The 57,671-nt window shown below is 55.8% G+C and carries 52 protein-coding genes (2 of these 52 only partly in view); 19 read left to right on the top strand and 33 right to left on the bottom strand.

The window, feature by feature from the left end; translation table 11 throughout:
- Together rapA and cysZ are read right to left on the bottom strand one after the other, a co-directional pair.
- Window positions 1-1,551, bottom strand: the 5' portion of a protein-coding gene (gene rapA, locus VOI14_RS03325; protein ID WP_323750609.1) for an RNA polymerase-associated protein RapA. 1,314 nt of this gene lie to the left of the window's left edge; 1,551 of the gene's 2,865 nt are visible here — the first part of the coding sequence; its start codon is at window positions 1,549-1,551; the stop codon falls past the left edge of the window.
- Window positions 1,552-1,568: 17 nt separating this feature from the next.
- Window positions 1,569-2,318: a sulfate transporter CysZ gene (gene cysZ / locus VOI14_RS03320; RefSeq protein WP_323750608.1), complete on the bottom strand. Its 750-nt coding sequence runs from the start codon at window positions 2,316-2,318 to the stop codon at window positions 1,569-1,571.
- Window positions 2,319-2,413: 95 nt separating this feature from the next.
- Here cysZ and VOI14_RS03315 point away from each other — a divergent pair, with 95 nt between their 5' ends.
- Window positions 2,414-2,794 carry a VanZ family protein gene (locus VOI14_RS03315; RefSeq protein WP_323750607.1) on the top strand — a complete coding sequence of 127 codons (381 nt, stop codon included), beginning with the start codon at window positions 2,414-2,416 and terminating at the stop codon, window positions 2,792-2,794.
- Between the two features lie 489 nt (window positions 2,795-3,283).
- Here VOI14_RS03315 and VOI14_RS03310 read toward each other — a convergent pair whose 3' ends face one another.
- Window positions 3,284-3,943: a 50S ribosomal protein L11 methyltransferase gene (locus VOI14_RS03310; protein WP_323750606.1), complete on the bottom strand. Its 660-nt coding sequence runs from the start codon at window positions 3,941-3,943 to the stop codon at window positions 3,284-3,286.
- A gap of 113 nt (window positions 3,944-4,056) precedes the next feature.
- Between VOI14_RS03310 and mnmH the strand changes: the two genes are divergently transcribed.
- The 5 genes from mnmH (at window position 4,057) to VOI14_RS03285 (ending at window position 8,639) form a co-directional block, all read left to right on the top strand.
- Window positions 4,057-5,166 carry a tRNA 2-selenouridine(34) synthase MnmH gene (gene mnmH / locus VOI14_RS03305; RefSeq protein WP_323750605.1) on the top strand — a complete coding sequence of 370 codons (1,110 nt, stop codon included), beginning with the start codon at window positions 4,057-4,059 and terminating at the stop codon, window positions 5,164-5,166.
- Window positions 5,167-5,289: 123 nt separating this feature from the next.
- The gene (locus VOI14_RS03300) at window positions 5,290-6,123 is read left to right on the top strand and encodes a mechanosensitive ion channel family protein (protein WP_323750604.1); all 834 of its coding nucleotides are present in this window, start codon (window positions 5,290-5,292) and stop codon (window positions 6,121-6,123) included.
- A 166-nt stretch (window positions 6,124-6,289) separates the two neighbouring features.
- Window positions 6,290-6,844: a YbaK/EbsC family protein gene (locus VOI14_RS03295; RefSeq protein WP_323750603.1), complete on the top strand. Its 555-nt coding sequence runs from the start codon at window positions 6,290-6,292 to the stop codon at window positions 6,842-6,844.
- 92 nt (window positions 6,845-6,936) lie between these two features.
- Window positions 6,937-8,232 carry an FAD-dependent monooxygenase gene (locus tag VOI14_RS03290; protein ID WP_323750602.1) on the top strand — a complete coding sequence of 432 codons (1,296 nt, stop codon included), beginning with the start codon at window positions 6,937-6,939 and terminating at the stop codon, window positions 8,230-8,232.
- A 41-nt stretch (window positions 8,233-8,273) separates the two neighbouring features.
- A complete protein-coding gene (locus VOI14_RS03285) occupies window positions 8,274-8,639 on the top strand; it encodes a histidine triad nucleotide-binding protein (RefSeq protein ID WP_323750601.1) in 366 nt (121 codons plus the stop codon).
- A gap of 164 nt (window positions 8,640-8,803) precedes the next feature.
- Here VOI14_RS03285 and phoU read toward each other — a convergent pair whose 3' ends face one another.
- The 5 genes from phoU to VOI14_RS03260 form a co-directional block, all read right to left on the bottom strand.
- On the bottom strand, window positions 8,804-9,526 hold the full coding sequence (gene phoU, locus VOI14_RS03280) for a phosphate signaling complex protein PhoU (RefSeq protein ID WP_323750600.1): 723 nt from the start codon (window positions 9,524-9,526) through the stop codon (window positions 8,804-8,806).
- Window positions 9,527-9,556: 30 nt separating this feature from the next.
- A complete protein-coding gene (pstB, locus tag VOI14_RS03275; protein ID WP_323750599.1) occupies window positions 9,557-10,444 on the bottom strand; it encodes a phosphate ABC transporter ATP-binding protein PstB in 888 nt (295 codons plus the stop codon).
- Between the two features lie 11 nt (window positions 10,445-10,455).
- A complete protein-coding gene (gene pstA / locus VOI14_RS03270) occupies window positions 10,456-11,733 on the bottom strand; it encodes a phosphate ABC transporter permease PstA (protein ID WP_323750598.1) in 1,278 nt (425 codons plus the stop codon).
- Complete coding sequence (gene pstC / locus VOI14_RS03265) at window positions 11,726-13,114, bottom strand: phosphate ABC transporter permease subunit PstC (RefSeq protein WP_323750597.1); 1,389 nt, start codon at window positions 13,112-13,114, stop codon at window positions 11,726-11,728. The genes pstA and pstC overlap by 8 nt, the downstream gene beginning before the upstream one ends.
- 108 nt (window positions 13,115-13,222) lie before the next feature.
- Window positions 13,223-14,269, bottom strand: a complete 1,047-nt coding sequence (locus VOI14_RS03260) for a substrate-binding domain-containing protein (protein WP_323750596.1) — start codon at window positions 14,267-14,269, stop codon at window positions 13,223-13,225.
- A gap of 210 nt (window positions 14,270-14,479) precedes the next feature.
- Between VOI14_RS03260 and VOI14_RS03255 the strand changes: the two genes are divergently transcribed.
- Window positions 14,480-14,884 carry an acyl-CoA thioesterase gene (locus VOI14_RS03255; RefSeq protein WP_323750595.1) on the top strand — a complete coding sequence of 135 codons (405 nt, stop codon included), beginning with the start codon at window positions 14,480-14,482 and terminating at the stop codon, window positions 14,882-14,884.
- A 10-nt stretch (window positions 14,885-14,894) separates the two neighbouring features.
- Here VOI14_RS03255 and VOI14_RS03250 read toward each other — a convergent pair whose 3' ends face one another.
- Genes VOI14_RS03250 through VOI14_RS03230 form a run of 5 tightly spaced genes read right to left on the bottom strand, consistent with a single transcriptional unit; the run spans window position 14,895 to window position 19,313 of the window.
- Window positions 14,895-16,001, bottom strand: a complete 1,107-nt coding sequence (locus tag VOI14_RS03250) for a tRNA-queuosine alpha-mannosyltransferase domain-containing protein (protein WP_323750594.1) — start codon at window positions 15,999-16,001, stop codon at window positions 14,895-14,897.
- Between the two features lie 19 nt (window positions 16,002-16,020).
- On the bottom strand, window positions 16,021-16,692 hold the full coding sequence (locus VOI14_RS03245) for an SDR family oxidoreductase (protein WP_323750593.1): 672 nt from the start codon (window positions 16,690-16,692) through the stop codon (window positions 16,021-16,023).
- Window positions 16,685-17,896: an organoarsenical effux MFS transporter ArsJ gene (gene arsJ / locus VOI14_RS03240; RefSeq protein WP_323750592.1), complete on the bottom strand. Its 1,212-nt coding sequence runs from the start codon at window positions 17,894-17,896 to the stop codon at window positions 16,685-16,687. Before arsJ ends, VOI14_RS03245 begins: the two co-directional genes overlap by 8 nt.
- Window position 17,897: 1 nt before the next feature.
- Complete coding sequence (locus VOI14_RS03235; protein WP_323750591.1) at window positions 17,898-18,902, bottom strand: ArsJ-associated glyceraldehyde-3-phosphate dehydrogenase; 1,005 nt, start codon at window positions 18,900-18,902, stop codon at window positions 17,898-17,900.
- A gap of 36 nt (window positions 18,903-18,938) precedes the next feature.
- Window positions 18,939-19,313 (bottom strand): metalloregulator ArsR/SmtB family transcription factor, encoded by a 375-nt coding sequence (locus VOI14_RS03230; RefSeq protein ID WP_323750590.1) that lies wholly within the window; start codon window positions 19,311-19,313, stop codon window positions 18,939-18,941.
- Window positions 19,314-19,467: 154 nt separating this feature from the next.
- Here VOI14_RS03230 and arsH point away from each other — a divergent pair, with 154 nt between their 5' ends.
- Complete coding sequence (arsH, locus tag VOI14_RS03225) at window positions 19,468-20,184, top strand: arsenical resistance protein ArsH (RefSeq protein WP_323750589.1); 717 nt, start codon at window positions 19,468-19,470, stop codon at window positions 20,182-20,184.
- Between the two features lie 9 nt (window positions 20,185-20,193).
- A complete protein-coding gene (gene arsB, locus VOI14_RS03220) occupies window positions 20,194-21,264 on the top strand; it encodes an ACR3 family arsenite efflux transporter (protein WP_323750588.1) in 1,071 nt (356 codons plus the stop codon).
- A 109-nt stretch (window positions 21,265-21,373) separates the two neighbouring features.
- Here arsB and VOI14_RS03215 read toward each other — a convergent pair whose 3' ends face one another.
- Entirely contained in the window at window positions 21,374-22,636 is a 1,263-nt protein-coding gene (locus VOI14_RS03215; protein WP_323750587.1) for an amidohydrolase/deacetylase family metallohydrolase, read from the bottom strand.
- A gap of 225 nt (window positions 22,637-22,861) precedes the next feature.
- On the opposite strand from VOI14_RS03215, the gene VOI14_RS03210 reads away from it, so the two are divergent.
- The 4 genes from VOI14_RS03210 to VOI14_RS03195 all read left to right on the top strand — a co-directional run bounded on the left by VOI14_RS03210 (window position 22,862) and on the right by VOI14_RS03195 (window position 27,795).
- Window positions 22,862-25,246: a xanthine dehydrogenase family protein molybdopterin-binding subunit gene (locus tag VOI14_RS03210; protein ID WP_323750586.1), complete on the top strand. Its 2,385-nt coding sequence runs from the start codon at window positions 22,862-22,864 to the stop codon at window positions 25,244-25,246.
- Window positions 25,246-26,055 (top strand): FAD binding domain-containing protein, encoded by an 810-nt coding sequence (locus VOI14_RS03205; protein ID WP_323750585.1) that lies wholly within the window; start codon window positions 25,246-25,248, stop codon window positions 26,053-26,055. The genes VOI14_RS03210 and VOI14_RS03205 overlap by 1 nt, the downstream gene beginning before the upstream one ends.
- Window positions 26,052-27,194 carry a 2Fe-2S iron-sulfur cluster-binding protein gene (locus VOI14_RS03200; RefSeq protein WP_323750584.1) on the top strand — a complete coding sequence of 381 codons (1,143 nt, stop codon included), beginning with the start codon at window positions 26,052-26,054 and terminating at the stop codon, window positions 27,192-27,194. Before VOI14_RS03205 ends, VOI14_RS03200 begins: the two co-directional genes overlap by 4 nt.
- A 94-nt stretch (window positions 27,195-27,288) precedes the next feature.
- Window positions 27,289-27,795, top strand: a complete 507-nt coding sequence (locus tag VOI14_RS03195; protein WP_323750583.1) for a MarR family transcriptional regulator — start codon at window positions 27,289-27,291, stop codon at window positions 27,793-27,795.
- On the opposite strand, the gene VOI14_RS03190 is transcribed toward VOI14_RS03195, so the two are convergent.
- The 10 genes from VOI14_RS03190 to VOI14_RS03145 all read right to left on the bottom strand — a co-directional run bounded on the left by VOI14_RS03190 (window position 27,792) and on the right by VOI14_RS03145 (window position 37,186).
- Window positions 27,792-28,511: an ABC transporter ATP-binding protein gene (locus VOI14_RS03190; protein WP_323750582.1), complete on the bottom strand. Its 720-nt coding sequence runs from the start codon at window positions 28,509-28,511 to the stop codon at window positions 27,792-27,794. The two genes, VOI14_RS03195 and VOI14_RS03190, sit on opposite strands and share 4 nt — an antisense overlap.
- Window positions 28,504-29,307 carry an ABC transporter ATP-binding protein gene (locus VOI14_RS03185; protein WP_323750581.1) on the bottom strand — a complete coding sequence of 268 codons (804 nt, stop codon included), beginning with the start codon at window positions 29,305-29,307 and terminating at the stop codon, window positions 28,504-28,506. Before VOI14_RS03185 ends, VOI14_RS03190 begins: the two co-directional genes overlap by 8 nt.
- Window positions 29,304-30,350, bottom strand: a complete 1,047-nt coding sequence (locus VOI14_RS03180) for a branched-chain amino acid ABC transporter permease (RefSeq protein WP_323750580.1) — start codon at window positions 30,348-30,350, stop codon at window positions 29,304-29,306. The genes VOI14_RS03185 and VOI14_RS03180 overlap by 4 nt, the downstream gene beginning before the upstream one ends.
- 1 nt (window position 30,351) lies before the next feature.
- A complete protein-coding gene (locus tag VOI14_RS03175) occupies window positions 30,352-31,224 on the bottom strand; it encodes a branched-chain amino acid ABC transporter permease (protein ID WP_323750579.1) in 873 nt (290 codons plus the stop codon).
- Window positions 31,225-31,293: 69 nt separating this feature from the next.
- Window positions 31,294-32,445 carry an ABC transporter substrate-binding protein gene (locus tag VOI14_RS03170; protein WP_323750578.1) on the bottom strand — a complete coding sequence of 384 codons (1,152 nt, stop codon included), beginning with the start codon at window positions 32,443-32,445 and terminating at the stop codon, window positions 31,294-31,296.
- Window positions 32,446-32,490: 45 nt separating this feature from the next.
- Entirely contained in the window at window positions 32,491-32,634 is a 144-nt protein-coding gene (locus VOI14_RS03165; RefSeq protein WP_323750577.1) for a hypothetical protein, read from the bottom strand.
- Window positions 32,631-33,752 carry a DUF1116 domain-containing protein gene (locus VOI14_RS03160; RefSeq protein WP_323750576.1) on the bottom strand — a complete coding sequence of 374 codons (1,122 nt, stop codon included), beginning with the start codon at window positions 33,750-33,752 and terminating at the stop codon, window positions 32,631-32,633. Before VOI14_RS03160 ends, VOI14_RS03165 begins: the two co-directional genes overlap by 4 nt.
- A 331-nt stretch (window positions 33,753-34,083) precedes the next feature.
- Window positions 34,084-34,878, bottom strand: a complete 795-nt coding sequence (locus VOI14_RS03155) for a sulfite exporter TauE/SafE family protein (RefSeq protein ID WP_323750575.1) — start codon at window positions 34,876-34,878, stop codon at window positions 34,084-34,086.
- A complete protein-coding gene (locus tag VOI14_RS03150; protein WP_323750574.1) occupies window positions 34,875-36,485 on the bottom strand; it encodes a gamma-glutamyltransferase family protein in 1,611 nt (536 codons plus the stop codon). Before VOI14_RS03150 ends, VOI14_RS03155 begins: the two co-directional genes overlap by 4 nt.
- A gap of 2 nt (window positions 36,486-36,487) precedes the next feature.
- Window positions 36,488-37,186, bottom strand: a complete 699-nt coding sequence (locus tag VOI14_RS03145; protein WP_323750573.1) for a GntR family transcriptional regulator — start codon at window positions 37,184-37,186, stop codon at window positions 36,488-36,490.
- A gap of 362 nt (window positions 37,187-37,548) precedes the next feature.
- Between VOI14_RS03145 and VOI14_RS03140 the strand changes: the two genes are divergently transcribed.
- A complete protein-coding gene (locus tag VOI14_RS03140; protein ID WP_323750572.1) occupies window positions 37,549-38,346 on the top strand; it encodes an undecaprenyl-diphosphate phosphatase in 798 nt (265 codons plus the stop codon).
- A 30-nt stretch (window positions 38,347-38,376) separates the two neighbouring features.
- On the opposite strand, the gene VOI14_RS03135 is transcribed toward VOI14_RS03140, so the two are convergent.
- From VOI14_RS03135 to VOI14_RS03120, 4 genes are all read right to left on the bottom strand, one after another.
- On the bottom strand, window positions 38,377-38,799 hold the full coding sequence (locus VOI14_RS03135; RefSeq protein WP_323750571.1) for a metalloregulator ArsR/SmtB family transcription factor: 423 nt from the start codon (window positions 38,797-38,799) through the stop codon (window positions 38,377-38,379).
- Between the two features lie 162 nt (window positions 38,800-38,961).
- Window positions 38,962-40,038, bottom strand: a complete 1,077-nt coding sequence (locus VOI14_RS03130; protein WP_323750570.1) for a permease — start codon at window positions 40,036-40,038, stop codon at window positions 38,962-38,964.
- A gap of 116 nt (window positions 40,039-40,154) precedes the next feature.
- Window positions 40,155-42,320: a DNA helicase II gene (gene uvrD / locus VOI14_RS03125; protein WP_323750569.1), complete on the bottom strand. Its 2,166-nt coding sequence runs from the start codon at window positions 42,318-42,320 to the stop codon at window positions 40,155-40,157.
- A 241-nt stretch (window positions 42,321-42,561) separates the two neighbouring features.
- Complete coding sequence (locus VOI14_RS03120) at window positions 42,562-44,010, bottom strand: NAD-dependent succinate-semialdehyde dehydrogenase (RefSeq protein WP_323750568.1); 1,449 nt, start codon at window positions 44,008-44,010, stop codon at window positions 42,562-42,564.
- A gap of 167 nt (window positions 44,011-44,177) precedes the next feature.
- On the opposite strand from VOI14_RS03120, the gene VOI14_RS03115 reads away from it, so the two are divergent.
- The gene (locus VOI14_RS03115; protein ID WP_133007160.1) at window positions 44,178-45,191 is read left to right on the top strand and encodes a histone deacetylase family protein; all 1,014 of its coding nucleotides are present in this window, start codon (window positions 44,178-44,180) and stop codon (window positions 45,189-45,191) included.
- On the opposite strand, the gene thiI is transcribed toward VOI14_RS03115, so the two are convergent.
- Entirely contained in the window at window positions 45,188-46,642 is a 1,455-nt protein-coding gene (gene thiI / locus VOI14_RS03110; RefSeq protein WP_323750567.1) for a tRNA uracil 4-sulfurtransferase ThiI, read from the bottom strand. The genes VOI14_RS03115 and thiI overlap by 4 nt on opposite strands.
- Window positions 46,643-46,782: 140 nt before the next feature.
- On the opposite strand from thiI, the gene ppnN reads away from it, so the two are divergent.
- A complete protein-coding gene (gene ppnN / locus VOI14_RS03105; protein WP_323750566.1) occupies window positions 46,783-48,165 on the top strand; it encodes a nucleotide 5'-monophosphate nucleosidase PpnN in 1,383 nt (460 codons plus the stop codon).
- Window positions 48,166-48,203: 38 nt separating this feature from the next.
- Here the strand turns inward: ppnN and VOI14_RS03100 are convergent, their stop codons facing one another.
- Window positions 48,204-48,539: a c-type cytochrome gene (locus VOI14_RS03100; protein WP_323750565.1), complete on the bottom strand. Its 336-nt coding sequence runs from the start codon at window positions 48,537-48,539 to the stop codon at window positions 48,204-48,206.
- A 223-nt stretch (window positions 48,540-48,762) separates the two neighbouring features.
- On the opposite strand from VOI14_RS03100, the gene VOI14_RS03095 reads away from it, so the two are divergent.
- On the top strand, window positions 48,763-49,866 hold the full coding sequence (locus VOI14_RS03095) for an enoyl-CoA hydratase/isomerase family protein (RefSeq protein WP_323750564.1): 1,104 nt from the start codon (window positions 48,763-48,765) through the stop codon (window positions 49,864-49,866).
- A 15-nt stretch (window positions 49,867-49,881) separates the two neighbouring features.
- On the opposite strand, the gene VOI14_RS03090 is transcribed toward VOI14_RS03095, so the two are convergent.
- The gene (locus VOI14_RS03090) at window positions 49,882-50,463 is read right to left on the bottom strand and encodes an ankyrin repeat domain-containing protein (protein ID WP_323750563.1); all 582 of its coding nucleotides are present in this window, start codon (window positions 50,461-50,463) and stop codon (window positions 49,882-49,884) included.
- A 67-nt stretch (window positions 50,464-50,530) separates the two neighbouring features.
- A complete protein-coding gene (locus VOI14_RS03085; protein ID WP_323750562.1) occupies window positions 50,531-52,663 on the bottom strand; it encodes a tRNA(Met) cytidine acetyltransferase TmcA in 2,133 nt (710 codons plus the stop codon).
- 233 nt (window positions 52,664-52,896) lie between these two features.
- On the opposite strand from VOI14_RS03085, the gene VOI14_RS03080 reads away from it, so the two are divergent.
- Both VOI14_RS03080 and VOI14_RS03075 read left to right on the top strand, forming a co-directional pair.
- The gene (locus VOI14_RS03080; RefSeq protein ID WP_323750561.1) at window positions 52,897-55,173 is read left to right on the top strand and encodes an ATP-dependent helicase; all 2,277 of its coding nucleotides are present in this window, start codon (window positions 52,897-52,899) and stop codon (window positions 55,171-55,173) included.
- Between the two features lie 158 nt (window positions 55,174-55,331).
- Window positions 55,332-56,519 (top strand): OmpA family protein, encoded by a 1,188-nt coding sequence (locus tag VOI14_RS03075; RefSeq protein ID WP_323750560.1) that lies wholly within the window; start codon window positions 55,332-55,334, stop codon window positions 56,517-56,519.
- A 56-nt stretch (window positions 56,520-56,575) separates the two neighbouring features.
- Here VOI14_RS03075 and VOI14_RS03070 read toward each other — a convergent pair whose 3' ends face one another.
- Window positions 56,576-57,671, bottom strand: partial view of a methyltransferase gene (locus VOI14_RS03070; protein ID WP_323750559.1) — the 3' portion only. Its footprint extends 200 nt past the window's final position; 1,096 of the gene's 1,296 nt are visible here — the last part of the coding sequence; its start codon lies off the right edge, out of view; its stop codon occupies window positions 56,576-56,578.

Below are 57,671 nucleotides of genomic sequence, written 5' to 3'. Positions count from 1 at the left end.
TGCCCGCAACTGCAAATAGCTTTCCAGCGCCATGGCGGTATCCGCACGGGCGCAGATCACCACGACTTTTGCCGGACGCAGGCTGGCCAGCTTTCTCTCCAGCCAAGCCACTCGCGGGTCTTCCACCAGCCACTGTTCTTCCGCGGCGGTTTGTTCCGGCGCCAGGCCAGTGTCACCGAAGCGGGCCTCTTCATAGAGTGCGGGACACGGCAATGGTTCCGGCGACGGTTGGCGCTCGGGAAACCCTTTGATAGCCGCGCGGGTATTTCGGAACAGAACTCGCCCCGTTCCGTGGCGATCCAACAGCGCATCGATGACGGCCTGGTGCGCATCATCCTGTTCCAGCAGCTCAGCAAGCTCGTCGCCCAACCAGTTCTGAAGCGCCGCTTTATCCTCTTCAGCGATGCGATCCGGTGCTGCCTGCAACCTGCGCACCACAGAATTGATGGCCTCGTACTGTTGTTCTTCCTCGCGGAACGTTTCCAGATCGTGAAAACGGGCGGGATCCAGCAAGCGCAGCCGGGCAAAGTGACTGGCGATTCCCACCTGTTCCGGGGTTGCGGTCAGTAGCAACAGCCCTTTACTGACGGCAGACAGCTCTTCCACCACCTCGTATTCCGGGCTTGCTTGCTCAGGCGCCCACGCCAAGTGGTGGGCCTCATCAACGACCATCAGGTCCCAACCCGCTGCCAGGGCGTGCTCACGGGCCTTTTTGCTGCTCACCAGAAAATCCAGACTGCACAACACTAACTGGTCAGCTTCGAACGGATTGACGCCATCATCGTCATCACCAAAGATGTGGTTTACCAACGCATCCACATCGTCTTCCTGAGCTTTGATGTCGTCGTAACGACCCTGATCGACAATCGAAAATCTCAGATTGAACCGGCGCAGCATTTCCACCAGCCACTGATGCATTAATGAATCCGGCACCACAATCAACGCCCGGCGGGCACGGCCGGTATGCAGCTGGTAGTGCAGAATCAAGCCTGCCTCAATGGTTTTACCCAACCCAACTTCATCCGCCAGTAACACCCGCGGGGCGTGGCGGCGAGCTACTTCATGAGCAATGTACAACTGATGCGGCAAATGCTGGGTGCGGGCACCGATCAACCCCTGTGCGGAAGAAGCACGGAGCCGGTCCTGATGCTCAAGCGTGGACACACGCAAGCGGAAGGCGCCGTTGCGATCGAACTGACCCGCAAACAAACGTTGGTGGGGCGCCGAGAAATTCACCGAGCCCGCAAGTTTGACTTCCGATACCTGAACGATCTCTTCGCCGTCATCGGCGTGATACATCAGAATGCCGCCCACTTCTTCTACGGCACGCACGGTATATTTGTTGCCATCAAAGGTCTCTATGCCCTCGCCCAGCTGAAACACAATTCTCGACAGGGGTGCGTTATCAATGGCGTAAGTGCGTTCCTCATCGGCCGCAGGAAACCCCAGTGTGATTCGGCGACCGGAGATGTCGGTAACAATGCCCAACCCCAAAGCCGTATCACTGTGGCTAACCCAACGCTGACCGATGGCAAATTCCGATGTTTCCAAGAAACCTCCGCTACAAATTACTGATGTTTAGAATCGTTTTCGCGAACCCAGTAGGCCGTTGCGCCGCATACAGCTGCCGGCACAACGATCAGGTTCAGAATGGGCACCATGGCCGCCAAAGCGACCGGCAAACCAAAACCCAGAGCCGACAAGCGGCTGGCCGCAAGTTCTCTGCGCAGCTTGGGAAAACTGACACGGTGATTGTCGGCGGGAAAATCCACGTACTGCAGGGCCATCATCCAGCTGTTGAACAGGAACCAGAGCACCGCCGCCGCCAAATTGACCACCGGGATGAGGCCAATGATGAACAACCCCAGAGCCCTGGGCAGGTAATAGGCGATTTTCTGAACTTCCCTCCAGAGTGCTCGGGGAATGTCTTTTACAATCGCTGCCCAGCTACCCTCGGTGCTGACCTCCTGGCCGGTAAGATGTTTTTCCGTTAGCTCGGAGAGATAGCCATAGAAGGGCGAGCCAATCAGATTGGCAATGATGACAAAGCCGTAAGCCAGCATCAGCAAAATCACCACGCCATACAGCAGCCAGAACAGCCAGTCCAAGGCTTGTAGCCAAGCCCAATCAGGCAGCCACGCCATCGCGCTGGCAATCATCAAAGCGAACAATTCAGCCAGGAAATAAATTAGCAGTCCGAACAACAGAACGTTGATCACAAGTGGGATGATCACGAACAGCCGCAGGCCGGGTTGGCGTATTAGCCTGAACCCCTCTCCCAGGTAGCCCAGTCCTCGAAAAAAGTTTCCCTTGAGCATTGCTGGTGGTCCTCCGCTGCCATGACAATAACGGGGCGCAAAGCATATCATGTCAGGCACAATCCCACAGCCTGCAACTACACCCGGATTTCTCTATGCGTCGTTTTCGGCAAACCTTTTTCTCGCTCTTGCACATGACTCGGCTCTGGCAAGCGGTGCTGTTCCTGTCCCTCGCCGCTATTTTTTATTTGGCGACCACCAGCCAAAGCTACCCCATCCCGTCTTCTGCCAACGACAAGATCAATCACCTGATCGCCTTTGCAGAACTGACCATCGTGACTCGGTTGGCCTGGCCACGCCTCGGTTTTCACTGGTATGTACCCGCATTATTGGGCTTTGGCTTCGCCCTTGAAGCTGTCCAGGCAACTCTGCCCTATCGGGATTTCTCTCTGGCCGATGTGTTGGCCGACGCTCTGGGCATTACCATCGGCATGCTGCCTTGGCCGGGCATCCAACGCACCAGGGCAACCAAGTAAGATAAGGCCCCGACCTGCCGTGAGATATATCGCACAAAGCCGTAGGAACTACTGGATTCATGGCGTGCGCAGCCCATCACCAAAACCCCATAAAACCTCGTAAGACATTAAATTTTAATAACTTATAGATAACCCTCCCCAAAATAGATCCGGCTGTACCCGCCCAGATCACAGGTTTGCAACAGAAGCCTTGGTATAGTGTTTCTCGTCAGGGATGACAGGGAAATGGACGACGCATTGGACGCACCCCCACACGGACTGAGGGGAGAGGCAAGGACACAGGGAAGCCTCGCTTAAGGGATATCGATTTGGATTGCCGGCTCGGACGCCAGCACCAGGGAAAGGCAAAGGATCCAGCAACACGGCTGTTGCTCACCGCGCAAGGACGCGCTAACTGTTCCGACTGTGAACTGCTCAGGATGGCGGTTCAGTACCTGTAAAGGGCGACTCTCGAGTCGCCCTTTGTTTTTTTCCAGCCACACGTTTTCCTTAACCCTGCCCGCCGGCCAGATAGATCCGAACTTGATTAAACTCCTCGAACTCATTCAGATCCGGCCAGGTTCGCGCCTCAACCATACCTTGTTGTACATAAGCCGCGTTCCCCAAATTCTTAACGCGTGAGTCCGCCAATAGAACCTGCTCCGCCGCCTTTTGAAAAGAAGCTAGCAACGGCCGGTTTTCCGGGTCGTAAAGCACATCGGCGGCTGTGACCAGGTTAAGATCCTTCGGCCGGCGCGCCCAATCGTCACACAACTCCACTTCCACGCCGTTAAGCCGGGCATTCGCCGCAGCGGCATCCAAGGCGGCAGGGTCAATATCACATGCAACTGCCCGGGCTGCCCCCGCCCGGGCAGCAGCAACCGCCACCACACCCGAGCCCGAACCGAAATCCAACACTGTTTTACCGCGGACCAATTCAGGGTGGTCCAGAATCCACTGGGCAAGTACCTGGCCACTGGCCCAACAAAACGACCAATAGGCGGGCTCGGCGACAACGGCCTGCGCTTCATCATGGCTAAGTGGCCCTTCCAGAACAGAAGGGTCGAACAAATAAAGCGGCATGCTCGGGCAACCCGCCGGCGCCGATTCGGCAACGCGGCCACGGCTTAAGGTCTTACGAAGGTGCTGATTGAGATGTTCTGGCGTCATCATAAATCCTGTCAGGTACATAACCAGGCGACATTGTACCCTTAGCCATGATGCCGGGATATTGGCAGTCCGGTATACTGCCCACTCACTCAAAACCACAGTGACCTGAGGACATGGCCCGTAGACCCGATACCGATGATTATCTGAACCTGTTCCTGAACGACGTGCCGTTAATGGACGTACGGGCACCGATTGAATACGACAAAGGCAGTTTTCCCGGTGCCGTCAACGCCCCGTTGATGAACGATGAAGAGCGTCACCGCATCGGCATCTGCTACAAAGAGAAGGGACAGGATAAGGCCATCGAACTCGGTCACCAATTGGTCTCCGGCGACATCAAAGCACAGCGGATCGAGGCCTGGAAGCGTTTTACCACTCAACACCCGGACGGCTATCTGTTTTGCTTCCGAGGCGGCCTGCGCTCCCGATTGACCCAGCAGTGGATCAAGGATTCTGGCATTGACTACCCGCTGATCAAAGGCGGCTACAAAGCGCTGCGCCGATTCCTGATCGACAGCCTCGATGCCCTCATCGAACAGCAGGAGTTCCAGGTCCTCAGTGGCCGCACCGGCACCGGAAAAACCCGGGTCCTGCTCGACTTGCCCAACCCGGTCGACCTCGAAGGTTTGGCCAATCACCGAGGCTCCAGCTTTGGCCGGCAAGTCAGCCCGCAACCTTCCCAGATTGACTTCGAGAACCGTCTGGCGGTGGCCATGTTGAAAGCCCACCATCAGGTAGGCGGCCCCGTTTACCTGGAAGACGAAAGCCGGCTAATCGGCCGCTGCGCGATGCCCGAGCGCCAGCGGGCCCGGATGAGTGAGTCCGGATTGCTGATACTGGAACAACCGATGGAAGAGCGCATCGCCATCATCCGTACCGATTACGTTGAAAACATGTTGGCCGATTACATTGCGCGCGACGGCGAAGAAGCTGGCTGGCTCAATTTCCGAGAGTACCTGCTCAGCGCCCTGGATCGCATTCGAAAACGCTTGGGCGGTGAGCGTCACCAACAGTTACGCACACTGATGGAACAAGCGCTGGAACAACAGGCACAAGGATCCTTAGATGCACACAACCGCTGGATCGAAAGCCTGCTCAACGACTACTACGACCCTATGTACGACTACCAGCTCAGCAAAAAACAAGGAAAGATACTGGTACGCGGCGGCCCAGAGGTAATTGTCGAGTACGCCCGCGCGCACCAGAACCTCCGGGCACAGTAAGCTAATTTGCATCATCAGGTTCGCTGACTCTAGGATACCCGCCTATAATGGAGCAAGTTAAGCCTGCTAAGACAGCAAGTTACTCTGATTACACGATCACTTTAACGACCAAGGAGCGTTATTATGGAAGAGCTTTTCGGCGACAGCGGCAAAGCCTCCGAATTACTGGATCAGGGCATAGCGATGGTTATGACCTATGCCCCCAAAGTAGTGTTGGCCATTGTCACTCTGATGATCGGCCTATGGTTGATCAATCGTTTTGTGTCTGTACTGGACAACAAACTGGGTAAAAAAGACCCAACCCTGAATAAATTCCTGTGCGGTCTGGTTGGCGCAGTCCTCAAGATTCTACTGTTGATCTCTGTTGCCTCCATGATTGGCATTGCCACAACCTCCTTCGTCGCCATCATCGGTGCTGCCGGCTTGGCCGTTGGCTTTGCGCTGCAGGGAAGCCTGGCCAACTTTGCAGGTGGTGTACTGATCCTGATTTTCAAACCGTTCAAGGTGGGCGATGCTATCGAAGCCCAAGGCTTCCTCGGCTCTGTTCGTGAAATCACCATTCTCTACACCATCGTCGACACTTTCGACAACCGCCGTGTTGTCATCCCGAATGGCCAACTTTCCAACTCCAGCCTGACCAACATGAGCGTTTACGAAACACGGCGCTGTGATATGACGTTCGGCATCGGTTACAACGATGACATCGACAAGGCCAAAGCCATCTGCAAGCGTTTGATCGAAGAAGACGAGCGTGCTTTGAAAGATCCCGAACCAATGATCGTCGTTGGCGGGTTGGGCGAGAGCTCTGTTGATCTGAAGGTTCGCGCCTGGACCAGCTCCGGAGATCTGTGGCCGTTCTACTGGGACATGCAGGAACGCGTAAAGAAGGCGTTCGATGCAGAAGGGATTACCATCCCCTACCCGCAACGCAGCGTTCATATGATCAACGGCGACTAACCGGAACCCTGTCACACAGGGAAACCCGCTGGTTCGCAAACCGAAAATCCTGGGCTAAGCTGTCGGTAAGGCAGGCAGACAACGCACTGCCCGCTACCGGAGCCGGCCCGGGATTTTTTTTCGGAAGGCTCTACAACTCTGTCCGTGCTGTCAGGAGGTTGTATTTATGCCAGTACAGCAGCTCAAAGATTTCTTGGACAAATCCGGCACAGAATACATGTGCCTCACTCACCCTCCCGCATTCACCGCACAAGAACTCGCTCACCACGTCCAGATCGCTGGCGACAAGGTGGTCAAAACCGTCATTCTCGAACTCGACGGGAAAATGGCCATGCTGGTAATGCCTGCTACCTGGCGCATTCGCTGGGACAGCCTGTCCAGAATGCTCGACACGGACTTTGTTGATCTCGCCGACGAACAAGCCTTTCAGAACCGTTTTCCCGACTGTGAAGTCGGCGCTATGCCGCCTTTTGGTAATCTGTTTGATATGACGGTGTACTGCGCGGAGCCCCTGACGGAACAGGAAGACCTCGCCTTCGCGGCGGGCAGTCATACTGAAACCCTGCACATGAAAACCCAGGATTTCCTGAACCTTGTGCAGCCACTGGTACTGACGCGAGGTTTCACCAAGCCTGGCACCCAGAAACCGGCGTGGATGTTAAAGGGCCGCCAGCAAGCCACAGAACTTTCTCGCCAGAGGGTGTCCGGTTTGAGCGGCTGACCGCGCCTATAATCCAACGGGCTATATTGCGTTCCATCGCTTGTCTGTTCTTTGCCATCGCGTAAACTGTGGGCATCAGACAGGAACCCGATATGACTCAAGCTTTTGATATTGTGATCGTCGGCGCCGGCATGGTCGGCGCCGCTCTCGCCACCGGTCTGGGGCGCGATGGCTTCAATGTTGCGATGGTAGACCGTGCTCCAGCACCGGCCTTCAACCCGGACGCTGCGCCTGATATTCGCGTGTCTGCCTTAAGCGCGGGCAGCGAAGCCTATCTACAAAGCCTCGGGGCCTGGGACCACATTCTGGCCATGCGTGCCACACCCTACCGACGCCTTGCCGTCTGGGACGAAACGCCCCACCCACTCAGCCAGCTGCTACCGAGAACCGTCAATCAGGTACAGTTCAATGCTGAAAGACTAGGCTCCACGCACTTGGGCCACATCGTCGAAAATTCCATCACTCAAAAAGGGTTATGGCAGGCTGCAGAGGCTGAAGCTACCGTTTCGATACTCGCCGGTCATGGCGTTTCCGCCATTACCCAAACCGAGCAAGGGGTCACCGTGACTCTTGAAAATGGCCAGGACCTGAGCGCCGCTTTGGTGATTGGTGCCGACGGCGCCCAATCCCGGGTACGGGACATGGCCGGTATTGGCACCACCAAAGACCAATACAGCCAGCAGGCCATGATAATCTCGGTACGTTATCAGGGCCCCGTGAAGGACATCACCTGGCAGGGTTTTTACCCCTCCGGGCCCAGAGCGTTCCTGCCGCTGCACAGCGCCGGCCCGCAATACCCGGGAGAGAGCCGCGGCTCCTTGGTCTGGTACGACTCGCCGGCCGAAATTTCGCGCCTGAAAGGCCTGAGCGATGAGGCCTTGATGGCTGAAATCCAGAAAGGTTTTCCCCAAGAGCTGCCGCCCCTGACCGCTATCGAAGACCGGGGCAGCTTCCCCATCGCTCGCCAACACGTCAAACACTATTATTCGGGCCGGGTTGTTCTCACCGGCGATGCCGCCCACACCATCAACCCACTGGCCGGCCAAGGGGTGAATCTGGGTTTTCAGGATGCTGAGTGCCTGCAGGGTTTGTTAAAAGAGGCGCGCCGCAGCGGGGATGACTTGGCCAGCGCACACTGGCTGGGCCTTTATGAGCAACAGCGACGCCCGGCCAACCGGCGCATGATGCTGGCTATGGACCTGTTCTATCATCTGTTCAGCAACACCATTCCGCCCATACATCTGGCACGCAATCTCGGCCTGGGCGCGGCCCGAGCCCTACCCTTTGCACGCAACAAAGTTGCCCGCTATGCCATGGGACTGGACGCTCAACCACCGGCACTTTTCCGGGAGATCACCAACCGTTTACCTATGCCAAACTGGCTTTAAGCCGAAACATCACGGACTCAATGAGCAACCAAGGAGCCATCATGTCTGAAACTCTCTTTACCAAGATCATCAACCGGGAAATCCCCGCCGACATCGTTTACGAAGACGACCTGACTCTGGCGTTCCGGGACATCAACCCGCAAGCGCCGGTGCATCTGCTGATCATTCCGAAAAAGCACATTGCCACCATCAACGACATTGAAGAAAGCGACCGGGAAGTGGTGGGGCATCTCTACTGGGTAGCGGCGAAACTGGCCAAGGACATGGGCTTTGCCGAAGATGGCTACCGGGTGGTTATGAACTGCGGAGAAAATTCCGGGCAGACGGTGTTCCATATCCATCTGCACCTGCTGGCTGGCAAGCCGATGGGGTGGCCGCCGTATACCGACAAGATGAAGCAGGCCTGATTTGGCGGGAGGCAAGCGGGCCGGTGGTGCTGTTCGGGACACGCTCGAGGCATCCCTGCGCGCTTAGCTTTCGCCATCCCTGGCGAAAGCTAGTCTCGAACAGCACCACCGACCCGCTTGCTTCTGACTACGGTGAAAAACCGACTGACCTCTAAGCCCCTAACTCAGCGCCCGACCACCCTCTCAGCTTCCTCCATGGGCGAATGCCGAACATCTTCCCCTTTGGCCATGAAAATTACGTGTTCAGCAATGTTGCAGGCGTGATCACCGATACGCTCCAAGGCTCGCAGCACCCACATCACCATCATGCAGCGGGTGATGTTACGGGCATCTTCCATCATGAAGGTTAGCAACGCCCGAGCAGCTGCCTGATACTCCTCGTCCACTTGCTGGTCTTCTTTCATAACCCGCAGCGCCTGATCGGAATCCAGCCGGGCAAAGGCATCCAATGCATCGTGCAACATGCTCAGCACATGTTTGCCGATGTGACGAATTTCCACGTAACCACGCGGTGCCTGGCCTTCTTCCGACAGCGTAATGGCCATCTTGGCGATCTTTTTCGCCTCATCGCCCACCCGCTCCAGGTCCGCGACCATCTTGATGACCGAAATTACCAAACGCAGGTCCCGCGCGGCTGGCTGACGACGGGCGATCACCAGGATGGCCTCTTCATCGAGATCCATTTCCATCCGATCAACCGCCTTGTCGTTCTGTCGAACGTCTTCGGCCAACTGACTGTCGTTATTGGTCAACGCCTGCACGGCCCGTTCTACCTGACTTTCCACCAAGCCGCCCATATTCAGAAACTGGGTTTTCAGCTCAGTCAGTTCATCGTTAAATCTGGCGGAAATGTGATCGCCATATACATCATCTTTTTTAGTCGGCATGTCTTGTGTCTCCAGCTGTTCCAGACCGGCTTAACCAAAGCGACCGGTAATGTAGGACTCGGTCAATTGATGGTCGGGGGAGGTGAATACTTTGTTGGTGTCATTCACTTCCACCAGATGCCCAAGGTGAAAGTAGGCCGTGCGGTCGGAAACCCGAGCAGCCTGCTGCATCGAGTGGGTGACGATCACAATGGTGTAGCTTTCCGACATTTCAGCAATCAGCTCTTCTACCTTCGCGGTCGCGATCGGGTCCAGCGCCGAGCATGGCTCATCCATCAGGATCACCTCTGGGCTGACGGCAATTGCACGGGCAATGCACAACCGCTGCTGCTGACCACCGGACATACCCGTCGCGGTAGCATCCAGACGATCTTTCACTTCCTCCCACAAACCCGCTTTGCGCAGGCTGCTCTCAACGATGTCGTCGAGATCTGACTTGCGGTTCGCCAGACCATGAATTCGCGGGCCATAGGCCACGTTGTCATAGATCGACTTAGGAAACGGGTTCGGTTTCTGGAACACCATGCCCACCCGTGCACGCAGCTCCACCACATCTCGCTTGGGATCGTAGATGTCCTGATCGTCCAGCATCAGTGAGCCTTTCACCCGACAGATATCGATGCTGTCGTTCATCCGGTTCAGGCATCGCAAGAAGGTGGATTTACCGCAGCCTGACGGTCCGATAAACGCAATAACTTCATTACGGCCGATATCCAGACTGATGTTTTTGATCGCCGGGCTATCGCCGTAGGACACTTCGACATTCCGCAACTTAAATTTAGGGTCGTCAGCAAAGGGTCGGCCTACGGTGGCGCCTTCGGTAATCACTGCATTTTCGGGTCTTTCTTCAATCACTGGCTTAGCCACCTTTTCAGACATATTCTCTGCACGCTTTGCTGTTGTATTCATACTGTTCATCGCTGTACTCCTTACCACCGGCGCTCAAGACGTCTACGCAGCCAGATAGCCAAAGCATTCATGGAAATCATAAAGGCCAGCAGGATCATGATGCCGGCAGAGGCCAACTCGACAAAGCCCTGCTCGGCACTGCTGGCCCATTGATAGATCTGCACCGGAAGCACGGTAGCGGAGCTGAAGAAGCCTTCAGGTACCTCGACGATAAACGCCACCATCCCGATCAAGAGCAAGGGCGCGGTTTCACCCAGCGCCTGCGCCATACCGATAATGGAGCCGGTCATCATGCCGGGCATGGCCAGTGGCACCACATGGTGCATAACCACCTGCATCTTCGAGGCGCCGATGCCTTCCGCTGCCTCGCGAATGGACGGCGGCACACTTTTAATCGCAGCCCGGCTGGAAATGATGATGGTGGGCAAGGTCATCAGAGCCAGCACCAAACCACCCAACACCGGCACTGACCGGGGCATACCGAACACACCGATAAACACCGCCAGCCCGAGCAGACCAAAGATGATGGAAGGCACGGCCGCCAGGTTGTTGATGTTCACCTCAATAAAATCGGTCAGCTTGTTCTGCGGCGCAAACTCTTCCAGATACACCGCGGCAGCCACCCCGGTCGGGAATGCAATCACCAACGTCACCAACATGGTGAGCAACGAACCCACGATAGCCCCCAAAATGCCCGCGTTGGAAGGCTCCCGGGAATCTCCGCGACTGAAAAACACGTCGTTGAAGCTGGTTGTTACCACGCCTTGCTCTACCAACTCATCCACCCAGCGCTGTTGCTGATCAGACAGCCGAATACTGTAGGCCGGGTTGTCGGCATGCTTGACGTACACCGAAACGGTATCGTGCACCAGAAACTCGAGGGTCTGAGTGGTGCCCAGCAAGTTCGGCTGAGCTTTCAGCAAATCACGAACCTGGTTGCTGGCATAGTTTCCGGACAACCGGCTCAGCTCGCGCACATCCTTTCTGGACTCCACCTCAGGGAAATAGCGCTGCAACGCCGCAATGATCGGCGCCTGGAAATCGGCCATGGCGATCTGGTCTTTATCCGTCGGATCGTCCAGATACATCTGCTCACCATCCAGCACCACCTCCAGAGTCATCGTGGTCTTGATGAAACCGGTATAGCCTTTGCCAATAATGTCGGTGAACAGCACTACCAGAGACAGCAGCGCTACGGCGATGGCGGTTATGCCATAGAGCCGGAACCTGCGCTCCTTACGGTATCGCTGCTTCAGCGACTGGCGGACAATCTCCGCCTGTGAACGTTGGTTAGTCATACTGTTCCCTATATTTGCGAACCACTTTCAGGGCAATCATGTTGAGGGCCAGAGTCAGAATAAACAGCATCATGCCCAGAGCGAACGCTGCGAGGGTCTTGGCGCTGTCGAACTCCTGGTCTCCGGTCAATAGTGTGACGATTTGAACCGTGACGGTGGTCACCGAATCCAACGGGTTAGCGGTCAGGTTGGCCGCAAGGCCCGCCGCCATGACCACGATCATGGTTTCACCAACGGCTCGGGACGCCGCCAGCAGAATCCCACCCATAATGCCGGGCAAGGCCGCCGGGAAAATCACGCTCTTCATGGTTTCAGACTGGGTAGCCCCCAGTGCCAGAGAGCCATCCCGCAGGGTGCGGGGCACCGCATTGATCACGTCATCCGACAACGATGAAACAAACGGGATGATCATGATGCCCATCACCAGACCCGCCGCCAGAGCACTCTGGGAGGACGCTTCCAGACCGATCATTTCAGCCAGATCACGAATAAAGGGCGCCACCGTTAAGGCAGCAAAAAAGCCGTATACCACAGTAGGTACACCCGCCAACATTTCCAGCAACGGTTTGATGACCGCTCGGGCCGTTTTCGAGGCGTATTCAGACAGATAAACCGCTGACAACAAACCGGTGGGCACCGCCACCAGCAGGGCAATCGCAGAAATCAGCAAAGTCCCCGTAAACAGGGGAATGATTCCGAAAGCACCATCAGAACCCACCTGATCAGCCCGAAGTGCAGTTTGGGGACTCCAGGAGGTACCAAACAGGAATTCGGTAATAGGAACCTTGCCAAAGAACCGAACGGTTTCGAAAATCACCGAGAACACAATGCCGACAGTGGTTAAAACCGCCACCGCCGCACAGGCAAAGAAAATCCACCGAAGCGCACGCTCAACGTTTTCACGGGCGTTGATCTGCGGCTGCACCCGACTCCACGCAAAGGCTGCACCAAGCACAGCAATCAGAACCACCAGAACCGCTTTAAACTGGCTGCTCTGGGCTTTCAGAGCGCCCAATTGGTCGGCAGCACCCACCACCTCGGCCGGCACAAAATTCGGGTTCAGCTTACCGGCTGCGACGTTGTTGATCTGCGACATCAACAAGCTGGCTTCGCCCGCCGACGTCGGCAACAGCTCCACCGGCAATGAGCTCACCACCAGATTCTGGATCACTTTTCCCTCAAACGCCGCCCAAGCGCTCAAGACAATCAAAGCAGGAATGGCACACCACAACGCTGCACGAGCAGCGTAATAAAAGGGCAATGCCTTAAGGTTACGGATGCCGCCCAATGGGCCCGCAACCGATCGCGACCGCATGTACGCCAATCCATAGGCTATGACCGCAATCACCAGAATCAGGGGCAATAGATTGGCCGTTTGCATAGAGTTCTCTGTGTTGTGTGAATATTAAGCGTCTGTCGGAAACGGCAAAAGAACGCGAGCCTGTCAGGCCCGCATTCTTTCATCATCCTTGATGGTTCTGAGCGATGCTCAGAGCTCGTTACCGGTCATCGGCGTCAGGTTACGCACATTCTTCGCCACGTCCATGCGCACGTTACGTGGGTTCGGAATCAGGCCAACATCGACCAGATAGCCATTGTCACCCCATGCGCCTTCACTGGTGAACGCTTCCGCGTATTCCTTGATACCCGGAATCACACTCACGTGAGCACTTTTAATATAGAAGAACAGCGAGCGGGCAACCGGATAATCTTCATCCGCAATAGTATCGGGAGTTGGCTCAACACCGTTAATGGTCGTGGCCTGAATCTGGTTCGCGTTTTCCATCAGGAAGCTGTAACCAAAGATGCCTAGTGTGTCTGTATCCTGAGCCAGGCGCTGAACAATCAAGTTGTCGTTTTCGCCAGCTTCAACAAACAAACCGTCCTCACGCATGCTGTGGCAAACGCTGCGCATTTCTTTCTTATCCATCGCCTTGATGAAATCGAAGGTCTTACAGCCACCTTCCATGGCAATTTCAACGAAAGCATCACGGGTGCCAGAGGTCGGAGGCGGGCCCATCACACTGATTTCTTTGTTCGGCAGGCTGGAATCGATCTCGCTCCACTTCTGGTAAGGGTTAGCGACCAGCTTGTCGCCACCTTTCGGGTCCGGCACTTCTTTTGCCAGAGCCAGGAACACTTGGCGCAGGCTCAGATCCATTTGCTCCGCATCCTTGGAGTTGGCGATCACAATGCCGTCAGCGCCGATTTTCACTTCGGTGATGTCTTTCACACCGTTGTTTTGACACATCTCGAATTCGCTTTTCTTCATGCGGCGAGACGCGTTGGTAATGTCTGGGTGCTGGGTGCCGATGCCGGCACAGAACAATTTCAGACCACCACCCGAACCGGTCGATTCAAGTTTCGGGGTAGGAAAATCGGTGTTGCGACCAAAACGCTCAGCAACCACAGTGGCAAATGGATAGACCGTTGACGAGCCAACAATGTTCACGGTATCTCGAGCCATGGCCGGAGCCGACACGGCGGCAATACTGCCAACCAAAGCAACAGATGTCAGGACTGATTTCAGTTTCATCACGTATTTGTCTCCAATATAAGTGGACGCTGTTTACGTATCTCGTTCTTCGATAAGTGCATCCTAAGGAGACTCTGTGACAACTTTGTTACAGCTTTTAAGAAATATTGCTTCCCACTATGATCATCATTGTTCGAATTTGCTTGCAGACCGCTGCGGCCTCGCTACCATGCATGCAAAATAATTCATAAGCAGTAACAGGCTAATCCCATGACAGCGTTCGATGATGATAAACCGAATCCCCGTGGAGACCTTACCCTCCAGGTAGTTCCACTCCCGTCTGACACCAATGCCAACGGTGATGTATTTGCCGGCTGGCTGGTCAAGCAGATGGATATCGCCGCGGCCACGATGGCAGGGCGCATTTCCCGTGGGCGCAGCGCAACGGTCGCCATGGATCGGATGGAGTTTTTATCGCCGCTGCGCGTCGGTTCTCAGGTAAGTTGCTACTGCGAATTGGTGGACATCGGCCGCAGCTCGATGAAAATCAATGTGGAAGTCTGGATGCTGGACCGCTTCGCCAAGACCCCGCGGAAGGTCACCGAAGGCTTATTTATCTACGTGGCTATTGATGATCAGGGCCGCATCCGGGAAGTGCCCGACCGGCCGCAATAACGGCTCGCCGTTACACGCATCGCCTCGTATCGATCAGGTTATTGATCAGCGTTCGATAGCGCTTTGCCAACACGGAGGCCTTCCAAGCCTCCGGCGGCAATGAGGTAACCGGCATGTCCAGCATCGCTTGCAAGCGATCGAGCGCTGCATCCGCCTCGGCATCAGCATCTTGCTCGTGGCTTTGATAACGACAACTGGCTGGCACGTATTCGCGGTAGGCCAGTCTATCCGGGGCCAAGGGCACACACCCGGACGCCATTGCCTCCAACATCGAAAGGCCTTGGAAATCATGCAGGGCTGTTGAAAGCACGACATCCGCCTTGCGCAGTAAATCATCGTACGCTGAGCGGCTTGCCAAGAAGCCCCAATGTTCGAGTCGATGGGTAAACCGCGCGTCAATCTCGCCAAAAGCGTTCGGGTGATTACGAAAACCTTCCCCCACCACACTCAACTTATAGGGCTGCCGCCTCTGCTCCAGCCGCTCCAGAAAGTTAAGCAAACGATCCGGGCCTTTATCGTATTCCCAGCGGTGATTCCAAAGCAGGTGCGGACAGGCCCGATTGATAACACGGGGAACATCAGTGAATAGGCGATCCTCTATGGGCACGGGGATCACATCGGATTTATGCTGGATACGTTCGATGACCCTATCCGGCACAGCATCCGGCATTTTATCCAACAACGCTTGAGCTCCACCCACAAAACTGTCCCGATTCCAGGCACTGTTGAACGCCACAAAATCCGCCGCCACGGCACTATAAAGATTGACCATCTGGGGCTCGACACGCCCCTGCTGCTTTTGGCTGATCGGGAAGGCAAACTGATTTTCGTGCATATAGAGCAAGCACGGCGTGCTCGCCAACAGGGGGTGCAGGCCCCGCAACGTTGCGAGGTCCACCATGGAGGTGGCGATCACCAGATCCCAACGCTCGTGCAGGCAAGGCTCATCGAGCCAACTCAGGGCGTTGCCCCGAATCCGCCACTGAAAAAAGCGCGGAGGCAAGACCAGGCTGTGCCACTGGTACTCCGGCAAGAGATGCGTCAACTGCTCCCGCCAACGTTTATGACTGGCGGCGTCGTAGGCTGACAGGAGCAGAATGCGCGGTCTGGACTTCAACGCGGGTTCCTTATCTGCATCACCACGGCAGCGCTTCGCCATTGCTGTGCCAGAAGGAACCGGTGTTCTCAAGAGTCAGGTTGGCAATTCGTTCCGCCAGTCCCCGGGCGGAGTCTTCCGGCGTAATCAGACCACCAAAGTTCACCATTCGGGTCTTCACATATCCCGGGTGTAACTGTGCCACGGCGATCCCTTTAGGCTGCAGATCTACCGCCAGCGATTTGCCGAAAGCGTTCAGCGCCGCTTTGGACGCCCGATAACCATAACGACCACCGGAGTCATTATCGGCAATCGACCCCATGCGACTGGTGATATTAGCAATCTTGCTGCCCTGCCCCATCAAATGCACCAAAGCTTCGGTTACACGCAACGGTGCGTAGGCGTTGATCTCCATCTGGGTGCGGATGGAATCAAGGTCGATGCTGCCGAGTTGCTCGTCCTGCAGCAGGCCGGCGTTGTTGATCAGCAGATGGATGCGTTTGCCCGCCAGGCCAGATTCGAGTTTTTCGATTCCGGCATCGGTGGTCACATCCACGCCATCGATCACTTGGGCGGCCACACTGGCAAGCTCGTCCGACGACTGCCGGCAGACACCGATCACTTCGCACCCATCTTCGGCATAATGCCGGGCCAGTTCCAGCCCAATGCCGCGATTAGCACCGGTAATAACAACCACATTGGAATCAGACATAACCTTGTTCCCCTATCGAGTCATTCATACGCTCCGGCAACCATACCGATAGCAGGGCTGCGATGGCTATCAATGCGGAAGATATCCACAAGCAAGCTTCCAGCCCGTATGCCTGATAAACCCATCCGGATAACACGGTGCCCAGCAATCGGCCAGCGGCGTTAGACATGTAATAAAAACCCACATCCAGAGAAACGCCATCGCCCCGGGCGTAGCTGACAATCAGATAGCTGTGGAGGGATGAATTGATGGCAAACAGCACGCCGAATAGCAGCAAACCACCGATCACAACGCCCTGCGCCGGCCAACCCGCCATGAGAGCACCGGCAATCGCCGCCGGAACCACCGCCAGCATCGCCGCCCACAGCACAGTGCCGGATTTACGGCGGGTATCGCCGGTAATTCTGGGGGCAATCGTCTGGACAAAGCCGTAGCCAATGACCCAGGTCGCCATAAATCCGCCGACTTTCCAAAAATCCCAGCCGAATGCCGTGTGCAGGTACACAGGCAATGCCACCACAAACCACACATCCCGGGCACCAAACAAAAACATCCGCGCCGCAGACAACACATTGATGGCCCGGCTTTTGGACAAAATCTCCCGGAACTTGGGCTTCGCTTTACTCTTACCCAGCTCCTGCTTGAGCAAAAACAGGCTAGCCAACCACACCAACCCCAGCGCGACGGCCATCATAACCACCGCCCCCGTGAAGCCTGCGGTCATCAACAGCACACCCCCCAAAAAGAAACCCACGCCTTTCAGGGTATTTTTAGAGCCCGTGAGAATCGCCACCCACTTATACAACGCACCCTGCTGTTCATCCGGCACTAACAGTTTGATACCGCTCTTGGCGGACATCTTGTTGAGGTCCTTGGCGATGCCGGATAAAGCTTGCGCGGCCATCACCCACGGCACCGTCAACATGGCTGCCGGCACCGCCAGCATAGCCAGAGCGACAATCTGCAGGAACAACCCGATGTTCATGGTGCGGTTGAGGCCCAAGCGAGCACCGAGATACCCGCCCACCAGATTGGTCACCACCCCGAACAATTCATAGAAAATAAACAGCAGGGCAATGGCCAATGGTGAATAGCCCAACTGGTGGAAATGCAACACCACCAGCATGCGCAAAGCACCATCGGTCAGAGTAAAAGCCCAGTAATTGCCGGTGATCACCAAATACTGACGAATGGCTGCAGTCATATCAGGCCAGACCCACCTTGCGCACCAGTTCCGCCGCTCGGTTGGCGTAACCCCATTCGTTGTCGTACCAGGCGTAGATCTTCACCTGAGTGCCGTTAACGACCAGCGTGGACAGGGCATCGACAATGGACGAGCGCGGGTCGGTTTTGTAATCGATGGACACCAGCGGGCGTTCTTCGTATCCCAGAATATCTTTCAGCGGCCCTTCGGCGGCGTCTTTCAACAAGCGGTTAACCGTATCGCGGTCTGTCGGCGTTTCCACTTCAAACACACAGTCGGTTAGCGAGGCATTGGTGAGCGGAATACGCACCGCATGGCCATCCAGCCGCCCTTTCAGTTCAGGGAAGATCTCGATAATCGCCGTGGCCGAGCCGGTACTGGTCGGAATTAGCGAGCTACCGCAGGACCGAGCCCGGCGCAGATCCTTGTGGGGCGCGTCGATAATGGTCTGGGTGTTAGTCAGGCTATGAATCGTGGTGATCGAGCCGTGCTTGATGCCCAGCTTCTCGTGAATCACTTTAACCACCGGTGCCAGGCAGTTGGTGGTGCACGAAGCCGCAGTCACGATGCGATCGCTAGCCGGATCGAAAATGTGTTCATTCACGCCCAGTACAATGTTCTTGGCGCCTTTTTCTTTCACTGGTGCCGTCACCACCACTCGCTTCACGCCCTGATCCAGATATGCCTGCAATACCGCGACGCTTTTGTTCACGCCGCTGGCTTCGATCACCAGATCACAACCGGACCAGTCAGTGTCGCCGATCGCTCGATTTTGAGTAACAGCAATGTGTTTGCCTTCGATCACCAACTCATTACCACTGACTTCAGCCTCATGGTTCCAACGTCCGTGGACACTGTCGAAATTCAGCAAGTGCGCCAACGTCCGGGCATCTGCCCCCGGATCGTTGATCGCCACAAACTCCAACTCCGGCCACTCCCAAGCAGCCCGCAATGCCAGCCGGCCAATGCGGCCGAACCCGTTAATACCTACTTTGATCCTGCTCATGGCTATCTCCTTTTATGAATGGCCATCCGATCAATCTCAGGGGCACTTCGGCGCTGGGTGCTCGGCCAATGCTCTGAGCCTTGCCAGCGGTGATTGAATCAACGCCTCATTGTGCGCCGCTGTTTCATCCAAAACCCGAATGACCCACATGGGTAAACTTGCGTTAATAGAATAATAGACCCACTGCCCCCGACGTTCCGCTGTCACCAGCCCGTAATCTCGCAATATCGCCAAATGGCGACTGACTTTCGGCTGCGACACCTCAAATGCGTCCGTCAGTTCACAGACACATAGCTCATTCTTATGTCGAATCAGTAACAGGGCGATCAGCCGCAGCTCATCGCTCAAGGCCCGGAACAGGATGGTGGGACTGATCCCGGCCGATTGTTCGTCGGTTTCATCTACAGGCATGGTGCTTCTTGTATTCATCAGACGAGTTTCACACTATTGAATATTCGGTTATCCATATATATGCTTTAAGCGATATTAGGTGTGAAAAGTGACAAAGTAAAGACACCAGCCAACGCTTTCACTTATCCAACTTTCGGGATTTTCAAGCTGCCCTATGACGCCAACCGACCTGCCCAACATTGACCGTGAACTGTTTCAGGCTCCCACAAAAAAACAGCTGTTCGCCAACGCGCCTTCAGAACATGCACCGAGAATTCTGCTGCTGTACGGCTCGCTGCGTGACCGTTCCTTCAGCCGTCTGGCCACAGAAGAAGCCGCTCGATTGCTGGAAGCCATGGGCGCAGAAACCCGCATATTCAATCCTCGCGGCCTGCCACTGGCCGATGCCGAAGAGGCTTCACACCCGAAGGTGCAGGAACTGAGAGAGCTGGCCCAATGGTCTGAAGGCATGGTGTGGTGCTCACCGGAACGTCACGGTTCGATGACCGGCATCATGAAAACCCAAATCGATTGGATACCGCTGTCCATGGGCGCGGTTCGCCCCACTCAGGGCAAAACCCTGGCCGTGATGCAGGTGTGTGGTGGTTCCCAGTCTTTCAACGTGGTCAATCAGCTACGGGTACTGGGCCGATGGATGCGCATGGTGACCATCCCGAACCAGTCCTCGGTGGCCAAAGCCTTTATGGAATTTGATGGCAACGACCGCATGAAGCCGTCGTCTTACTACGACCGGATCGTGGATGTGATGGAAGAATTAGTGAAATTCACCCTGCTGGTGCGCGACCGCAGTGACTATCTCACCGACCGCTACTCCGAACGCAAGGAAAGTGCGGAAGAGCTGTCCAAACGTGTGAACCAACGCGCTATCTGAGGAGCCGCCATGAGCAACAACGCCGAAGCCAGCACGAGTGAGCCTAGTGCAGAGGGTATGGATCTATTCGGCCGTTATCTGTCGGTCTGGGTTGCCTTGGCTATCATCGCCGGCGTTGCTTTGGGACAATTGGCGCCGGTTGTGCCGGAAACCCTGTCCCGCTTCGAGTACGCTCAGGTTTCCATCCCCATTGCCATTCTGATCTGGGCGATGATCTTCCCGATGATGGCTCAAATCGATTTCAGCGCCGTCGTCGGCGTCAGAAAAGAACCGAAGGGTCTGGCCATTACCACGGTCGTCAACTGGCTGATCAAGCCCTTCACCATGTTCGCTATAGCATGGTTTTTCCTGATGGTGGCGTTCAAGCCCTTTATTGCACCTGATCTGGCCAGCGAATACCTGGCAGGGGCTATTTTACTGGGCGCGGCCCCCTGCACCGCCATGGTATTTGTCTGGAGTTACCTGACCAAAGGCGATGCCGCCTACACTCTGGTACAAGTATCTCTGAACGACATCATCATGCTGTTCGCCTTCGCACCCATCGTGGTGTTCCTGCTCGGGGTCTCCGACATTCAGGTGCCCTGGAATACCGTGATTTTGTCCGTCGTGCTGTACATCGTTATCCCCCTGACCGCCGGCTACCTGACCCGCCGCGTGCTAATCGCCCGCCACGGCCAGCAATGGTACGACGATGTATTCCTGAAACGCCTTGGCCCGGTCACGCCGGCCGCGCTGATAATCACACTGGTACTCTTGTTCGCCTTTCAGGGCGAAGTCATCTTGGAAAACCCGCTTCACATTGCGCTGATTGCAGTGCCGTTAATCATCCAGACGGTGTTTATCTTCCTGCTGGCCTACGGCTGGGCCCGGCTATGGAAAGTACGCCACTGCATTGCCGCGCCAGGCGCGATGATCGGTGCTAGCAACTTCTTCGAACTGGCCGTGGCGGCTGCCATTGCCCTGTTCGGCCTGCAATCCGGTGCGGCACTGGCAACAGTGGTGGGCGTACTCGTGGAAGTCCCACTGATGCTGGCGCTGGTAAAAATCGCCAACAAAACACGCGACCAGTTCCCTACCTGAACCGAACGGAACCATGGGTCTGTTTCAGCCCCTTACACTCCCCACGCCCCCTAACTACCCAGTAGTCGGGGATCGTGGGGCAGCCCAAGGACTGTGATGCCGTCCAAAATCAGCCGGCTAGATCCATGGGCTCTACAACGACAGGGCTGTCGACATCGAAACGAATGCCTTCGCGCAGTGAGAAGAGCGGCCTGATCGCTTCCGTGCCAATGACGCTTGCGCCACTGTTATCAGACAGCGTGAAGCGTCCTGTCAGGTGTTCCAGCACCGCCACATCCGCAACCTTACCGACTGAAAGGCTGCCAGCTTCATCATCAATTCCCAACATGCCGGCTGCGTTGCTGGTCACACTCGAAACCACATCGTCCAGGGAAACACCCAAGGCCAGCAACTCTGTCATGGCATGGGTCAGGCAGAAACGGGTTTTGCCAAAGAAAGGGCTGGATTCAAAGTCAGCCGCCTTGGTCTGACCGGCGTCGGTGTTGTAACCGTGCATGTCTGCACCAAGAGTATGTGGCAGGATGCCTGCATTAATGACTTTACGCGCCATATCAAAACTGAAGTGCGAACCATGGCCTACATCGACCCGGAGCCCGCGGTCGAGCCCGGCACGAACGATCGGATGCAGCTCATCTGTCTTGCTTGAGATAAACCCGCCGGGATGCCGGGTGAAAGGATGAGCGAGAATGTCACCTTCCTTCATCAGCGGAACCAGCTCCTCGATGACGGTATCAGGGTCTTCTATTCCTTTACCGGCCTCCGGCCATATCTGACCCAAGTGGATATAAAGTGGCACACCGATCCCCCGGGCAATGTCCCGGGCTTGTTTTATCACTTCCATTCCCCAACGGGACTTACCTCCAACTTCGGCGTGAGCCTTAATCCCTTTGACCAGATCACGATTGGCGAGGCCGACCTCGATGGTCCGTTTTACGTCCACATCCTCCGGGCCATATAGCTGGGGATAGTGATGGCCTTCAAGCCCGCCAACCAGATAGGCCGACAGGAAACAGAGCACACGGCTGTTAGCAGGTTCCGACACGTAATGACGAAAAGCCGGTAACGTCATCAGGCTGGGCCCGCCTTGGTCCACAAGCGTAGACACGCCCGCGCGCACACCACAGCTGTCGGGATTCAGCCCGAACCGACCGGTAACGTGTTCGAATACATGGGCATGGGTATCGATCAACCCCGGTGTGATGAGCTTGTTTTCAACATCGATCACTTCACGGGCCAGGTCTGGCGATATACCAACCTCCACCGCAGCAATCCGGCCATCCTTAATCGCGACGTCGAGAACACCGTCGGTGCGATTGGCGGGATCAACGACCCGCCCTGACTTCAGCAGCAGATCATAGGGCCTGCATTCCATAAGCTTTCTCCTCTTCCTCATGCGCCCGGCACGGGTATTGCTGTGGGTCATTACCAGACTGCGCAAACTTAAAAATATGCAGTACACGAATTATTAGTATACAGTGGCACTATTAAAAATACACAGTGTACTGACTATTTCTGAGTATTACTTTCCGATTTAACAGCAAGTTGCCGTTTTTAAACCGAATTCTTTTTTTAATTACGGTTACCGGAGGAACTGAAGGTGCAGAGCAGAAAAGATGACAACGCGTCGGTTAAGCGTGGCGTCGGCGCCAAAAAGGTGCGAAAGGAAGACGACCGCTACATGCGAGGGCTTGGCGATTTCGTCGGCGATATGAACATGCCCGGCATGCTGGAAGTCGCCTTCCTCCGCAGTCCGGTCGCCCACGGGCAACTGAAGAAGATCACCAAACCAACAAATGCTGAGCAGAACATATTTGTGGCCGCCGACCTCACCGGCGTTAAAGGCATACTTGCGGACTCAGCCCTGCCCGGATTCAAATCCTCAGAACAGCCGATTCTTGCGAAGGAGAAAGTTCGCTATGTTGGTGAACTGGTAGCTGCCTGTGTTGCGTCAGACCGGGCCAAAGCTGAAGACCTTGCGGATAGCATTGAACTGGATATTGAGAACCTTGAGGCAGTATCCGACATGCTGGAGGGGCTCGAAGAGGGGGCCCCACTGATCCACGAGCAATGGGGCGATAACGTATTTCAGCATACGCTCGTTGACGGTGATGTTGAGTCCATCCGCCGCACCGCCGCCGTCAAGATAGAGAGAGAATACAGAACAGCTCGCCAGTGCATGTCACCGATGGAAGGTCGCGGTGTACTGGCATTCTGGGACAGTCGGCTGGAACAGCTTCAGGTATTTACCTCCACTCAGATTCCTCATATCGTTCGCACCGGGCTTTCCGAGTGTCTGGGCCTCAGCCATGAACAGATTCGCGTGGTCGCTCCGGATGTGGGTGGCGGTTTCGGCTATAAAGGCATACTGCTGGCCGAAGAGGTCGCTGTGGCATGGCTGGCGATGCACTTTAAACGCCCTGTCCGCTGGCTTGAGGACCGGAGAGAGCAGTTGACGGCGAATGCCAACTGCCGCGAACACTTCTACCGCGTAACCGCTTATGCCGACGAGTCCGGTCGTCTTCTGGCACTGGACACCGATGCGGTAGTCGATGCGGGCGCCTACTCTTCTTATCCGTTTTCAGCTTGTCTGGAGGGCGCTCAGGTAGCCAGCATTCTGCCCGGGCCCTATGACTTCCAGGCCTATCGATGCAGCACGGTGTCCGCCGCGACGAACAAGCCTCCCATTCTGCCCTACCGAGGCGTTGCCCGAACCGGTGTCTGTTTCGCCATGGAGCTGACCATGGACGCTCTGGCCAGAGCTGTCGGGCGGGAACCTTCAGATGTCCGTCTGGACTGTCTGGTGAAACCGGAAGACATGCCATTCACCAATATCACCGGCAAACACTTCGACAGTGGCAACTACCCCGAATGTCTCCGCCGCGCAGTGGAAGCCATTGATCTGAAATCGATTCGAAAACGGCAAGAAACACCCGAAGAAGACGGCCGCCTCATCGGCATCGGCATGTCCATCTTCTGTGAACAATCCGCACACGGCACCTCGGTTTACGCAGGCTGGGGCATTCCCATGGTGCCAGGGCATGAGCAGGCTGTGGTCAGACTGACACCGGATGGCTCTCTTGAGATCCGCGTCGGCATTCATTCCCACGGCCAGGGGCTGGAAACCACCTTGGCGCAGGTTGCCGAAGAAGTGCTGGGCATCGACACAGACCGCGTGCGAGTGGTTCATGGGGATACGGCGTTGACACCCTACTCGACAGGCACCTGGGGATCACGCTGCATGGTTATGGCCGGCGGTGCCGTGGCCCGTGCCTGTACCGACCTTTCCGAACGGATTAACAACATCGGTGCCCACTTGCTGGAAGTACCATTGGAATCCGTGGCGCTCGCCGACGGCATCGTCTCTTCCACAAGGTGCTCGAAAACAGCGACGCTCGAGGATGTCGCCCGCACCTGGTACCTCAAGCCTCAACTGCTACCCGAGAATGTCGACGGCGGCGGTCTGGAGGTCACCGCGGGTTATAAACCGGAGCGGGACAGCGGCACCTTCAGCTATGCCTGTCACGCGGTTGTCGTCGCCATAGATCCGGAGCTAGGCACAACGGAGATTCTCAATTACGCCATCGTTGAAGACGGGGGCGTTCTGGTCAATCCGATGATCGTCGATGGCCAGGTATATGGTGGCGTAGCCCAAGGGATAGGCAGCGCGCTCTATGAGGAAATGCCATTTGATAAAAATGGCCAGCCCCTGGCCTCAACCCTTGCGGACTACCTGCTCCCGGGCGCAACGGAAGTGCCGGAAATAGTGATTGACCATATGGAAACGCCGTCGCCCTACACCGAGTTTGGCCAGAAAGGCATTGGCGAAAGCGGGGCCATTGGCCCACCAGCGGCAATTGTGAACGCCATCAACGACGCGTTACGGCCGCTGAACGCGGAAATCTGCGAAGTGCCGGTAACCCCGCACCGGATGTTAGGAGCCATCCTTAAGGCGCAACTGGCCAAATCTGAGGAGACAGCGTAATGAAACCCCAAGCATTCGACTATCACCGGGTAAAGGCTGTCGCTGAGGCATGCCAGAAAATGAAAGATGGCGAGACACGCCCTATCGCGGGCGGCCAGTCACTTGGCCCCATGCTTAACCTACGGCTGGCGCGACCCGGTGCTCTGCTGGACGTTGCAGTTTTGCGTGAGCTGCGAGGCTGCCAACGCGTGCAAGGTGGCGTACTGATAGGCGCATCCATTACCCACGCCGAAATCGAAGACGGCCTGGTCCCTGACAACACGGGTGGCATATTGCCGATAATAGCTCGTGGTATCGCCTATCGTGCTATCCGCAGTCGCGGCACGATCGGTGGCAGCCTTGCTCATGCAGACCCTTCGGCGGACTGGGCGACCACTCTGTCTGTTCTGGATGCCCAGGTCATCCTTCAGGGCCCGTCCGAAGGCGGCCCTTCACGGCGGCGGCTATACCTTAAGGACTTCATTACTGGCGCCATGCAAACCGTCATTGCCGAGGATGAACTGCTGATCGCGATCTTTGTGCCCGACGTTCCGGAAGACAGCCGTTTCGGCTACTTCAAACTGTGCCGCAAGACGGGCGAACTGGCTCATGCCATGGCAGCCGTTTTTCGTGGTGCGGATCCTGATGACCTGCGTGTTGTGTTCGGGGCACTACCAGGAGCGCCGATGATTCAGACCGGCGCCAAAGCTTTGGACCCCATTACCTGGCAACACGCGCTGGCGAAACGGTATCCAGATATGGACGACACAGACATCGGCGTGCGAATTCATGTTATGAAAAAAGCGCTTGAGCGGAGTAACACCCAATGAACGGCAAAACGGTGACAATCAACGGTCGCGCGGAAGAATTAAACGTCGAACCTCGGCGTAATCTTGCAGATTATGTACGCGAGGACCTGTTGCTGACAGGCACGCACGTGGGATGTGAACAGGGTATTTGCGGTGCTTGCACAGTGGTTCGGGATGGCCGCCCGGTGCGTTCTTGCCTTACTTGGGCCACCAGCTGTGAAGACAGCGAGGTAAGGACCATTGAGTTCTATGACGAGGATGCCGTCATGATCCGGCTGCGAGAAGCGTTTTCACAAGAGCACGCGTTACAGTGCGGATTCTGCACGCCGGGTATGCTGATCACCGCTCAGGATATTGTCCGCCGGTTCGCAGGCGAAACCATCAGCGACAAGACCATCCGATACGAACTAAGCGGCAACCTTTGCCGATGCACGGGATACGTCGGAATTGTAAGGGCCATCCAGCGGGTGCTGGAGAGCTACAAAAACGAACCCAAACCGGACGCCACGATTTGCAACACAGTAGAGACTCTGGAGCTACCGGCTCTGGACACCATTCCATTTGAGCAAAAGGCCAAACAGGAAAACCGCACAGCCGCGACTCGCAGCATGGCCGATGGCAATGGTCGGCGAATCGAAACGCAGTTTGAAATAGCCTATCCGGCGTCGGCGGTGTGGACCATCCTGCGCGAAGAATTGCCCGCAGTCGTCGCCTGCCTGCCCGGCGCGGAACTGTCCTCGATGAACGACGACGGCACACTGGAAGGCTTTTTCAACGTCAAACTCGGCCCGGTATCTGCCCGTATCAATGGTGAAGGTAAAGCGACCTTTGATGACAGTTGCAGACAAGGCCAGGTAAGTGGCCAGGGTTCCGACAGCCGTTCCAACTCCCGAGCAAAAGGCACCCTCTCCTTTGCACTTGAAGAACTGGACGATTCGAACAGTAAAATGACCGTCTCAATCAGTTTCGAAATGAGTGGTGCCTTGGCTCAGTTCAGCCGAGGCGGCCTGGTTGAAGAAATTATTGGCGTACTGATAGAACAGTTCCAAACGAATTTCGGTCGACATCTGGCCGGCGAGGCCCCGGTAAAGCAGGCTTCGCTTGGCGTTTTCCAGCTGGCTTGGATGGCATTCCGACGATGGTTCAGGCGCTTTTTTTGAAGCGCCCGGACACCACTCTGATTGGCATTGCCAAGGCTTGATGGGTGACAATAGAGGTTTGTATTGGTGTCGACCTAACAGGAATTTTCAGTCTATGACAAAAACAGCCTCCGTCAATGGCACTGCCACAAAGCAGGCAAATGAGGATCGGTTGAGTCGTCTTGCAGAGCGTCCGGGATTTCTGATCCGGCGCCTGCACCAAATCCACGTTGCCTTGTTTCATGATGAATGCGATGCCTTTGGCCTGACCCCGGTTCAATACAGTGTGATAACAGCACTGGCTGACCTTGAACTTGATCAGAAGCAGTTAGGTTTAAATGTGGGGATCGATCGGGCATCGACAACAGAGGTGTTGCAGCGGCTCGAAAAAGCCGGCTGGATCCTGCGGCGGAAATGTCCTGATGACGGGCGGCGGCAATTGGCTCGGCTCACCCCTGAAGGCAAAGCCTTACTGGCAAAAGTAACAGCAAACGCACTTCGCGCCCATGAACGCACGTTGGAGCCACTGACAAAAGCGGAACGAGAGCGTTTCATCCGCTATATGAGTAAAATTGTCAGTGCCAACAACGATCATGGGCGAGCCTCACTAAAAATACGTTAGGCTGAGGCGGCCTCGCCCCCCAGGTAGATCCGGCGAACATCCGGATTGTTTAGCATTTCCTGCGCGGTTCCGCTCAGCATTACCTCCCCGGTGCTGAGCAGGTACGAACGATCACACAGATCAAGTGCAGCATAGGCGTTCTGTTCCACCATAAGGACGGTTGTACCACCTGCGCAGATCTCGGACACCAGTTTGAAGACCTGCTCCACGAAGTTTGGTGCCAGCCCCAGCGAGGGCTCGTCGAACATCACCAACCTCGGGCGTGACATCAGCGCCCGGGCGATGGCAAGCATTTGCTGCTCACCGCCAGAGAGCGTGCCGGCAGCCTGACGGATCCTTTCAGCAAGACGGGGGAACATGCCCAACATACGATCTATGTCCGCATTAATGCCTTGCCGGTCGAATCGCCAGAACGCCCCCATCTCCAGGTTCTCGCGAACAGTCAGCTGCGGAAAAACCCGGCGTCCCTCAGGGCAATGGGCAATCCCCATGCGAATAATATCCTGAGGTGCCGCATTCTGAATAACTTCCCCCTCAAATAAAATGCGACCACTACGCACCGGTTCAAGGCCACTGATCGCTCTGAGTGTCGTGGACTTCCCCGCACCATTGGCGCCGATCAGTGTCACGAACTCACCTTCTTTCACTTCCATCGAGACGTTTTTGACCGCCTCGGTGGCGCCATAACAGACAGTAACGTTTTCCAGCTTAAGCACGTTTCACTCCTGAGCCCAGATAGGCTTCGATGACTGCCGGGTTATTCTGAATCTCTTGGGGGATGCCCTCGGCAATGACCCGCCCTTGATTCAACACAACAATCCGATCGGAAATAGACATAACCATGTGCATATCATGTTCAACGAGCAGCACCGTTACACCGCTGTCTCCGATACGGCGGATCATGGCTTTGAACTCATCCGTTTCTGAAGGGTTCAGGCCGGCGGCTGGTTCATCCAGCAAGAGGATCTTCGGGTTGGCAGCCAACGCAATACCTACGCCGAGAATGCGCTGCTCCCCATAGGAAAGTGATGCCGCTCGCTCGTCGGCACGGTGGCGCAGTTCAAGGAAATCCAGCATCTCCCACACCCGGGCCTTCAACTGTTTTTCCTCAGCCCGGAATTTTGGCAGGCGCAACAAGGATTGGACCAACGAAGCGCGGCCCTGTAAGTGATAAGCCGTCAGCAGGTTGTCGAAAACCGTCTGGTCATCGAATACGCTGGTGCGCTGAAAACTGCGTACCAGCCCTCGGGTAGCGATGCTGTGAGGTGCATGGCCGGTGATGTCTTCATCAAAAAGACGGACTTTACCGGAAGTCGGCGGCATATAGCCGGAAATGACATTGTAGGCTGTGGTTTTCCCCGCACCATTCGGACCGATCAGGCTGACAATTTCGCCTGCCGGGATATTGAAGGTTACGTTGTCAAGTGCCACCAAGCCGGCAATTTTCATCGTAACGGCTTCCAGCGACAGCACCATGCTGGCTGTCTCGGGAGTCTGTTTTGCAAGCGTCATGATTTCACCTCCGTGGCAAGCACACGCCGGGATTCGCGTTCGGGGATAGCACCAGGGGAGCGTATCCATGCAATGAAGTCATAAAAGGCCGGAACCAGTCCGCGGGGCAGAAACAGCAGGATGACGATCATCGTAATGCCGTAGATAACCCACTGCACTTCGGGTTGGACGGTACCCCGCAACATTTCGGGCATAAGGCCAAAGATCAAACCTCCGATAACAGGCCCTCCCAAAGTGCCTTTACCACCTGCAACGACCATGATCACCATAGTGACGGTGTAAATGAACAGGAACACGTCCGGATCGATAATACGCACCGTGTGGGCATAGAGGCCCCCAGCAGCGCCGGCAATGGCCGCTGAAATGATGGTTGCCAGCGCGAGGAAATACGTCACCGGAATGCCTACCGACGTGGCCAGTGTTTCGTTCTCACGCAAAGCAATCATGGCTCGACCTTGGCGAGAAGAGACCAGCATGGCGATTAGCAGGTAGGCGAGCACTCCAACGGTAAGTACAAGCCAATAGATCGCAGCCTTCGACGTCAGATTCATCAGGCCTTCACCGGGTATCCAAAGACTGAATGGCGGTATGGAGATCATCCCCATTGGCCCTTCCGTCAAGTCGGTCCAGTTTAGCGAGATCATGCGCATGACCTGCGCGAAACTGATCGTGATGACAACGAAATAAGCACCTCGCACCTTGAAGGCGAGCTTGCCAACCAACCAGCCGAAAAAGCCGGTAACCACAATGGCGGTTGCGAAAGCCAACCAGACTGGCTTGGCGTCGACCTGCCAGGTGATGCCAAAACCGATGTCCACATCAAAACCCAGCGACATCAAGGCACTGGTATAGGCGCCGATGCCGAAAAAGGCGGCGTGCCCAAGCGATAACTGGCCGGTATAGCCCAACAACAGGTTCAGGCTGATGGCAGCGATGATCATGATGCCAGCCGAACCCATCACGGACAGGAAGTAAGGATCCGGCCACAGAAAGGGAAGCAGTCCCAGAACGAGTACGAAAATTGCAAAAAGTTTCCAGTTCATATCAGCCTACCCTCTCCTTCGCGGCAAACAGGCCCTGAGGGCGGAACAACATGACAATAATGATGACCAGGAATCCGAACGCGTCACGGTAGGCGCTGGATATGTAACCGGCGCCAAACTCTTCGATGAAGGCCAGCAGGAAACCACCCATAGCGGCGCCGCCAAGGCTTCCCAAACCACCGAGGATGACGATCGCAAATGCTTTGAGACTCGCCAGGTCGCCCATAAGCGGGGTGGCGACGAACACAGGCGCCAATAAGGCACCGGCAACCGCTGCCATTGCAGACCCGAGGGCAAATGTCAGGGTGTAGATGCGTTTAACATTCACGCCAACGATACGAGCGGCATCCTGGTCCTGAAACGTGGCGCGAATGGCCAGACCAAAACGAGTGCGCTCAATGCCGAGATAAAAGACAAAGAGCAAGACAGCGGCAACGCTGAACACGAATAAACGGGTTGGCGAAATCGAAACGGATGCTACGGCAATGGGGTCTTGGGAGAAGGGCGTCGGAATGATTTTGGCCACCCCGCCCCACACCATCAGTTCCAGATTCTGCATAACAATCATGATGCCGATCATGATGAGCATGACCTCATCGATGTTCTTGAGATCCTTGCGACGTAAAAAGACGTATTCGATGAGAGCACCGATCAGCATCCCGACGAGCGCCGCAACCAGAATCGAACTGAAAAAGTCCAGTTTAAGCAGGGCCACCATGCCGTAAGCAACGTAAGCCCCCAGGGTATAAAGCTCACCGTGGGCGAAATTCACCACACGCATGATGCCGAAAATAATAGTCAGGCCAATGCCCAGCAGTGCATAGGTCGACCCCAGCACCATTGCATTGACGACATGTTGAAGAATCTCGGCCACTAGTCCTCTCCCAGGATGATTTTTAATTTCGAAAGGCGGAAACCACCACGGTTTCCGCCTTGGGCTCGCTTATTGAGCGGAGACTTTTCCATCTTTGAGCTGAACCACGTAAACGTTAGGCTCATTCTGTCCACTTTCTTTGCCCGCAGGGCCTTGCTTGAAGAACGAAATGTCGCCGTTTACGCCCTCTACCTGCACATTCCAAAGTGCCGCACGGATGGCTTCTGATTCTGTCGAACCTGCGTCTTCAATCGCTGCAGCGATGGTCATAATGCCGTCATATCCACGAAACCCTTCGCTCAGACCGGGAAATGAGTAGCCTGCTTCATTCCATGCATCCACAAACGCACCGGCAATCTCGGGGTGAACTGCGCTTTCAGGAGTCCATGGAGAGAAGAACAACAGGTGAGAACTGGTGTAACCTTTTGGCCCTGGTGACTCCAGAAGCGGCTCCGGGAAGGATCCACCCGTCGTTACGATGCGCTGGGGCAGTTGTTGTTCCGCCGCCTGACGAATACCAAGGGTCAGCTGCTCAACACCTGAAGTCATAATCAAAGTGTCACTGCCAGTATCTTTCAGAGCGGAAAGTTGAGCGGACAGATCCACGGTGTCGGGTGCTACCGTTTCCTTTTGGCCAATCTCAATACCGTTTGCCTTGAACATTTTTTCGAATTCCTGCGACGCGCCGAGGCCCCAGTCATTGTTTACCGAAAGAAAGTCCACTTTTTTGATAGGAGGATTGAAACTGCTCAGGTTCTTGGCGAAGGCTTGAGCTTCCATAGCCGATGTAGGCGCAATTCGGAAGATCCAAGGGTTGCCGGCAGTGGTAATTTTGCTGGAGGATGAGGTCTCAACTACCATCGGAACGCCGTACTCTTCGAGCTTCGGCATGGTGGCCAATGTGTAGGTAGAGCTCCAAGCGCCCATGATTACCGGCACCTTGTCGCGGAGAATCAATTTCTCTGCGGCATTCACAGCCTCACGTGGGTTTGATTTGTTGTCCTCAATGATGAGTTCAAGCTGGCGACCCAGCAGGCCTCCGTTTTCATTGATTTCAGCGGCTGCAAGTCGGGCACCGTTGGTCACGTAGTTACCCGATGCGGCAACCGCACCAGTCAACGGCTGTGATACACCGATCTTAACGGGGTCTGCGGCCAAGGCAGGTGTTGCAGCCAATGTGCCGACAAGCAGCGAAGTTAAATAACGCTTTGAGATTGCCATTGAAATTCCTCTCGTATTTACGTTGTGGTGTTGTGTCGTTGAATATCAGACGCGGGTTTGCCGGTATTTGAGATCCCGGTATGCGCTTGACAAAACCGGGGGATATTTCGCTTGTCCCTCGGGGGCGACGCACTCGATCAGCGCGTCGTAGTTCGGGTGATGGAAAAATGCGGCGGACGCATCACTCATGATGTGGCACCCGCTACCACCGCTTCGAAAACAGCCAAGTCAGGCTGATAAAAGCCTTTTCCGAGGATGCCGCCCTGAGCGTCGGCACTCACCAGTGCCAGATTGATGATCGGTGGCTTTTGGTGTTCGATTACTCGCCACGGACAAACCACATCGGTCTGCGGCGATAGAACACTTTCCGGGCGGCCCTGCCAGTCTTCCGGCAAAAGGTTCTGCCAATCCGACACCAGTGCAGGTGCGCACTCCAGCGCCTGACCGCCCAGTCCACAAAAATCGATGACAGCGCTGTCGCCTATAGCACCCACAACTGGCCGATCTTCCTGATGTGCGAAGCGCTTACCTACAGGTGGTGTAGCAAGAACCGTGGTCCAGTCAGTTTGGCCCCGAAGACGCATGCCGAAACGTTCGCCATTGCCGCCAGCGGCGACCACCCCTCTTCCGTTTTCGTCAGCTGATGAGCCAAACTGCAGCCACCAGGAACAGGCACCCATGAGAATCGGCAGAACAAAACCAGGACTGCTTTCAAGCAGGCTCAGGTATGGATCCGATAGGCCATCCAACTGGTCCAGTAAGGCAGCATTCGCGCGATCGGTTAACGTATGGCAGTCATTACCTTCCGCCAGCGCCTTTTCGATAATGGCGCCAATTCTGACCGGCGACTTTTTTAGCTGAGGCGCTAGCTCAAGCTTCGCGAACTGCGCATGGGTCTCAAGGTTCTTCCGGCACTGCGGATCCGATGAGCCAAATCTGAGGCCAGTGGGTGCTCCTTCGACAACTGGGGCAAATGCCTCGTGATCGCCCTCTCCGATTACGAATAGCGGCATCGATGCGGAGACCACCTGAGCCAAAGGCGTCACCACCCTCCAGTCCTGCGCGGGTTCAAAATGAACCTTGCCGGAATCAATCAGGGTGGATGCGTCATCTGGGGTTTCAGCAAGACGCTCAAAAATCAGGGCATGTATGGCTGCATTGCGAACAGGGACTGGAATATCAGAACCTGTGAACGGTGGGCCGGCGTGGAGCAAAGTCAAAGGATTGAGGTTGGGAAGAACCTCTGCTCGCGGGCTGACGCCTTTAAGTAGAACCCTGTTGAACTTTGTGTGTCTATCAATTTCCATACGGCTCGCACCCAAATAAATCTCTCGTTACAATATTGCATACACAAGTTGTGCCAAACTCTCATTTTTGAATGCTATCACCATCTAACATATTGAAAAATAACACTAAATAACAAACCCAATTACGAGACGTTTTCGCTTCCCCGCGATACTTTGTGCGCCATAATTGGTTCGTATACTGAATAATGCACTAAAAGAATGCCCACCCCGTTAGAGGCATCCACTTCAGAGTTCATAAAGGAAATATTGAATGCAGAGGGACACTTCAGAAATGCAGAGGAGATGAGAAGCCACCGGGTAGTAGCTTTATACCCGGCGGCCCTTTAGAAAATCAGAGGGCGTTGTACAGCATGCGCAGGGCCACCAACATCAACAAGGCGCCAAAGCAGCGCTTGAGTGTAGGTGCCGGAATATAATGGCTCAAGGCCACCCCGACCGGGGCCATGATGACGGTAAATAGGGCAATCAAGCCCGCGGCAGGCAAGTACACATACCCCAGCGACCACTCTGTGATGGATAACTGCCAGCCGGAAATCAAATACCCGATGGTTCCGACCAGAGCCAAAGGAAGGCCCAGAGTGCTGGAGGTCGCTACAGCCCTCTGCATAGGCACGTTAAAGAAAACCATCAAGGGCACCATGACGTTGCCGCCACCAATACCCGCCAGGCCGGAAAGCGTGCCACTAAACAGCCCAAGAACCGAGGTGCCTGCCGTTCCTGGCATGGAACGGGAAGGGTTCGGGGTCCACTTGCTAAGCATAATGATGGAGACAATAAAGAGAAAAACGGCGATGCCGGTCTCTAATACAACAGGGGGAAGCTGCCCGGCGATAAACCCGCTCAAAAAGCTTCCGATCACCACCAGTAAAGCCCAGCGCTTGAAGATGCCCCAATCCACAGCTTTGCGCTTGATCTGCGCACGAGCTGCCGAAATGGAGGTGAAGATGATCGTACATAAGGAAGTGGCGACAGCGGAAATAACGACATAGTCCGCTGGATAGCCCTGTTGGTTCAGGATGATAACCAGAGCCGGCACGATTACTACCCCGCCACCAATCCCCAGCATGCCGGCCAGAATACCTGCGACGATACCCAAACCCACACAGGCTATAATCATTTCTATCATAATAGTGCTTCCGCTATTTCTGTTGACTGGCCAAGGCTGACACCTTCGCCTCTTGGATCATGCATTGCTTCTCGCCACCCGTCCGGATGTATGCGGATAACCCCCGCTTGGCCGGAAAAGGGGCTTAACTCGGGCAACCATTCGATGTCATGGCCCCGTTCTTCCAATTCGCTAGCGACCGCCTTATCCACGGCGGCTTCCAGCTTCAGGTTTTCGGTACTGCCAAAAAAACTGCGCCCCTGAAGAAAGCGGGGTGCATGCAAAGCTGCTTCAATTGGCTGGGCATAGTCGATCAATTGCGTGGCCAGAACCATCTGCGTTTGTGGTTGACCGTCACCACCTTGAGTTCCGAAATAAAGCTGCTCACCATTGTCTGCAAGGTAACAAGACGGGTTCAGTGTGTGCGCCACTCGCTTACCGGGAGCCCAGGCATTGGGGTGTTTCGGGTCCGAATTAAAGCCTGCAGCACGGTTGAGCCAGAGCACGCCTGTATCGCCGACAAAACAACCGGAACCGAAATCGTGGAACAGGCTCTGAATCACGCAGGCGGTGCGGCCTTCACTGTCAGTGGCGGAAAACCAGACAGTGTCTGCCGGGTGCGCGGGCTCCTGCCATACCGAGGCTTGTAACGGGTCTATCCGTTCAAAATCCGCATCTGCGTTAGCGGCGGATAGCTGCGATCTCAAATCAACAGCCGAGAACAGAGGATCACACAGCTCCCGGTTACGGTTTGCCAACTGGAGTTTGATCGCTTCCACCAGGTGATGGTAGTAATCAGCGCCGCCATTCGTCATCGCGCTGATGTCTGTTCTATCAAGTGCATGCAGTGCTCTGAGGGTATAAATTCCCTGGCTCGGCGGGGGCATATTGAACAGAGTGCCCTGGCGATAGCGGATCTTTATGGGATCAACCAGTTCTGCTCGGGTATTTCGAAGATCCTCTGCAGTAAGACCGTTACCCAGCTGCGCAAAGCCTTTCGCAAGCGTGTTGGCGACCTCTCCATCGTAGAAATCATCCACACCTGCAATCGCCAGCTGCCGGAGGGTTTTCGCCAATTCCGGCTGGACAAACTTGCTGCCCTCCTTACGGAATTTATTATCGTCACCATAGCTCAGGCGCTGTAAATCCGGAGCCCCTGCAATCAGCTCTGCTCTCTGCTGCTGCCAAAATACCTGCGATCCTGAGACCTCCGCGCCCTGCTCTGCAATATCGATCGCCGAAGCCAAGAGGTCGTGCCAGTCCAAGCGAGAGCCCCAGCGTTCACGACTGATATTCTGGGCCAGCGACCAGCTGCGCAGCGCACCAGCGGTGGTCGCGGCAGAGGCCGGCCCCCTCTCGGTGATGATTCCGGCATCGGGAAGACGCTGGCCGGCTTGACCAAGTCCAAGAATTGCATCCACTTTACGCCCATCGCTCAGCAGCCACATGGCATCTCCACCCAGGCCTGTCATATGGGGAAAGGCCACACAGAGTGCCGCACTGGCTGCCAGCGCGGCATCAATAGCGGTGCCGCCGCTGTCCAGAATTTTCAGGCCCGCTTCACTTGCCTGCCGGTGGGGTGTGCAGATCACGCCACCTTGGGACACGGCTTTACTGGAATAGCTCATCGCTAACTTTCTCCTTTTGCTGAAGCAGCGCCAGTCATTCGGCGGTCGGCGACAAATTCAGCTGAAATGGCGCTGACGGTCTGAACATGAAGGCGCATCAGGCGCCCAACGCTATCGGCATCTCCCGCCAGGATGGCCCTGACAATGGCTTCATGTTCTTCCCAGGATTTACTGATTCGATTGGATACTTTGAACTGTGCACGACGGAATGGCGCAAGCCGGGTTCGGGTTGCAACGGCCAACTCCTGTAACTGGGAGCTCTGAGCCGCCTCAAAAATAAGGTCATGGAACTCCTGATTAAAGCGGGCGTAGGCTTCGGTGCTGCCGTCGCGTACAAGATGAACGGACTCCTTGTGCATGAGCTGAAGGCGCTCGCGCTGATCCCTACTCATTCGCAGCGTCGCCAGCCGAGCCAAGGAAGATTCGAGTTCGGCCATGGCCTCATAGAGGTCCGACAGGGCTTCGGGCATCAAGGTTGAAACGATAACGCCACGATTGGGTCGGTGGGTGACCAGTCCCATAGCGGAAAGGTGCCCGAAGGTTTCACGTATGGGGGTTCTGGAAACACCAAACCGTTCAGCCATACCCTGAGCATCCAGCTTGGTCCCGGGTACCAGTCTGCCACTGACGATGTCGTCCGATAGCGACTGAACGATCCCGTCCACAACGTTGCCCTTGCGCGAGCTCTGATCCTTGCTCATAGCACTATATATTCCTTGTGTAATTCATCTTGCATGCTTCCTCAGGTCATATCTTCCAAAACTGCATGCACTTAATATGCCAAAGAAGCTGACAGAGAATCGGTACAGAATACGCTTTATATTCAATGAGTTGTTGTTCTAGGCGAGAAAGCACTTGAGCGAACGACGCCCTATAAATTTGCTTTTGAAAAGAGAGTGCACCGTTACTGATCAACAGCGTCGAATAAAGCGGCTTGAGTTCAGCAGACTGTTCACACCGGGCAGAGCCGGGCGATCTGTTAACCACCCCGACACCCTGCTAATATCCCGCCTATCCATTTGAACCATGAACAGCCATCGCTGAACCGAACGGAACCGATACCATGGATTTTTTTCAGGCCCTTTTCCTTGGCCTTCTCCAGGGACTGACTGAATTTCTGCCTATTTCCAGCTCCGCCCACTTGATCCTCACCCCGGCATTTTTCGACTGGAACGACCAGGGCGTTGGCTTCGACCTCTCGGTTCACATCGGCACTCTGCTGGCCGTCGTGTTGTATTTCCGTCGCGATGTCTTCGGTATTGCCAGAGACGGCCTGATTTCCGTTGCCCAACGCAAAATCGTTGGGCAGGGCGCGCTGGCCTGGTACCTCGTTATCGGTACCATCCCCGCCGGACTCGCCGGGCTGGCTTTGTTGGACATGATCGACAACGAACTCCGAGCCGTTGAAGTTATCTTTGTCACCACCCTGATCTTCGGCCTGCTGCTGGGCGTCGCCGACTGGCTTCCCAAACGTCAGCGCACTCTGGATTCCCTGAACTGGAAAGACGCGGTGCTGGTCGGCATTGCCCAAGCCATGGCCTTGGTGCCCGGCACCTCCCGCTCCGGCGTCACCATCACTGCCGGGCTATTTCTGGGCATGAGCCGTGAAACAGCCTCTCGCTTCTCTTTCTTGCTAGCTATTCCCATTATCGTGCTGGCATCTGCCGTGAAATTGCTGGAAGTGGCAACTTCAGACGTGATCGTCGATTGGAGCGGTTTTCTAATTGGCGGGGTCACATCCTTCCTGATGGCCATTACCGCGATCCATTTCTTCCTGAAGTGGCTCAACAAGGTCGGCATGTGGCCTTATGTGATCTATCGCATTGCTTTGGCAGGGGTTATTTACGCGGTTCTGATGTAGGTCCTGAGGTCAGGCACACCCTCTTCAGGGTCAAGCCTGGCCGTTTTCGCTGAGGCCCTGGCGCTCAATAATATCGGCCCACTCCGTACTGTCAGGCCCGACCACACATTGACCGCTTTCACGCAACGCCAGGCGCAGGTGGCATTTTCGGATCTCGGCTTCCAATTCTTGCTCGGGAATACTTTTCACCGCAGCCAGTAATTTTATCTGGAAAGGAGACCCTTCACGGTTAAGGGTATAGAAAACCCATTTTCCTTCTTTATGCGCGGTCACCAGACCCGCTTTTTGCAGAATTTTCAGATTGCGCGAAACGTTGTAATGGGTTTCGCCCAGCACATCCATCGCTTCGGCAACACAGATTCGCTCGTCGACATGCACCAACAGCCAGAAAAGCCGCAAGCGATTCGTGTCCGCAATGGCCTTTAACGCATCGGTATAACAGGCATCTATCATGCTATCTCCAAACCTCCGTTGGTTTGGATCTTAAGTGATTACCACCAGGGCAGCAATCGTGAACTCGGAAACGGCGTATGTCGTCGGCCGAATCCAGCGCGCCCACCGCGAACACGCTGGAAAAACTGCCACTCATCCAATCGGCATCAGCGCCCAGATCTTTTAAAAGACAACACTGAACACAACCCCACCGACGATGGCGAGCGTGATCACGGTGATCACGAAAGCCACCACAGCTTTCGGCTTGAGCACGGAAGAGATAATGGCGATCTCAGGCAAACTGGCACCGGTTCCGCCGATCAACAACGCCATGGCAGCCCCCAGACCCATGCCTTTGGCAATGAGCACCTGAAGCAAGGGAAGAGCCATCTCAATTCGCAGATACAGGGGCACACCAATGCTTGCGGCCACGGGAATGGCGTACCAGCTATCCTCGCCAATGTATTGCTCGACGATTTCCGCGGGGAGAAAGGCCGCAGACAACGCACTGATCACGGCACCAATCAAGACATACGGAATAATGCGCTTGAACAGTGCCCAGGCGAAGCGCATGGCCAGTTTCATTCGGTCTTTGTGCGCCACGGCGGCCGTACTGGTGGAGGGGGCACAGGCGGTGGCTATACATTCTTGCAGTTGCTCTGCCGGTGACTCTATCGTCATTGCCTCAGTGTTGCAGCTGGGCATGGCGGTTGCGGTGCACGCTGTGGCGGCGGGAGCCGAGGCAGAACAAGCCGATACGGGAGCCGAAGCAGAGCACGCAGGCGCCGGCGCACTGCCACATCCGCTTGCTGATACGTCCTCAATACGGCGGAAAGCATTTTTTAACGGTGTCCGGCTAATGACGAACCCCGCCAGCATGGCACCACCGAGAGTCAAAGCCAGGTACACAAGCGCTACCTGCCAACCCAACACTGCAACGATAAGACCGACAACGACAAAGTTGCACAGAGGGGCGGAAATCAGAAAGCCGAACACCATACCCATGGACGCCCGCATTTCTACCATCCCCATCACCACTGGCACCATGGATGCACTACAAAACGGTGTCAGCGTGCCCAGTAACGCACCCACCAACGGGCCTCGTTTTTCATTCTTGGCCAATTTTTTCTGCAGTTTATCCTGTGGAATGTATTCCCGGATGATGCCTGTCAGAACCGCAACCACCGCAATTATGAGTACCAGAGCACCGCCCACATGCAGCAACTCATCCAGGGCGACTGCCCAGCTATTCTTGTCCATAACCGTTCCTTCAATGACGTAAAATGCTACATCTATGCACGTATGCACATTTATGCGTTTGTGCACATTAAAGGATTGACCCAAGCCTGACAAGGAAAAATCGTATTCAATACACGCTAGCAGGCCTCCAAAGGCGCATACGCAAGAACAAGCCACTTGGCCCCTTCGTCAAAGTTCACCTGAACTCGCGTATGGTGTCCCGTGCCCTCGGAATTCATCACAATACCCTCGCCGAACTTCGGATGACGCACCCGCTGCCCAAGACTAAAACCCGACTGCTTGGCTGAATCCTGCGCAAACATACTTTCATTAGGCCGCCCTACCATCGCCGGGCGAGTCACCGTATTGCGTAACCGAACTTCCTGCAGGCAATCCGCTGGAATCTCACGAACAAAACGAGACAGCGCGTGGAACTTTTCCTGCCCGTATAAACGGCGGGATTCCGCGTAAGTAAGCACCAGCTTCTTCATCGCCCGAGTAATGCCGACATAAGCCAACCGGCGCTCTTCCTCCATACGCCCCGGCTCTTCAAGAGACATGCTATGGGGGAACAAACCTTCCTCAACACCCGCCAGAAACACCATGGGGAACTCCAGGCCCTTGGCCGAGTGCAAGGTCATCAACTGCACGCTGTCTTCATGATCCTCAGCTTGGGACTCTCCGGCATCCAACGCTGCTTGAGCAAGGAACTCCGCAAGCGGATCTACCCCGTCTTCCACTTCAAAATCGGACAAAGCGTTGACCAATTCCTCCAGGTTTTCCACTCGCGCCTGGCCCTTTTCGCCTTTCTCACTGGCGTGATAGTCCTTCAACCCACTGTTTTCAATGGCTTGTTTCATCAAGCCCTGCAACGAAGCCTCGCCTAACATTTCAGACAAGCCGTTAATGATCTCCAAGAACGACTGCAGGCCGGTTTTGGCGCGGCCTTTTACCTGACCTGCCGCCAGCATGCGTTCGGAGGATTCCCACAAAGAAATGCCCTGCTCCGTCGCGTAGAAGCGGATCTCCGCAAGGCTCTTCGCACCAATACCGCGGGTGGGAATATTCACCACCCGTTCAAACGCCGCATCGTCCCGGTGATACTGAACCAAACGCAGGTACGCCAGTGCGTTACGAATTTCCTGACGGTCGTAGAAGCGCAAACCGCCATACACCCGGTACGGAATGCCCTGGCGCATCAGGGATTCTTCCAACACCCGTGACTGGGCGTTAGAGCGATACAGTATGGCCGCTTCGCTACGCAAATTACCCTGATTCACCCAGTCGGTGATGGAGTCAGCGATGTAGTTAGCTTCGTCCTGCTCGTTAAACGCCGCATACAAACTAATGGGATCGCCATCGGGACCATCGGTCCAAAGCTCTTTACCCAGCCGGCCCTGGTTATTTGCAATCACCGCGTTTGCGGCCTTCAGAATCATCTGTGTCGAACGGTAATTCTGCTCCAACCGCACCATCCGAGCGTTAGGGAAATCCCGCTGATACTGCTGAATGTTCTCGATCTTAGCGCCGCGCCAGCCGTAGATCGACTGGTCATCATCACCCACCACGGTCAGTGGTACCCGGTTGCTGGCCAGCACCTGCAGCCAGGCGTATTGGATGGTGTTGGTGTCCTGGAACTCGTCTACCAAAATATGCTGGAAACGTTCCTGGTAATGGGCCAGCAGCTCAGGCCGGTGCAACCAAAGCTCGTGGGAGCGCAACAGCAATTCGCCAAAATCGACCAAACCGCCCTGATGGCACAGTTTTTCGTACTGGCGGTAGATTTTCAGCATGGTGTTGGTGAAGTGGTCGCCCGGGTTTTCCTGAATGTGGTCAGCCCGCAAACCTTCGTCTTTCTGGCTGTTGATGAACCACTGGGCTTGTTTGGGTGGCCACTGGCTTTCATCAATCTGGAACTCCCGCATCACCCGTTTGATCAGGCGCAGCTGATCGTCACTGTCCAGCACCTGGAAATTTTCCGGCAGGCCGGCGTCTTTCCAATGGGAGCGCAACAGGCGGTGAGCAATACCGTGGAAGGTGCCGAACCACAGGCCACGAGCGGGAATGTTCATCATCTGCTCGATGCGCGAACGCATTTCCTTAGCGGCTTTGTTGGTGAAGGTCACCGCCAGAATGCCCGTAGGTGGCACCCGGTCCACAGTCATCAACCACGCCATTCGGTGAACCAGCACCCGAGTTTTGCCACTGCCTGCACCGGCCAGCACCAACAGGTGGTCATTCTGAGCTGTAACAGCCTCGCGTTGGGCATCGTTCAGGGGGTCAATGATGTGGGAAACGTCCATAGCACCTAGCTTTTTTACTGGTTAAATAAACAGGTTTGGAAGTATAACAGGAGATAACGGGGATTTCTGTTGGGCCTAAGGATCCGGCCCAGACTCAGGTGCGGATGCCCACGGGCGGGTGAAGCTTTTCAGGACACGCTACAAGCCATCAATGGGGCTTATATCGGGCCGTCCCTGGCCCTCAATAGTCCTGAAAAGCTTCACCCGCCCGTGCGCTGTTTAACGTTAGGACACGGCCGTTTTAAAAACCTCTGGGAACCGTCTGCGCCTCAACAAACTCAAACAAACCTTCCAAGCCACCTTCACGACCAATGCCAGAAGCTTTCATGCCCCCAAACGGCGCTTCCGGTGTCGGCCCGGTGCCGGTGTTCCAGCCCACGTGACCGAAACGAAGGCCGGCCGCCACGCGTTGCGCGCGCTCAGCATCCGCCGTGAACACGTAGGAGGCCAACCCGAATTCGGTGTCGTTGCCCGCTTCAACCACTTCTTCCTCCGTGCGGAACAATGCCATGGGCACCAGCGGGCCGAAGGTCTCTTCCCGGTAGCAACACATGTCGCGGGTAACGCCCATCACCGCGGTCGGCGGGAAGAACAGACCATCGCCCAGTTCCCCGGGCACTTTACCTGCGACCAGAATCGCACCTTTGTTCAACGCATCTTCAAGGTGACGTTTAACTTTGTCGAATCCAGCCTGATTCACCAGCGGCCCGATATCGACACCGTCTTTCATACCATCACCAACGGTCATGCGCCCGATGCGCGCCGACAGTTTTTCAGCAAAAACTTCGGCCACATCTTCATGGATAAACACCCGGTTAGCGCACACACAAGTTTGGCCGCCGCCCCGGAATTTGTTAGCGATCAAGTTGTCCGCAGCAGCGTCCAGATCGGCGTCATCGAAAATGATGTAGGGAGCGTTGCCCCCCAATTCCAGCGCCAGTTTTTTCACCTGATCGGCGGTGTCCAGAACCAGTTTCCGGCCCACTTCAGTGGAGCCGGTAAAGCTGATCATCGGCACATCCTGGTGTTCACACAGCACTTTGCCGATCACGCTGGCTTTGCCCATCACCAGGTTAACCATGCCATCGGGTAGGTCGAGCTTATCCATCAACGTAAACAGCGCCACCATGGTCAGCGGGGTTTCGCTGGCCGGTTTGATCACCGACGGACAACCCGCGGCCAGAGCCGCCGACAGTTTTTTCGCGATCATGCCGATCGGAAAGTTCCAGGGAACGATCAGGCCAACTACCCCCACCGGCCGATAATGAACCGTCCAGGTGCAGTCCTTGGGTTTTTCGGGAATGGTGTGGGCGTCCAGAGCTTCGATGTGCTTGGCACAGTAATCGAAAAAGCCAGCCGCGTATTCCGCTTCACCCTGCGCCTCGGCCAAGGGTTTGCCGTGCTCCATGCACAGAATCCGGCCAATTTCGGCTTTGTTTTCTTTCAAGGCATCGCGGATGTCTTCCAGCCATTTCCTGCGGGTTTCGATGGGCCACGGCGTCGCCAGCCTCAGTGCCGACTTGCCCGCCTCAACCGCTGCCAAAATGTCGTTTTCCGGCATGGACGGCACCTCGGCAATGCGCTCTCGAGTCGCCGGATTGAACACCACGAAGGTATTGCCTCCGTCATTATCTACCCAACGTCCGCCAATATAGCCCTTAACATTCTGCAGTAATGGTGACTCAATCATCTCGGCTCCTTTTGGATCACGGATACCACCCCGGTACGGGATAGAACGGCTTGTTCATTTATGTCCCTCATAGTGGTAGCTGACAGTCACCCTGTAAAGTGCCAGCGCGTTTTTGACGCCACCGAGTTCGAGCCTATACTCGAAGGAGCTAACCAAGGAGGCCGGACATGAAAGCATTTTTCCATCCCTCGCAGGATCTACACATTCCGAAGACGTATTTTACGCGGGGGCAAATGCGCCAGCCCCAGGAGGTGCCGGATCGAACCGTGCAAATGCTGGAGGGCTTGAAGGAATTGGGTATACCCGTGCTTCAGCCGGCGGACCAGGGCATGGCTTCAATTTCCCGGGTGCACGATTTAGGCTATCTGCGGTTTCTGGAGTCGGCTCACCGCCGCTGGCAGGAAATGGATGATTGGGGCGACGAAGTCATCTCCAACATCTTTGTACGCTCCCCCAATGCTTTGCGCGGCGTTCTGGCAGAAGCTGCCCGCTATCTAGCCGACGGCAGTTGCCCGATTGGTGCAAACACCTGGGAGGCCGCGTACTGGTCGGCGCAAACCGCGCTCGGCGCTGCCGATACGTTGATGACGGGCGAGCGCGCGGCTTATGCGGTGTGCCGGCCACCGGGACATCACGCTCGCAAAGACGCGGCTGGCGGATTCTGCTATCTGAACAATGCAGCGATTGCGGCAGAACATCTGAAAAGCCGCTTTCCACGGACGGTCATTCTGGATACCGACATGCACCACGGTCAGGGCATTCAGGAGATTTTTTACGACCGCAGTGACGTTCTTTATATATCCATCCACGGTGACCCAACCAATTTCTATCCCGTGGTGACAGGCTTTGAAGACGAACGGGGCGAAGGCGATGGCCTGGGCTATAACATCAATCTGCCCATGCCACACGGTTCCAGCGAGGATGATTTCTTTGCCAAGCTGCAAGACGCGCTCGCCGCTATCCGCCTGTACCAGCCGGATGTGCTGATTCTGACGCTGGGTTTTGATATCTACAAGGACGACCCACAGGCAAAAGTGTCCGTTAGCTCAGAAGGCTTTTGCCGGCTCAGCACCCATATACGACAGCTGGGGCTACCGACGTTGGTCATTCAGGAAGGGGGGTATGATCTGGACACTCTCAAAGAGAATGTCCAGCAATTCGTCCAAGGACTCAGCGTTTAGCGCGAGGGCGTGTAGACCTTCACATTGGCGTGCCCGTCGGCCTTCAAATGGCCGGCGTGCATACGGCTCATGGTGCCGCGATCGCAGTACAGCAGGTACTGACTATCCGTCGGAAGACCCGCTAACTTCTGGTTGATTTCATAGAAAGGAATCTTCAGCACGTCATTACTGGTCAAAGACAGCGGCGCCCGCTCTTCCTCAGAAGGATGACGGATATCGATAATGACATCGCCTACGGACGGCGTTTCCACCAGCTCGACTTCTTCCGGCGTCACCACGCTGTCGAGCAATTGATTAACCATCACATCCGTACGGTCCTCAATAGCCTTGGCCAGAACCTCCGGATTCATTTTCTCTTCTTCTTCCTCAACCCGGTGCAACTTGGCACGGGTCACCGGCCGGCTGGAAATCACACCGCAATATTCCGGCATAGTGCGGGCAAATGGCTCGGTGCCAATATCCCTGGCAATGCGAATGATGTCTTGCTTGTCCATGGCGATCAGCGGGCGTAGCACCACTTCGTCGCTGGCCCGGTCAACCACGTTCAGGTTGGTCAACGTCTGACTGGACACCTGCGCCACCGCATCGCCCATCACCAAACCGCCCACGTTGTAGTACTGGCCAATCTCAGCTGCGGCTTTCAGCATCATACGTTTCAGAACCACACCCCAATGACGGTGGTTCACCGTGCGCATGATCTCTGCCACCACCCCTTCAAAAGGCACCGAGATGAACTTCACGTTGTGCGAAGAGGCGTATCGGTCCCACAGGTAATGGCTGACCTGACGAACGCCAACCTCGTGGGCAGCGCCTCCCAGATTAAAGAACAGAAAGTGGCTGCGCATGCCACGGCGCATCATCAGGTAGGCCGCAACCGAGGAATCGTAGCCACCGGAGATAAGCGTCATGACGGTTTCAACAGCCCCGATCGGGTAACCACCCGCGCCCTCATGGCGGCGATGGGCAATATGGAACTGATCGTTTTTAACCTCAACGCGCACTTCCACTTCAGGATTCTTCAAATCAACAGCGCGAGCATTGGTGGCCTGCAGAAGCATACCACCCACCAAACGCTCAAGATCGATCGAGCGGAAATCGTGATTACCGATTCGCCGGGCCCTTACCACAAAGCTCTTACCATCCAAGCGATCAGCGAAAGCCGAAATGGCTTTGTCAGCCACATCCTGAATATCCACAAACGGGAATACACCGATTTCCTGGATAGTAGAGATGCCCGGAATCCGAACCAGCTCATCAATCACCGGGCTGGCCAAGCCGCGCTCTTCTGGCACATCCACATCAATTCGGTCCCAGCTGCCATCCACCCGAATGTCAGAATCCAGCCGCGTCAGAATTTTTCGAATGTTCTGCCGCAAATGACGCATTTGCTGTTTACGAACGGGTTTACTCTTGATGGCGACTTCAGAGGCAGGACGAATCAACAATTTCATAGAATAAGGACTTCAAATAGATAAAGACGTTGGTTGGAAAAACGTCGGGTAGCGAATTAGCGGGAAAGGGCTTAGTGTAACCTTAAGACCGATGTGAACAAAATCAGTCATTGCCGAAACACTCAGGAGTTCTCCAAACGATGACAGAATCCACCATGAATGCACTGGTTTCACCGGAAGGCAGCCTCGAGATCTTATCCAGCCACGAGGTCGCCCGTCTCAAGGACAAGAGCGAAGGAGGTCTGTATCGATTATTCCGTCAATGCGCGCTAGCGGTCTTGAACACCGGCGTAGAAACGGACGACTGCAAAGAATTAATGGAAACCCACGCGGATTTCGACGTGCATCTTGTGCCTCAACCCAGAGGTTTGAAACTGGAGTTGGTCAACGCCCCCGCCCACGCCTTCGTGGACGGCGAAATGCTGCGAGCCAACCGGGAGCACCTATTTTCGGTACTGCGAGATATTGTTTACAGTCATTCCCTTCCCAACTTTGTTGAAGGCTTCCGCAAGGACAACCCGGAAGACCTCACCAATCTGGTGTTTCACATCCTCCGGAATGCGCGTGTTCTGGAAGCGGGTCGGCAACCGGACATTGTCGTCTGCTGGGGCGGGCACTCCATCAGTCACAACGAGTATCAATACAGTAAAGAAGTGGGGCATCAACTCGGCCTGAGAGGGCTAAGCATCTGCACCGGCTGCGGCCCCGGTGCCATGAAGGGTCCAATGAAAGGCGCCACCATTGGCCACGCCAAACAGCGAATCAAGAACGGCCGCTACATCGGCATCACCGAGCCGGGCATTATTGGCGCCGAAGCCCCGAACCCGATCGTCAATGAATTGGTGATCATGCCGGATATCGAGAAACGCCTGGAAGCCTTTGTCCGCGCTGGCCATGGCGTGATCGTCTTCCCCGGGGGCGTGGGTACGGCGGAGGAAATTCTGTACTTGCTGGGCATACTGCTCCACCCGGACAATGCGGACCTGCCCTTCCCGGTGGTGTTCACCGGCCGTCAGGAAAATGCCGAGTATTTCGAGATGATCGACCGTTTCATCCGCGATGCTTTAGGCGATGAAGCCGCCAGCAAATACGAAATTATTATTGATGACCCGGAGAAAGTGGCACAGACCATGAGACAGGGCATGAAGGACGTAGAAACCTTCCGCCGCGCCATGCAAGATGCCTACTACTTCAACTGGATGCTAAAAATTGACCCGGTCTTTCAGCTACCGTTCGAGCCGGACCACGACAACATGCGGGCCTTGGAACTTCACCGAAATCAACCGCCTCACATGGTCGCCGCCAATTTGCGCAAAGCGTTCAGCGGAATTGTCGCGGGTAATGTGAAGGAAAACGGGATTCGGAAAATTCAGGAGAACGGGCCGTTCGAGGTTTCAGGGGACCCGGCACTGATTGAGCCGCTGGAGGAAATGTTGGCACAGTTTATCGAACAAAACCGGATGAAATTACCCAGCTCGTCCGCCTACAAGCCTTGCTATCGAATCGTCAGTGGTGCGGTCTGAACCGCACCACTGCAGCGTTCTAGCAAACCGGGGACGGTTTACTGGCCGCCGGCTGGCAGGCTGGCGAAGTAAGCCGCCAGGTTGGCCATATCAGCATCGCTCAGAGCAGCCGCCTGAGCTTGCATAATGGGCGCCTGGCCACCTTGACGCTGTCCGGCTTTGTAGGCTTTCAGAGCGGAAACCAGGTACTGTTCTTTCTGGCCAGCCAGATTCGGATAGATCGGAATCTGAGACACGCCGTTCTGGCCGTGGCATGCTGCGCATACGGCCGCTTTTGCTTTACCAGCAGCGGCGTCTCCGGCAGCCATTGAAGCAGCAGGAGCTGCGGCACCCAGTGCGAACAAACCAGCAACTGCGAAGTGTTTCAAGTTCATAGGGGTAACCCTCTCATCATTTTTCGTTATCGAGTCGGAGTCTCACCGAATCAAATTCAGAGCTTACTTATAACACAGCCGTTCCAGCGCACAAATGTGATAGATCATGGACATTGATATCATCATAATGCGGTCTGACTCCTGAACATACGATGCAACCGCAAGAACAAACCAAAAATAATTACCCATTAGCAGAATCACCCGATTATCGGAGACAGTGCTCATGTCAGTAGAGGTCCAGGAACTCGCTTGCCGGGAAGGCCACATCGGCTTGCTAACCCTGAATTCGCCCAACACCCTGAACGCCTTGACCGAAGAAATGGTCGTGCAGGCTCAGGGTGCGCTAGACCGGTGGGCCGAGGACGACCGCATCTGCCTGGTGGTCCTGCGCGGCGTTGGTGAGCGCGCTTTCTGCGCTGGCGGTAACATTCGCGCCTTGTACGATGACATTCAGCGCGATGGCAACAGCGATGCCGCTCAGCGATTTTTTACTCAAGAATACCGTTTGAATTACAGCCTTCACCGCTTTCCAAAACCGGTCGTAGGTCTGGTGCGAGGCATTGTCATGGGTGGAGGCATGGGGCTGATGTCCGGCTGCCGCTACCGCCTGGTGACCCCGGATGTCACCCTTGCCATGCCAGAAATCAGCATTGGTCTGTTCCCGGATGTCGGCGCCAGCTGGTTCCTCAACCGCCTCCCCGGCCGGCTTGGCCTATTCATGGGCCTGACCGGCGCTCGACTGAACGCAACTGACGCGCTGCGCGTAGGTTTGGCCGACATGATCATTGAACCTGACCACATCGATGTGCTGCTGGAAAAACTGCAAGACGAGTATTGGCGAGGCGAACCGGCCGCCGACGACAATCGGCTGTTCCGGCTATTAAACCAGGTGGAAGCCGTGGATTATCGTGCACTGCCTTCCGGGCACCTGGAACAACACGAACAACGCATTGCCAAATTAACCGCCGGCACCGAGCTTCCGACCGTGGTCGAACAACTGCTTGGAAGCGACAGTGACGACCCGTGGTGGCAAAACTGCATTCAATCCCTGCGCAAAGGATCTCCGGTTACAGCTTGGCTCGTGTGGCATCAATTGAAGAAGGGTCAGCAAATGTCTCTGAAAGACATTTTCCGAATGGAGCTGGCAATGGCGCTGGAATGTGTCCGCAGACCCGACTTAGCCGAAGGCATTCGTGCGCTTATGGTCGACAAAGACCAGTCTCCAAAGTGGAGCTACGCTTCGGTCGCGGATGTTTCTCCGGACGTTGTGGAAAAGTACTTCCAGCCCGAATGGGACGACCAAACCGACCCCATGGGACTGGAGTAAAGACCTTAGCGGGTGTTACCGGGTGGCACCCGCATGAACCAGCAGCATCTCCAGATCACGGTTGTTCTGAGTGCGAGCAAGATCCAATGCAGTACGACCGTCATCACTTCGATAGTTCACATCTGCACCCGCCGCTAACAACATCTCGGCCGTAAGCAGATCACCACTGTCGACGACTTTCATCAGTAACGATTCGCCATTCTGGCTCACATTCACGTTGGCTCCCGCAGCCAACAGCGCGCGCACAACCGACAGATGCCCACTCTCCGAGGCATGAATAACGGGCGTATAGCCGGCAGAGTCCTCGCCGTTCACATCCGCGCCGGCCGCCAGCAAAAGCCGGACAATGCGCCGGTTACCGCTCGCCGCAGCCACCATCAGAGCGGACTCACCCGCAGCCGTTTTCGGGTCGGGATCAACACCTTGTGTCAGCAGGTTGAGCACCTCACGGTCTTCATTGCCCGCCACCGCGTTCATCAAAGCATCCGAATCCTCGCTCTTCATCAGCTCCGGCTTACTGGCCATTGAGCTACAGCCAACCAGCAGCAGCAAGATTAAACCCCAGAGGTACTTCAACTTGCTCTCTTCCATGACCATAGCTTTGAATCCCTGATAAACGTTCAACTATTTTGGGCGGCAACCTGTGTCATTTAAATCGAACGGATCACAACTCCGGTCCGTTTTTCAGGAGTTCACACACCAAGTTCCGCAGCCGCACTTCACCCTCTTTCTGGCCAGTGCACAGACCGGCATAGCGAAGCTCATCCCAAGACCAACCCTGAGTGACAACCCGGCACCACACAGCCCAGTCTGGTTGAGGTTGCAGCCACGCCATCACTCCGGGGCAACGCTCTAACTGCCGCAATACCGGCAGTGTTAATTCAAAACCTCGATACCCTTCTGAAAAATTCACCAGATCCCGGTGATCATCATCGTCCAGCCATGCTTGCACGGGTAAGTCAGCACTGACCGCCACCAGCAACTCAGGCGTAATCCGAGACCAATGACGAGGCACCAGCACGGGCCAATGCCGCGCAAAACGATCGCGCAGACTCTGCTCCAATTGCTTCCCGGATTCAGACACACCACACAGCATTTGCACCGGAAACTCCCCGGTACTGGCTTCCTGGTTGATCCCCAGCCGCACCACTCGCAAGCCACAGGCTTGCCAGAAAGCCAATAATCCCGGCTCGCCACCAAAGCTGGTGCCCAATCCGTCAAACTCTTGTTCGTGACTGGCCCGTGCAGCCTCCTCCACCAACCGCTTACCGATTCCCAAATGACGGAGCTCTTCCGAAACCGCCACCCGGACAACCCGCAGCGTGCGCTGAACTGCCGCCTCCGGAAAACCACCGTGGGTCGCCAGAGATTGCGCTAACAGGTGGCCACGAGGCCTTCGCACCCCCTTCGCGATTTGCTCCGCCAACTCCGGTCCCAAACCACCCTCCACGGAAGCCCAAAGCACACCAACCGTCACCCCGTTAACTACCGCGCGCCAACTGTGTAATCCAGGATCATCCAGCCACTGCCGGAGGTCCGCCGGCGTCGTCCGGTAATGGGCGTCCACCAACAACCCGAAGGATTCTGAAAGCGCTTGTTCATTCGCTTTGGCAGGGTGCCAACGTTCAACCACCACGTCGTCGGCGCCCGAGCAACTAGCTTTCGGGCTTTCTGCCGACAGCAGAAACAAATCTGAAACCAACTGCTCCAACGGATCAGCCGCAGCCCAGCGCACCGGCTGAGTCAAACTGACCGTCTGCCAATGGGGCGTTTCCCGATCCAACACCTGCCGAAACCGAATGGCAAAGCCTCGGCCCGTGCCCTCATAACCATGCACCGTGCTGGCAAACGCCACCCTCGGCCAAGCCAACAAAACATCCCGCAACCAATGCGCAGGCACACCGGCGGCCTCGTCCACCATCACCACCTCGGCCTCCGGCTTGTTGACCAACAAATCCTGCACCGACAGATAGCGGATGGACTGCCCCTCTTCCATCACCAAGGCATCGTCATTTTGCTCCGCCAACCGCTCACCCAGCCTGTCTGCCGCATGCCGGAAAAAACTCGTCAAGTTGTCCACCGAAGGCGACGTCACCAACACCTGCTGCCGCCCTGCAAGCAACAACTCCGCCGCTGCAATACCCAGCGCCGCGGACTTGCCCCGCCCCCGGTCCGCCGTCACCACCAACGGCCGACGACGCCGACCCAAGCCAAACCGCACCAACTGCGAAACCAACTGCGCCTGCTCCGGCGTAGTAGCGGGCTCAAAAACTGACGTGCCAGACTCCACTACAGGCAAAACCGGAGCCGCTTCGTGGCCTTGCCGAACCCGAATCACATCCGCATCCGCCGCCAAAACACCGGCCATACGCGCCGCAAACGCATGGTTTTGCGCTTGATCCAGCCCCGTTCGCACATAATCCGGATCGCTAAACGTAGACCAATCCTTTAACGGCGGCATCAACCAAAACAACAAACCACCCGCCTTCAACGTCCCTGACAGTGCCGCCAATCCATCCGGCGGATTCCCCTGCCAGCCATCCCAAACCAACACCCCGGTTTCCCGCCCCAGCCAGCGCTTGAACTGCTTCGACGCAATACCGGTCACACCGACCAAGTCAGCATCCTCGGCACGACCCACCCAAAGCGCCTGAGCCGTGTCCAGTGCTTCAAGACAACCGGCCACCCAAGCACGAGCCCACTCAGGCTCACCTTCCACCAGGACCAGGCGGCGCTCACCCACTGCAGACAACTGCTCAGTCATCACTTGCCAGCTTTTAGCATCGATAGAAGACATCAAGAACCACTAACTCCAAAAGAGTGCCTTGTCGGGTAGTCCCTTCCAAAACTGTGCGCAGCCATGGATGACAGAGCTCAAGCGTCACATGGACGTGCCGAAGGAGCGTGTTTTGGAAGCAACTACCCGGCAGGGCACGGCGCGAAAGGCACCCTGTTTTTTATGAAACGAGCCAAGCGACCATTATGGGGCCCAACTACCCCCACCGCCAGTTGCCAAGTACAATGCCCAACATGCCAATCAATCCCCAAACACCCGACACCAGCTTCCTCCCGGATTACCTCACCGACGAGCAGCGGAACATCATCACCGCCGGTTACGAACATTCGGTGATCACCGCCGTTGCTGGTAGCGGAAAAACCTCTACCCTGGCCTGGCGCATCCGCTACCTGCTGGAACATGGCCACGACCCCCATCGCATGCTGGTCCTCATGTTCAACCGCAGCGCGCGAGTCGACTTCGAGCGCAAACTCCAACAAGTCTGTGACCAGTCGGGATTGGCGCCGCCGGAAATTCGCACCTACCACGCCATGGGATACCGGCTCTACAAACGCTTCGTGCGGGAAGGCTACCTACCGGGCTTTTCGGACAAGATTCTCACCGAACACGAAATCGGTTACCAGGCCTGGATGCTCACCCGGAGGCTGGCTCCCGAAGATCTGGCCGATGAGATCCGCCGCAACAAGAAAGACTATGTGGAAACCGCCACCGGCTTTATCGACCTGGTCAAAACCTGCCTGTCGCCCGCAGAAATCGTATTCGAGGAACTGGGGTACTCGGAAAAGCACAAATACCTGATCGACCTGTTCCACAGCTTCGAACAATGGCGCAAAAGTCAGGGCCGGATCAGCTACGCCGACATGATTTACGAACCGGTCATGGCCATCCACCAGAACCCGCCATTACAGCGACTGGTAGGCAACAAAATGGACCTGATTTTGGTGGACGAATATCAGGATACCAACGAAATCCAGCACCTGCTGTTGCGCTACGTGGCGGGCGATCGGGCCAGAGTGACAGTGGTCGGCGATCCCGACCAGACCATTTACGAATTCCGCGGCGCCAAGCCGGAATTCATCTTGCGCCGATTCAGTGACGAATTCGAAAGTCCACTCGAGCAAACCCTGAGTTTTACGTTCCGCTACGGCCATCAGGTTGCACTACTCGCCAACCACCTGATCTGCCATAACACCGGCCGGAAAGACGTGCTGTGCCATTCGCATCCTTCCACTGCGGCGACCCATACCGAGTTGCACCGGGCGGAAAACGATGGCGACCAGGTGCTGAAAATTCTGCAAACCCAAAGTCCGGACGAAAACAGCGAGACCGCCGTGCTGTTCCGGGTTTGGAGCCAGAGTGTTCCGATTGAGCTGAAGCTTTTGGCCCGACAGGTCCCCTACCGGATAGACGCCGGCAAAGGCGCCCTGTTCAGCCGAGAAGTGCAGGCAATGACCGCATTGTTGATGGTGGTCAGTGGCCGCATCAAACAGCTTCCCGATGCCGACCGGTTAGACATAGCCCGACAAATATTGCGTTTCCCTCACGCCGGTCTCAAAGAACCTGAACTGGAAAATCTTGCACAGTTTTTGGCAGGATTCGGCGAACACTGGCACGAACGTCTGCTGTCGATGGACTTTGATGCCCTGCAACCGATGCCAGCCCGAAAACTGCGAAAACTCGGTGAAGTTCTGGCCCAGCTAAGCAGTTACCAAGGGCCGGTGGCCGGCCTGATTCGAGTCTACGCCGAGTACACCGACTTGTATGACGGCATCCGTAGCCTGGCACTGACCCACGACAGTGCCGAAGAACGCATCGACACCATCCAAGGCTTTCGGGATTATTTGAAGAGTCTGGACACCGATGCCGGGGGCGCGCTGGATCATCTCAAAGCCCTGAAACAACAGGCCGGCGCAAATGCCGACAAAGGCGTGCTGCTGTCCACGATCCATCGCACCAAAGGGCTGGAGTGGCCGATCGTGATTATTCCCGGCTTACAGGAAAAATACCTGCCCTACAGTCCGCGGCCGCAAGACAACGCACAGGCCTTGATGGAGAGCGAACGGCGACTGTTATACGTGGGCATGACCCGGGCCCGGCACGTTTTGCACCTGATCACCCGACCAGCCAGCCAAAGACCTCATCTGGACGGAGATCAAGGACCCAGTCGGTTCGTTTCGGAACTCTGCTATGAGTTATCACACGAACTGGGTTCACGGCTTGATGAAAACGCTGCGGCACCCGAAACCCCTCTGGTTCTAGACCACGCCACCACCGCGGTCAGTGTCCGTTACGCCACTCGCGCGGGCTTAACGTTAGAGGGTGTCGAGCCGGATAATGACCACGATTTAATGGAACCTGTCTGGCATAGCCGGCGCATCAAACATACAGTGTTCGGCGCCGGAGAAGTGGTCAGTGAAGACGAAAGCTCTTTTGAAGTTCACTTTGACAACTCAGACACTCTGAACTTCAGTAAAAAGAGTGCGCACCTGTACTTCACGGCGAGTAAGTAACTGCACTATCCGTAGAACTCCGAAGGCGTTAACACCGTAATTTTTTTGTGTTTTTGTGACGGCTGCCCTACTCTTTAGAGGACTAAAGATATCGCTGCAGGTATCAAATTTTTCCGAACAATGGTCGGACTCAAAAAAATCGAAACAGGAGGTTCCGCATGAAGTTCATGCGTCCGGTGGCTCTAGCTGCCCTTGCTACAACCCTTACAGCTCCCGCTCTGGCCGAAAGCCAGCAAACCATCTACCTGAACCCGTTCGCGGGTTATCAGTACTTCGGTGACAAGCGCGATCTGAGCGAAAGCGGCACCTACGGCATTGGTGTCGAATACCGCTTCCGCCCCAACTGGGCCGTAGAAGCTGTATACTCCCGCGCAGATGCTGACCGTAAATATGTATCCGGCGAATCCGATTTTGATGAAGTCCGCGTTGATGGTACTTATTACTTCGCAGGTCAGGATAAAGCTTGGAACCCATACGTTTCCATGGGCGCCGGCCACGCTGACTTCGAAGGTGGCTCTGTACGTACTGCCGGGTCCAATCACGACGAGACTCGTGTCAACGTAGGCGCTGGTTTCCGTTACAACGTCAGCGACATGATCTCTCTACGTGCTGACCTGCGCGAATTCCACGGCATCGACGAAAGCACGTTCGACACCATGGCTTCTTTGGGTCTGAGCTTCGCGTTCCATCGCACCACTGCTGAGCCCGCTCCTGCTGACGCCGACAACGACGGCGTGCCGGACACTCGTGACCAGTGCGCCAATACTCCGGCAGGCGCCCAGGTTGATAGCCGCGGTTGTGAGCTGGATGGTGACAACGACGGCGTAGCCAACAGTAAAGACCAGTGCCCGACCACACCGGCTGGCGCAGAAGTGAACAGCCGTGGCTGTGAGCTGGATAGCGATAATGACGGCGTGGTTAACAGCAAAGACCAATGCCCGAATACCGCGGCCGGCGCAGAAGTTGACGAACACGGTTGTGAAGGCGTCACCGACACCATCGAAACCATCAACCTGCGCGTTCAGTTCCCGCTCAACAGCTCGGTAATTGACGATGCCTACGACATCGAAATCCGTCAGGTCGCTGACTTCATGGAAGAGCACCCGGGTACCACGGTTGAAATTGCCGGCCACTCTGACAGTACCGGTAAAGCTGAATACAACCGTTTCTTGTCTCAGCGTCGCGCTGAAGCAGTAGCTAACCGCCTGGTGTCCGCACTGGGTGTTGATGCCGATCGCGTTAGCGCCGTTGGCTACGGTGAAGCCGAGCCAATTGCCACTAACGACACTTCTGCTGGCCGCGCCCAGAACCGTCGTGTAGAAGCCCGCATCCAAGTGCTCCGCTAAGACACTTTGATTCGGTAACACAAAGAAGGCGCCTTAGGGCGCCTTCTTTGTGTCTGCTATTCACTATTCGTTAGCTTGAACGCATCCAACAACAAATTTCGGGGCGTCAAAGCACGCTCGCAGAACGTCCCCAGATTGACCCGATAGCCCTGCTCTTCCAGATACACCGCATAATCCAGCACCAACCACAGTTCAAGCGGACGCCGGAACAGATGGCGAAGTAATTCATGCCGACGAACCTGTCGGGACCGTTTCTCCCCAACCGCCTGCCAATGAGACCAATCGATCTCTTCAGGTAAAGACACTCGCTTCTTCCCCGCCGCCCACTGACAAAACTCCTCGAAACTACCGCTGTTCAATCGCGATGGATGCGAGGGTACGGGCAAGTAAAACCCGGTTTCAGACAAGCTTCGTTGCAGCGCATCGAAACCCAACCGCCAGACACGGATCCGCGCCGACTGGGCACGCTCCCGAGCCGGGGCCGTGACTGTCTCTTGCACGGCCAAACGAAGTCCCGCGCGATCTATATCAAGCACATTGTGAGACTGCCGGGCCTGCTGCGAGAGCATGCGGTAGGCCCCACGCCCACCCAAGTGGTAGCAGCAAGGCGACACACTCACCCGGGCCAGCCCCGCTTCGCTGCCTGCGCGCAGTAGTTGCCGGTGCAAATCACCACAGGCGTGCAAAGCGGTGCCATGGTTTACCGCCGGCCAGTTTAAATCTGCGGCCATCACATCCTGTTGCGTCACCCGCACAGGATCCCCGTACTTTGTCGCAATGCGATTGCCATCTTGCACCAGCTCCGAGTCCCACTCGAAGCCGAACACTTCTTCAGCCCCTTGCCCCGTCATGGTACGAGCCAAGTGACCTTTACCACAGCACCAGTCCAACACCCGGCCGTTCAAAGGCGCAAGCGACGCTGCGAAGGCGCCGGCTTGCAAGCGCTTTCGGCCTGGCATATCCACCGCCTGCACTTCCCTTAACGAGGCCTTCGGGCCATCGTCATACCCTGACAGCCGCGGCACCGACACCAACTCGCGATAAGCCGATAATGCCGGCACAAAACGAGCAACCTCCTGCGCAAACGCGGGCAAATGCTCCTGCCAATAGTCGTAATCTTCGTCGGATAACTGTTCAAGCCAATTCGCCAGA

This window comes from Marinobacter sp. (genome assembly GCF_034669625.1).
Taxonomy (GTDB): Bacteria; Pseudomonadota; Gammaproteobacteria; order Pseudomonadales; family Oleiphilaceae; genus Marinobacter.
Note: the sequence above shows the minus strand (reverse complement) of the source record. Positions and strands in the feature narration are given on the sequence as shown.

Coding starts and splice junctions, on each gene's coding strand:
- cysZ (WP_323750608.1), bottom strand. CDS start 2,318: ATGCTCAAGGGAAACTTTTTTCGAGGACTGGGCTACCTGGGAGAGGGG.
- VOI14_RS03315 (WP_323750607.1), top strand. CDS start 2,414: ATGCGTCGTTTTCGGCAAACCTTTTTCTCGCTCTTGCACATGACTCGG.
- VOI14_RS03310 (WP_323750606.1), bottom strand. CDS start 3,943: ATGACGCCAGAACATCTCAATCAGCACCTTCGTAAGACCTTAAGCCGT.
- mnmH (WP_323750605.1), top strand. CDS start 4,057: ATGGCCCGTAGACCCGATACCGATGATTATCTGAACCTGTTCCTGAAC.
- VOI14_RS03300 (WP_323750604.1), top strand. CDS start 5,290: ATGGAAGAGCTTTTCGGCGACAGCGGCAAAGCCTCCGAATTACTGGAT.
- VOI14_RS03295 (WP_323750603.1), top strand. CDS start 6,290: ATGCCAGTACAGCAGCTCAAAGATTTCTTGGACAAATCCGGCACAGAA.
- VOI14_RS03290 (WP_323750602.1), top strand. CDS start 6,937: ATGACTCAAGCTTTTGATATTGTGATCGTCGGCGCCGGCATGGTCGGC.
- VOI14_RS03285 (WP_323750601.1), top strand. CDS start 8,274: ATGTCTGAAACTCTCTTTACCAAGATCATCAACCGGGAAATCCCCGCC.
- phoU (WP_323750600.1), bottom strand. CDS start 9,526: ATGCCGACTAAAAAAGATGATGTATATGGCGATCACATTTCCGCCAGA.
- pstB (WP_323750599.1), bottom strand. CDS start 10,444: ATGAACAGTATGAATACAACAGCAAAGCGTGCAGAGAATATGTCTGAA.
- pstA (WP_323750598.1), bottom strand. CDS start 11,733: ATGACTAACCAACGTTCACAGGCGGAGATTGTCCGCCAGTCGCTGAAG.
- pstC (WP_323750597.1), bottom strand. CDS start 13,114: ATGCAAACGGCCAATCTATTGCCCCTGATTCTGGTGATTGCGGTCATA.
- VOI14_RS03260 (WP_323750596.1), bottom strand. CDS start 14,269: ATGAAACTGAAATCAGTCCTGACATCTGTTGCTTTGGTTGGCAGTATT.
- VOI14_RS03255 (WP_323750595.1), top strand. CDS start 14,480: ATGACAGCGTTCGATGATGATAAACCGAATCCCCGTGGAGACCTTACC.
- VOI14_RS03245 (WP_323750593.1), bottom strand. CDS start 16,692: ATGTCTGATTCCAATGTGGTTGTTATTACCGGTGCTAATCGCGGCATT.
- arsJ (WP_323750592.1), bottom strand. CDS start 17,896: ATGACTGCAGCCATTCGTCAGTATTTGGTGATCACCGGCAATTACTGG.
- VOI14_RS03235 (WP_323750591.1), bottom strand. CDS start 18,902: ATGAGCAGGATCAAAGTAGGTATTAACGGGTTCGGCCGCATTGGCCGG.
- VOI14_RS03230 (WP_323750590.1), bottom strand. CDS start 19,313: ATGCCTGTAGATGAAACCGACGAACAATCGGCCGGGATCAGTCCCACC.
- arsH (WP_323750589.1), top strand. CDS start 19,468: ATGACGCCAACCGACCTGCCCAACATTGACCGTGAACTGTTTCAGGCT.
- arsB (WP_323750588.1), top strand. CDS start 20,194: ATGAGCAACAACGCCGAAGCCAGCACGAGTGAGCCTAGTGCAGAGGGT.
- VOI14_RS03215 (WP_323750587.1), bottom strand. CDS start 22,636: ATGGAATGCAGGCCCTATGATCTGCTGCTGAAGTCAGGGCGGGTCGTT.
- VOI14_RS03205 (WP_323750585.1), top strand. CDS start 25,246: ATGAAACCCCAAGCATTCGACTATCACCGGGTAAAGGCTGTCGCTGAG.
- VOI14_RS03200 (WP_323750584.1), top strand. CDS start 26,052: ATGAACGGCAAAACGGTGACAATCAACGGTCGCGCGGAAGAATTAAAC.
- VOI14_RS03195 (WP_323750583.1), top strand. CDS start 27,289: ATGACAAAAACAGCCTCCGTCAATGGCACTGCCACAAAGCAGGCAAAT.
- VOI14_RS03185 (WP_323750581.1), bottom strand. CDS start 29,307: ATGACGCTTGCAAAACAGACTCCCGAGACAGCCAGCATGGTGCTGTCG.
- VOI14_RS03180 (WP_323750580.1), bottom strand. CDS start 30,350: ATGAACTGGAAACTTTTTGCAATTTTCGTACTCGTTCTGGGACTGCTT.
- VOI14_RS03170 (WP_323750578.1), bottom strand. CDS start 32,445: ATGGCAATCTCAAAGCGTTATTTAACTTCGCTGCTTGTCGGCACATTG.
- VOI14_RS03165 (WP_323750577.1), bottom strand. CDS start 32,634: ATGAGTGATGCGTCCGCCGCATTTTTCCATCACCCGAACTACGACGCG.
- VOI14_RS03160 (WP_323750576.1), bottom strand. CDS start 33,752: ATGGAAATTGATAGACACACAAAGTTCAACAGGGTTCTACTTAAAGGC.
- VOI14_RS03155 (WP_323750575.1), bottom strand. CDS start 34,878: ATGATAGAAATGATTATAGCCTGTGTGGGTTTGGGTATCGTCGCAGGT.
- VOI14_RS03150 (WP_323750574.1), bottom strand. CDS start 36,485: ATGAGCTATTCCAGTAAAGCCGTGTCCCAAGGTGGCGTGATCTGCACA.
- VOI14_RS03145 (WP_323750573.1), bottom strand. CDS start 37,186: ATGAGCAAGGATCAGAGCTCGCGCAAGGGCAACGTTGTGGACGGGATC.
- VOI14_RS03140 (WP_323750572.1), top strand. CDS start 37,549: ATGGATTTTTTTCAGGCCCTTTTCCTTGGCCTTCTCCAGGGACTGACT.
- VOI14_RS03135 (WP_323750571.1), bottom strand. CDS start 38,799: ATGATAGATGCCTGTTATACCGATGCGTTAAAGGCCATTGCGGACACG.
- VOI14_RS03130 (WP_323750570.1), bottom strand. CDS start 40,038: ATGGACAAGAATAGCTGGGCAGTCGCCCTGGATGAGTTGCTGCATGTG.
- uvrD (WP_323750569.1), bottom strand. CDS start 42,320: ATGGACGTTTCCCACATCATTGACCCCCTGAACGATGCCCAACGCGAG.
- VOI14_RS03120 (WP_323750568.1), bottom strand. CDS start 44,010: ATGATTGAGTCACCATTACTGCAGAATGTTAAGGGCTATATTGGCGGA.
- VOI14_RS03115 (WP_133007160.1), top strand. CDS start 44,178: ATGAAAGCATTTTTCCATCCCTCGCAGGATCTACACATTCCGAAGACG.
- thiI (WP_323750567.1), bottom strand. CDS start 46,642: ATGAAATTGTTGATTCGTCCTGCCTCTGAAGTCGCCATCAAGAGTAAA.
- ppnN (WP_323750566.1), top strand. CDS start 46,783: ATGACAGAATCCACCATGAATGCACTGGTTTCACCGGAAGGCAGCCTC.
- VOI14_RS03100 (WP_323750565.1), bottom strand. CDS start 48,539: ATGAACTTGAAACACTTCGCAGTTGCTGGTTTGTTCGCACTGGGTGCC.
- VOI14_RS03095 (WP_323750564.1), top strand. CDS start 48,763: ATGTCAGTAGAGGTCCAGGAACTCGCTTGCCGGGAAGGCCACATCGGC.
- VOI14_RS03090 (WP_323750563.1), bottom strand. CDS start 50,463: ATGGTCATGGAAGAGAGCAAGTTGAAGTACCTCTGGGGTTTAATCTTG.
- VOI14_RS03085 (WP_323750562.1), bottom strand. CDS start 52,663: ATGTCTTCTATCGATGCTAAAAGCTGGCAAGTGATGACTGAGCAGTTG.
- VOI14_RS03080 (WP_323750561.1), top strand. CDS start 52,897: ATGCCAATCAATCCCCAAACACCCGACACCAGCTTCCTCCCGGATTAC.
- VOI14_RS03075 (WP_323750560.1), top strand. CDS start 55,332: ATGAAGTTCATGCGTCCGGTGGCTCTAGCTGCCCTTGCTACAACCCTT.